This window comes from Xanthomonas cannabis pv. cannabis, assembly GCF_000802365.1.
GTDB classification, from domain to species: Bacteria; Pseudomonadota; Gammaproteobacteria; order Xanthomonadales; family Xanthomonadaceae; genus Xanthomonas; species Xanthomonas cannabis.
In genome coordinates this window covers 1-53,316 of sequence record NZ_JSZE01000021.1, presented here as the reverse complement: position 1 = coordinate 53,316, position 53,316 = coordinate 1, and the positions used below count along the sequence as shown (strand labels likewise).

49 protein-coding genes and 1 pseudogene are annotated in these 53,316 nt (G+C 65.6%); 19 read left to right on the top strand and 31 right to left on the bottom strand.

Features of this window, described 5'->3' with window-relative positions:
- Nucleotides 1-257 precede the first annotated feature (257 nt).
- Nucleotides 258-2,624: a Tex family protein gene (locus OZ10_RS05410; protein ID WP_039564091.1), complete on the bottom strand. Its 2,367-nt coding sequence runs from the start codon at nucleotides 2,622-2,624 to the stop codon at nucleotides 258-260.
- A 102-nt stretch (nucleotides 2,625-2,726) separates the two neighbouring features.
- A complete protein-coding gene (locus OZ10_RS05405; protein WP_039409670.1) occupies nucleotides 2,727-2,954 on the bottom strand; it encodes a hypothetical protein in 228 nt (75 codons plus the stop codon).
- Between the two features lie 189 nt (nucleotides 2,955-3,143).
- Between OZ10_RS05405 and OZ10_RS05400 the strand changes: the two genes are divergently transcribed.
- A complete protein-coding gene (locus tag OZ10_RS05400; RefSeq protein WP_039564090.1) occupies nucleotides 3,144-4,355 on the top strand; it encodes an NAD(P)/FAD-dependent oxidoreductase in 1,212 nt (403 codons plus the stop codon).
- Between the two features lie 235 nt (nucleotides 4,356-4,590).
- On the opposite strand, the gene OZ10_RS05395 is transcribed toward OZ10_RS05400, so the two are convergent.
- From OZ10_RS05395 to OZ10_RS05375, 5 genes and pseudogenes are all read right to left on the bottom strand, one after another.
- Complete coding sequence (locus tag OZ10_RS05395; protein ID WP_039564089.1) at nucleotides 4,591-5,055, bottom strand: hypothetical protein; 465 nt, start codon at nucleotides 5,053-5,055, stop codon at nucleotides 4,591-4,593.
- Nucleotides 5,052-5,249, bottom strand: coding sequence for a PspC domain-containing protein (locus tag OZ10_RS05390; protein WP_029219975.1), 198 nt, complete (start codon nucleotides 5,247-5,249; stop codon nucleotides 5,052-5,054). Before OZ10_RS05390 ends, OZ10_RS05395 begins: the two co-directional genes overlap by 4 nt.
- 106 nt (nucleotides 5,250-5,355) lie before the next feature.
- Nucleotides 5,356-6,429: a class III poly(R)-hydroxyalkanoic acid synthase subunit PhaC gene (locus OZ10_RS05385; protein ID WP_039564088.1), complete on the bottom strand. Its 1,074-nt coding sequence runs from the start codon at nucleotides 6,427-6,429 to the stop codon at nucleotides 5,356-5,358.
- Nucleotides 6,430-6,694: 265 nt separating this feature from the next.
- Nucleotides 6,695-7,649: pseudogene (gene phaE / locus OZ10_RS05380) on the bottom strand (class III poly(R)-hydroxyalkanoic acid synthase subunit PhaE); the annotation flags it as partial.
- A 55-nt stretch (nucleotides 7,650-7,704) separates the two neighbouring features.
- Nucleotides 7,705-8,319 carry a CDP-alcohol phosphatidyltransferase family protein gene (locus OZ10_RS05375; protein ID WP_039564086.1) on the bottom strand — a complete coding sequence of 205 codons (615 nt, stop codon included), beginning with the start codon at nucleotides 8,317-8,319 and terminating at the stop codon, nucleotides 7,705-7,707.
- Between the two features lie 129 nt (nucleotides 8,320-8,448).
- Between OZ10_RS05375 and OZ10_RS05370 the strand changes: the two genes are divergently transcribed.
- Nucleotides 8,449-9,207, top strand: a complete 759-nt coding sequence (locus OZ10_RS05370) for a 3-hydroxybutyrate dehydrogenase (RefSeq protein ID WP_039564085.1) — start codon at nucleotides 8,449-8,451, stop codon at nucleotides 9,205-9,207.
- 356 nt (nucleotides 9,208-9,563) lie between these two features.
- Here the strand turns inward: OZ10_RS05370 and OZ10_RS05365 are convergent, their stop codons facing one another.
- The 3 genes from OZ10_RS05365 to ppsR form a co-directional block, all read right to left on the bottom strand.
- Entirely contained in the window at nucleotides 9,564-10,052 is a 489-nt protein-coding gene (locus OZ10_RS05365) for an NUDIX hydrolase (protein WP_039409691.1), read from the bottom strand.
- A gap of 225 nt (nucleotides 10,053-10,277) precedes the next feature.
- A complete protein-coding gene (locus OZ10_RS05360) occupies nucleotides 10,278-10,787 on the bottom strand; it encodes a DUF1249 domain-containing protein (RefSeq protein WP_039564084.1) in 510 nt (169 codons plus the stop codon).
- Between the two features lie 202 nt (nucleotides 10,788-10,989).
- Complete coding sequence (ppsR, locus tag OZ10_RS05355; RefSeq protein WP_039564096.1) at nucleotides 10,990-11,811, bottom strand: posphoenolpyruvate synthetase regulatory kinase/phosphorylase PpsR; 822 nt, start codon at nucleotides 11,809-11,811, stop codon at nucleotides 10,990-10,992.
- Nucleotides 11,812-11,953: 142 nt separating this feature from the next.
- Between ppsR and ppsA the strand changes: the two genes are divergently transcribed.
- Together ppsA and OZ10_RS05345 are read left to right on the top strand one after the other, a co-directional pair.
- Complete coding sequence (gene ppsA, locus OZ10_RS05350) at nucleotides 11,954-14,332, top strand: phosphoenolpyruvate synthase (RefSeq protein WP_039409696.1); 2,379 nt, start codon at nucleotides 11,954-11,956, stop codon at nucleotides 14,330-14,332.
- Nucleotides 14,332-15,297 carry a mechanosensitive ion channel family protein gene (locus tag OZ10_RS05345; protein WP_039564083.1) on the top strand — a complete coding sequence of 322 codons (966 nt, stop codon included), beginning with the start codon at nucleotides 14,332-14,334 and terminating at the stop codon, nucleotides 15,295-15,297. The genes ppsA and OZ10_RS05345 overlap by 1 nt, the downstream gene beginning before the upstream one ends.
- 157 nt (nucleotides 15,298-15,454) lie before the next feature.
- Here OZ10_RS05345 and orn read toward each other — a convergent pair whose 3' ends face one another.
- From orn to mntR, 3 genes are all read right to left on the bottom strand, one after another.
- Nucleotides 15,455-16,039, bottom strand: a complete 585-nt coding sequence (gene orn / locus OZ10_RS05340; RefSeq protein ID WP_039564095.1) for an oligoribonuclease — start codon at nucleotides 16,037-16,039, stop codon at nucleotides 15,455-15,457.
- A 71-nt stretch (nucleotides 16,040-16,110) separates the two neighbouring features.
- Complete coding sequence (gene tadA, locus OZ10_RS05335) at nucleotides 16,111-16,605, bottom strand: tRNA adenosine(34) deaminase TadA (RefSeq protein WP_039409763.1); 495 nt, start codon at nucleotides 16,603-16,605, stop codon at nucleotides 16,111-16,113.
- A 29-nt stretch (nucleotides 16,606-16,634) separates the two neighbouring features.
- A complete protein-coding gene (mntR, locus tag OZ10_RS05330) occupies nucleotides 16,635-17,102 on the bottom strand; it encodes a manganese-binding transcriptional regulator MntR (RefSeq protein WP_039409702.1) in 468 nt (155 codons plus the stop codon).
- Nucleotides 17,103-17,245: 143 nt separating this feature from the next.
- On the opposite strand from mntR, the gene OZ10_RS05325 reads away from it, so the two are divergent.
- A complete protein-coding gene (locus OZ10_RS05325) occupies nucleotides 17,246-18,580 on the top strand; it encodes an Nramp family divalent metal transporter (RefSeq protein WP_039564094.1) in 1,335 nt (444 codons plus the stop codon).
- A gap of 514 nt (nucleotides 18,581-19,094) precedes the next feature.
- On the top strand, nucleotides 19,095-19,919 hold the full coding sequence (locus OZ10_RS05320; protein ID WP_039409765.1) for an alpha/beta fold hydrolase: 825 nt from the start codon (nucleotides 19,095-19,097) through the stop codon (nucleotides 19,917-19,919).
- Nucleotides 19,920-20,089: 170 nt separating this feature from the next.
- Here OZ10_RS05320 and OZ10_RS05315 read toward each other — a convergent pair whose 3' ends face one another.
- From OZ10_RS05315 to OZ10_RS05285, 7 genes are all read right to left on the bottom strand, one after another.
- Nucleotides 20,090-20,248 (bottom strand): XapX domain-containing protein, encoded by a 159-nt coding sequence (locus OZ10_RS05315; protein ID WP_039409705.1) that lies wholly within the window; start codon nucleotides 20,246-20,248, stop codon nucleotides 20,090-20,092.
- A complete protein-coding gene (locus OZ10_RS05310; protein ID WP_039409767.1) occupies nucleotides 20,245-20,475 on the bottom strand; it encodes a DUF1427 family protein in 231 nt (76 codons plus the stop codon). The genes OZ10_RS05315 and OZ10_RS05310 overlap by 4 nt, the downstream gene beginning before the upstream one ends.
- A 5-nt stretch (nucleotides 20,476-20,480) precedes the next feature.
- Nucleotides 20,481-22,109, bottom strand: a complete 1,629-nt coding sequence (locus tag OZ10_RS05305) for an MFS transporter (protein ID WP_039409708.1) — start codon at nucleotides 22,107-22,109, stop codon at nucleotides 20,481-20,483.
- 85 nt (nucleotides 22,110-22,194) lie between these two features.
- Nucleotides 22,195-24,036, bottom strand: coding sequence for an amidohydrolase (locus OZ10_RS05300; RefSeq protein ID WP_202902983.1), 1,842 nt, complete (start codon nucleotides 24,034-24,036; stop codon nucleotides 22,195-22,197).
- A 113-nt stretch (nucleotides 24,037-24,149) separates the two neighbouring features.
- On the bottom strand, nucleotides 24,150-24,575 hold the full coding sequence (locus OZ10_RS05295; RefSeq protein ID WP_081419321.1) for a DoxX family protein: 426 nt from the start codon (nucleotides 24,573-24,575) through the stop codon (nucleotides 24,150-24,152).
- An 8-nt stretch (nucleotides 24,576-24,583) separates the two neighbouring features.
- Nucleotides 24,584-25,240 carry a hydrolase gene (locus OZ10_RS05290; RefSeq protein ID WP_039409717.1) on the bottom strand — a complete coding sequence of 219 codons (657 nt, stop codon included), beginning with the start codon at nucleotides 25,238-25,240 and terminating at the stop codon, nucleotides 24,584-24,586.
- Complete coding sequence (locus OZ10_RS05285; RefSeq protein WP_039409720.1) at nucleotides 25,237-25,710, bottom strand: helix-turn-helix domain-containing protein; 474 nt, start codon at nucleotides 25,708-25,710, stop codon at nucleotides 25,237-25,239. Before OZ10_RS05285 ends, OZ10_RS05290 begins: the two co-directional genes overlap by 4 nt.
- 474 nt (nucleotides 25,711-26,184) lie before the next feature.
- On the opposite strand from OZ10_RS05285, the gene OZ10_RS05280 reads away from it, so the two are divergent.
- From OZ10_RS05280 to OZ10_RS05255, 6 genes are all read left to right on the top strand, one after another.
- Nucleotides 26,185-29,277: a sensor histidine kinase gene (locus OZ10_RS05280; protein ID WP_039564081.1), complete on the top strand. Its 3,093-nt coding sequence runs from the start codon at nucleotides 26,185-26,187 to the stop codon at nucleotides 29,275-29,277.
- Nucleotides 29,270-29,911 carry a response regulator gene (locus OZ10_RS05275; RefSeq protein ID WP_039409725.1) on the top strand — a complete coding sequence of 214 codons (642 nt, stop codon included), beginning with the start codon at nucleotides 29,270-29,272 and terminating at the stop codon, nucleotides 29,909-29,911. The genes OZ10_RS05280 and OZ10_RS05275 overlap by 8 nt, the downstream gene beginning before the upstream one ends.
- A 390-nt stretch (nucleotides 29,912-30,301) precedes the next feature.
- The gene (locus OZ10_RS05270; RefSeq protein WP_039409727.1) at nucleotides 30,302-31,429 is read left to right on the top strand and encodes a Cache 3/Cache 2 fusion domain-containing protein; all 1,128 of its coding nucleotides are present in this window, start codon (nucleotides 30,302-30,304) and stop codon (nucleotides 31,427-31,429) included.
- A gap of 44 nt (nucleotides 31,430-31,473) precedes the next feature.
- A complete protein-coding gene (locus tag OZ10_RS05265; protein WP_039564080.1) occupies nucleotides 31,474-32,115 on the top strand; it encodes a DUF8082 domain-containing protein in 642 nt (213 codons plus the stop codon).
- 361 nt (nucleotides 32,116-32,476) lie between these two features.
- The gene (locus OZ10_RS05260; protein ID WP_039564092.1) at nucleotides 32,477-33,154 is read left to right on the top strand and encodes a TetR/AcrR family transcriptional regulator; all 678 of its coding nucleotides are present in this window, start codon (nucleotides 32,477-32,479) and stop codon (nucleotides 33,152-33,154) included.
- Between the two features lie 210 nt (nucleotides 33,155-33,364).
- Nucleotides 33,365-34,288 carry an NADP-dependent oxidoreductase gene (locus tag OZ10_RS05255; RefSeq protein ID WP_039409733.1) on the top strand — a complete coding sequence of 308 codons (924 nt, stop codon included), beginning with the start codon at nucleotides 33,365-33,367 and terminating at the stop codon, nucleotides 34,286-34,288.
- A gap of 692 nt (nucleotides 34,289-34,980) precedes the next feature.
- On the opposite strand, the gene guaA is transcribed toward OZ10_RS05255, so the two are convergent.
- The 3 genes from guaA to folD form a co-directional block, all read right to left on the bottom strand.
- A complete protein-coding gene (gene guaA, locus OZ10_RS05250; RefSeq protein ID WP_039564078.1) occupies nucleotides 34,981-36,546 on the bottom strand; it encodes a glutamine-hydrolyzing GMP synthase in 1,566 nt (521 codons plus the stop codon).
- A 122-nt stretch (nucleotides 36,547-36,668) separates the two neighbouring features.
- Nucleotides 36,669-38,126: an IMP dehydrogenase gene (gene guaB, locus OZ10_RS05245; protein WP_039409741.1), complete on the bottom strand. Its 1,458-nt coding sequence runs from the start codon at nucleotides 38,124-38,126 to the stop codon at nucleotides 36,669-36,671.
- Nucleotides 38,127-38,307: 181 nt separating this feature from the next.
- Nucleotides 38,308-39,219, bottom strand: coding sequence for a bifunctional methylenetetrahydrofolate dehydrogenase/methenyltetrahydrofolate cyclohydrolase FolD (folD, locus tag OZ10_RS05240; RefSeq protein ID WP_039409743.1), 912 nt, complete (start codon nucleotides 39,217-39,219; stop codon nucleotides 38,308-38,310).
- 49 nt (nucleotides 39,220-39,268) lie between these two features.
- Between folD and OZ10_RS05235 the strand changes: the two genes are divergently transcribed.
- Complete coding sequence (locus OZ10_RS05235) at nucleotides 39,269-39,604, top strand: DUF1244 domain-containing protein (RefSeq protein ID WP_039409744.1); 336 nt, start codon at nucleotides 39,269-39,271, stop codon at nucleotides 39,602-39,604.
- A 268-nt stretch (nucleotides 39,605-39,872) separates the two neighbouring features.
- Here OZ10_RS05235 and galU read toward each other — a convergent pair whose 3' ends face one another.
- The 8 genes from galU to cmk all read right to left on the bottom strand — a co-directional run bounded on the left by galU (nucleotide 39,873) and on the right by cmk (nucleotide 48,440).
- Nucleotides 39,873-40,766, bottom strand: a complete 894-nt coding sequence (gene galU / locus OZ10_RS05230) for a UTP--glucose-1-phosphate uridylyltransferase GalU (RefSeq protein WP_039564077.1) — start codon at nucleotides 40,764-40,766, stop codon at nucleotides 39,873-39,875.
- The gene (locus OZ10_RS05225) at nucleotides 40,766-42,673 is read right to left on the bottom strand and encodes a polysaccharide biosynthesis protein (protein WP_039564076.1); all 1,908 of its coding nucleotides are present in this window, start codon (nucleotides 42,671-42,673) and stop codon (nucleotides 40,766-40,768) included. Before OZ10_RS05225 ends, galU begins: the two co-directional genes overlap by 1 nt.
- A gap of 13 nt (nucleotides 42,674-42,686) precedes the next feature.
- A complete protein-coding gene (locus tag OZ10_RS05220) occupies nucleotides 42,687-43,661 on the bottom strand; it encodes an MraY family glycosyltransferase (protein WP_039409750.1) in 975 nt (324 codons plus the stop codon).
- A gap of 269 nt (nucleotides 43,662-43,930) precedes the next feature.
- On the bottom strand, nucleotides 43,931-45,109 hold the full coding sequence (gene lapB / locus OZ10_RS05215) for a lipopolysaccharide assembly protein LapB (RefSeq protein ID WP_039409755.1): 1,179 nt from the start codon (nucleotides 45,107-45,109) through the stop codon (nucleotides 43,931-43,933).
- Nucleotides 45,110-45,115: 6 nt separating this feature from the next.
- Nucleotides 45,116-45,421: a lipopolysaccharide assembly protein LapA domain-containing protein gene (locus OZ10_RS05210; protein WP_039409757.1), complete on the bottom strand. Its 306-nt coding sequence runs from the start codon at nucleotides 45,419-45,421 to the stop codon at nucleotides 45,116-45,118.
- 67 nt (nucleotides 45,422-45,488) lie between these two features.
- Nucleotides 45,489-45,800, bottom strand: coding sequence for an integration host factor subunit beta (locus tag OZ10_RS05205; RefSeq protein ID WP_002805779.1), 312 nt, complete (start codon nucleotides 45,798-45,800; stop codon nucleotides 45,489-45,491).
- 88 nt (nucleotides 45,801-45,888) lie between these two features.
- Complete coding sequence (gene rpsA / locus OZ10_RS05200) at nucleotides 45,889-47,574, bottom strand: 30S ribosomal protein S1 (RefSeq protein WP_016903550.1); 1,686 nt, start codon at nucleotides 47,572-47,574, stop codon at nucleotides 45,889-45,891.
- Nucleotides 47,575-47,756: 182 nt separating this feature from the next.
- The gene (gene cmk, locus OZ10_RS05195) at nucleotides 47,757-48,440 is read right to left on the bottom strand and encodes a (d)CMP kinase (RefSeq protein WP_039414613.1); all 684 of its coding nucleotides are present in this window, start codon (nucleotides 48,438-48,440) and stop codon (nucleotides 47,757-47,759) included.
- A gap of 174 nt (nucleotides 48,441-48,614) precedes the next feature.
- On the opposite strand from cmk, the gene ykgO reads away from it, so the two are divergent.
- The 6 genes from ykgO to OZ10_RS05165 all read left to right on the top strand — a co-directional run bounded on the left by ykgO (nucleotide 48,615) and on the right by OZ10_RS05165 (nucleotide 53,300).
- Nucleotides 48,615-48,740, top strand: a complete 126-nt coding sequence (ykgO, locus tag OZ10_RS05190) for a type B 50S ribosomal protein L36 (RefSeq protein WP_005913193.1) — start codon at nucleotides 48,615-48,617, stop codon at nucleotides 48,738-48,740.
- Between the two features lie 199 nt (nucleotides 48,741-48,939).
- Entirely contained in the window at nucleotides 48,940-49,281 is a 342-nt protein-coding gene (locus OZ10_RS05185) for a hypothetical protein (RefSeq protein WP_039414634.1), read from the top strand.
- Nucleotides 49,282-49,508: 227 nt separating this feature from the next.
- The gene (locus tag OZ10_RS05180; protein ID WP_039564075.1) at nucleotides 49,509-50,543 is read left to right on the top strand and encodes an agmatine deiminase family protein; all 1,035 of its coding nucleotides are present in this window, start codon (nucleotides 49,509-49,511) and stop codon (nucleotides 50,541-50,543) included.
- 115 nt (nucleotides 50,544-50,658) lie between these two features.
- A complete protein-coding gene (locus OZ10_RS05175; RefSeq protein ID WP_039414639.1) occupies nucleotides 50,659-51,543 on the top strand; it encodes a carbon-nitrogen hydrolase in 885 nt (294 codons plus the stop codon).
- A gap of 4 nt (nucleotides 51,544-51,547) precedes the next feature.
- Nucleotides 51,548-52,087: a GNAT family N-acetyltransferase gene (locus tag OZ10_RS05170; protein ID WP_039414641.1), complete on the top strand. Its 540-nt coding sequence runs from the start codon at nucleotides 51,548-51,550 to the stop codon at nucleotides 52,085-52,087.
- Entirely contained in the window at nucleotides 52,068-53,300 is a 1,233-nt protein-coding gene (locus OZ10_RS05165; protein WP_068835727.1) for a TraB/GumN family protein, read from the top strand. Before OZ10_RS05170 ends, OZ10_RS05165 begins: the two co-directional genes overlap by 20 nt.
- The last annotated feature ends 16 nt before the right edge of the window (nucleotides 53,301-53,316 follow it).

The following is a 53,316-nucleotide window of genomic DNA, read 5'->3' as shown; positions in this document are numbered from 1 at the left end:
GAGCCTACATGGACGTACTTGCAGCGTGTCCTGCGATGGTGGGCGGGCAAGGGCCCTGCAGCAAGGCCTCAGACCAGCCGCCTTACGACTGATCGTATCTGCATAGGCGCACCGCGGTGGTCGGAGTGTATGGACCCGCAGCCAAGTTGCAGATCAGCCTGCCCAAGCGCGATCCAATCGCAGCCGGACCCGCCGCTTTGCGAGCGGGTCTATCTACACGGCCCAGCGACGCCAGGACAGCCGCCTGGCACGCTGGCTCAGCCGCGCTTGGCGCGCGCGAATGCTGCGGCCAGCGCGTTGTCGGCCGGCGGCGCAGTGGTGCGCGGCTTGCTGTTGCCCTGCGCCGGGCCACGCCCACCGCCACCCTCGCGCCGGCCCTGCCCCGCGCCGCCGTTGCCGCGCTGATCGCGCGATTGGGCTGCAGCATCGGCCGGCGGTGGCGTATCGGACAGACGGCAGGTCAGCGCGATGCGTTTGCGCGCCACGTCCACTTCCAGCACCTTGACCTTGACGATGTCGCCGGCCTTGACCACATCGCGCGGATCCTTGACGAAGGTGTCCGACAACGCGGAGATGTGCACCAGGCCATCCTGATGCACGCCGATGTCGACGAACGCACCGAATGCGGCGACGTTGCTGACCACGCCTTCGAGCACCATGCCGGGCTTGAGGTGCTTGATGTCCTCGATGCCTTCGGCGAACTGTGCCGCCTTGAACTCGGGGCGCGGATCGCGGCCGGGTTTTTCCATCTCCTTGAGGATGTCGCGCACGGTCGGTACACCGAACTGCTCGTCGGTGAACAGCTCCGGCTTGAGTCCACGCAGGAAGCTGCCGTCGCCCAGCAGGGCCTTGATCGGCTTGCCGGTGCTGCCGACGATGCGCTCGACCACCGGATAGGCTTCCGGATGTACCGCCGACACATCCAGCGGCTCGTCGCCATCGGCAATCCGCAGGAAGCCGGCGCATTGTTCGAAGGTCTTGTCGCCCAGTCGCGGCACCTTGAGCAGGTCCTTGCGGCGCTTGAACGGGCCGTTGTCGTCGCGATGGCGCACGATGTTTTCCGCCACCGTGCTCGACAGCCCGGACACCCGCGACAGCAGCGCCGCCGACGCGGTATTGACGTAGACGCCGACCGCGTTGACGCAATCCTCCACGCGCGCGTCAAGCGCCTTGGCCAGGCGATATTGATCGACGTCGTGCTGGTACTGGCCCACACCGATTGCCTTGGGCTCGATCTTGACCAGCTCGGCCAAGGGGTCCTGCAGCCGCCGCGCGATCGACACCGCGCCGCGCAACGACACATCCAGGTTGGGAAATTCCTTGGCAGCGAATTCCGACGCCGAATACACCGACGCACCGGCTTCGCTGACCACGATCTTCTGCAGCTTGGTGGCTCCGCACAACGCGACCGCCTCACCGGCCAGTTTGTCGGTCTCGCGGCTGGCGGTGCCGTTGCCGATCGCGATCAGCTCCACGTTGTGCCGCATGCACAATGTCCTGATCGTCTGCAGCGACTGGTCCCACTGGCGTTTGGGCTCGTGCGGATAGATCGTCTCGGTGGCCACCAGTTTGCCGGTGGCATCGACCACCGCGATCTTGCAACCGGTGCGGATGCCCGGGTCCAGCCCCAGCACCACGCGCGGGCCCGCCGGCGCGGCCAGCATCAGGTCCTTGAGATTGTCGCCAAACACCGCAATCGCCTCGGCCTCGGCCTTTTCGCGCGCCTGATTGAACAGGTCCAGCAGCAGGTGCATGTGCAGCTTGGCACGCCAGGTCAGCCGGCACGCGTCGAGCAACCAGCGATCGGCCGGCCGGCCTTCATTGGAAATGCCGGCATTGCGCGCCACCCGCCCCTCGGCGTACTGGTGGCCGGCTTCGGCATCGGTGCCCGGGTCCAGATCGAGATAGAGGATTTCTTCGCGGCGCGCGCGAAATAGCGCCAGCAGGCGGTGCGACGGAATCTTTACCAGCGATTCGGCATGGTCGAAATAGTCGCGGTACTTGGCACCGGCCTCTTCCTTGCCCTCGGCCACCTTTGCGCGGATCACGCCGTGATCGTTGAGCCAGCTGCGCAGCTCGCCCACCAGGGCAGCGTCCTCGCCCCAACGTTCCATCAGGATGGCACGAGCACCTTCCAGTGCAGCCTTGATGTCGGCCACGCCCTTGTCGGCGTCGATGAAGCCCGCAGCGGCCACTTCCGGCACCTGGGCCGGATCGGCCAACAAGCCATCGGCCAAGGGCTCCAGCCCGGCTTCGCGTGCGATCTGCGCGCGGGTGCGCCGCTTGGGCTTGTAGGGCAGATACAGATCTTCCAGCCGCGATTTGGTATCGGCCGCCGCAATTTCGTTACGCAATTCGTCGCTGAGTTTGCCTTGTTCCCCGATGCTGGACAGGATCGCCGCACGGCGCTCTTCCAGTTCGCGCAGATAGGTCAGGCGCGTTTCGAGGTTACGCAGCTGGGTATCGTCCAGGCCGCCAGTGACTTCCTTGCGGTAGCGGGCGATGAACGGAACACTGGCGCCCTCGTCGAGCAGGGCAATGGCGGCGCGCGCCTGGGCGGGTTGGGCACCGATCTCGTCGGCGATGGTGCGAGCGATCTGCTGGGCAAGCTGGCTATCGTGCATGACGGCGCGGGTAAACCGCTTCACTGAAAACCCGCATTTTCGCAGTGCAGGCCCGCCACGGAAACCCGTTGACAGCGCCGCCGTAAACCTATGCCGTCGCGCTCAGCTGGCGCGGTGGGCGTAATGGGTGGCGGCGCGCTCGACCAGGATGCTCTCCTGCAGCGATTCCAGCGCCATGACACGGATCTTGCCCACGTCCTTCAGCGGCACCATGCGCTCGACGTAGATCTCCGGACCACTGGCGGTCATGGTGCGCGACTTGCTGAAGCCGTATGGCACAACGCCCTTGTCGCCATCTTTGCTGCCACCGACGTACAGGACAATCGACATGTCACACCCTCTTGCTGCGTTGTTGCGTTGGGAGGCGCGAGCATAACCAGCGCGCCGTGAGGAGCTTTCCACGCACGTTAACGCCGGCTGTTTGCGGTTTGGTGACGAGCTGAACGGCCGCGCCCGCCTCACGACCGCTTCACCCCGCTTGGCCGTTCAATCTCGGACCGAACGCACGTACGACATCGCATGGACCTCAAAAGTGGCTACCCCTTCTGGTCGATCCGCAACGGATTGATGCGCGCGTATCCGCGCCTGGAGCAGGCCACCCACAGCGAGGTCGTGATCGTCGGCGGCGGCGTCACTGCCGCGCTGATTGCCCACGAGCTGCTGCGCAATGGCCACGACGTCATGGTGATCGAGCAACGCGAAATCGGCTGGGGCAGCACCTCGGCCAGCACCGCCCTGCTGCAGTACGAAATCGACACCCCGATGGTCGAGCTGGCCAGGCAGTACGGCATGCCGGCAGCCGCGCTCGCCTACCGCGCCTGCGCGCAGGCCATCGTCGATCTGCAGCACCTGTGCGACAGCCTCGGCGGCTGCGATTTCACCCGCCAGGACAGCCTGTACTACGCCAGCCGCGCGCGCGACCTCAACGACCTGCGCAGCGAGCTGGATGCGCGTCGGACGCATCGGCTGCCGGTGGAATGGGTCGAGCGCGAACCGTTGTGGCACGACTATGGCGTGCGCTCGGACGGCGCGATTCTCAGCCGCCTGGCTGCCAGCGTCGACCCGTATCGGCTGTGCTATCGCCTGTTTGCCGAATGCGAGCAATACGGCGCGCGCATCTTTGATCGCACCAGCATCGCCTCGATCGTACCGCACGCGCAGCATATCGAGCTGCGCACCGAAGAAGGCATCACGGTCCGCGCCGGGCACGTGATCATGGCGGCCGGCTACGGCAACCAACAGTGGCTCTCGCAACGCGTGGCACGCAACCGCAGCAGCTACGCGTTCGTGACCGACCCGCTGCATGACAGCGACATGGGCGCGCTCAGACACACCATGATGTGGGAGACCGCACGCCCGTATCTGTACATGCGCAGCACGCCCGATGGCCGTGTGGTGGCAGGCGGCGAAGACGACAATGTCGACATCCCCGCACGCCGCGATGCGCGCGTGCAGGTCAAATTGAAAACGCTGCTGAAGAAGATCGGCAAGACCATGCCGGACATGCGCCTGCGCCCGGTGTTTTCGTGGGCGGGCACGTTTGCCGAAACCGCCGACGGGCTGCCGTTCTTCGGCGCGCATGCCGAACATGGCCCACGCCTGCTGTTTGCGATGGCTTATGGCGGCAATGGCATCACCTACAGCGCGATCGGGGCTGGCCTGCTGCGTGCGCGGCTGGAAGGCAGGCCGCATCCACTGCACGCACTGTTCGGGTTCGAACGGTTGGGTTGAGCGCGCCGGGCCTGACTGCAGCGTTACTGGCCGGTGCCGTGTTGGATGACGCGGCCGGCGTTGCATAACGCAAGGATTGATCGCACTCGCCTGCACTGGATCGCACTGGCAAGCTGACACCGCGAGCGACGCACAGCGCAATCGCCTGACGCGTCAGGTGCACGGCAAGCATCCGAGCGCCTGGCAGCCGACACCTGCGATCAGCACGCGGCACCACCCCGCACCGAGCAGCGATTCAGCGCATCAGGCCCCGGACCGGCCATGGCCACCATCCCCGCCCATGCAGGGCATAGGCATCGGCCGCCCGCTCCAGCGGGTTGCGCACGTGGATGCCGCCACACAGCAGATACACCGGCAGAAACAGCGGCCCGAGCACCATGTATTGATAGACATGCGCACGCTCGTGGTCCCCCAGCCGCACCGGAGTATGTTCACACCGGCCGGCCGCATGTGCGTAGGTGCTGCACTGCAGGTCCAGCGATGTCCCCTTGAGCAGGATCACATTGCCAAACGTCATCGCCCCGCCCGGCCCCCACGGCCAGGCATGAAAGACGATGGCATGTTCCTGAGGCGACCAACGCGGACGTGCCCCACCACAGCTACCGATGAGACCCAGCAACACGCCGAGCGCGGTATTGGGGACGGTCCATAACGCGCCCAGGAGCAGCAGGGCCGCTCGCCCGCGCGGCGCCGGGTTCAATCGGCCTGGTTGGGAATCAGCAGCCACAGGATCAGATAGACCAGGATGCCGGGGAACGCGGCCGAGGCGATCGAGACGATGACGAACAACACGCGCAGCAGCGTGGAGCTCCAGCCGAAGCGGCGCGCGATGCCACCGACGACGCCGGCAATCATGCGATCGTTGAGAGAACGGGACAGTGCGGTGGTGGCCATGGGCAGACTCCTGGAAACGTGGCGGTCAGTCTAGAAACACCGACGACAGCGAACCGTGACGGACTTTCAGGACGATCCCCTCCCGGCCAGTGCAACCGCCCGTCCGTCAGCGGCCGTCGCGCGCCTGCAGCCAACGATGGATGGCCACCGGCACCTCGCGCTGCGCACGCCCGGACACGTAGATGCCGATATGCCCGCCGCGAAAACTCAGCTCGCTGTAATCCTGGCTTCCCACCAGCCCGCGCAACGCACGCGAAGCGTCGGGCGGCACCAGATGATCGTGCTCGGCGTAGATGTTGAGAACCGGCATGTCCACGTCCTGCAGATCCACCGCCTGCCCGCCGATGGCCACCTGCCCGGTCACCAGTCCATTACGTTGATAGAACAAGGTGACGAACTCGCGGAACGCTTCGCCGGCCAGATCGGGCGAGTCGAATATCCATTTTTCCATGCGCAGGAAATCTTCCAGCGCCTGCTTGTCGTCCAGAATGTCTAGCAAGCCGACATACTTCTGCAGATTGAGCCGGAACGGTTTGAGCATCAGGTAACTGGCGTTCATCAGATCCGCCGGCACGTTGCCCATGGTGTCGACGAACAGGTCCACATCGACCATGCGCGCCCAGTTGGACAGCATGTTGTCGGGAGTGTGGAAATCCACCGGCGTGACCATGGTGATCAGGTTGCGCACCTTGTGGCGTTGCAGCGCGGCGTAGCACAGCGAGAACGTGCCGCCCTGGCAGATGCCGAGCACGTCGACCGCGTCCAGCCACGCATGCGCGCGTAGGTGATCCACGGCGCCATCGATGTAACGCAGCAGATAGTCTTCGAGGGTGAGGTAGCGCTCGGAACGGTCCGGGTAGCCCCAGTCCAGCACATAGACATCCTGGCCGTGGCTCAGCAGCCCCTTGACCAGCGATCGGTCGGCCTGCAGGTCCACCATGTAGGGCCGGTTGACCAGCGCATACACGATCAGCAGCGGCGTCCTGGCCACCGGCGCCTGATCGCCGACAAAGCGGTACAGCACCACCTTGCCGTCGCGCCAGATCTCTTCGCGCTCGGTCACCCCGTAGTCGACGTCTTCCACGCCGGGCAGCAACTTGAGGCCCTCGCGCAACTTGCGCTGCAGCGACAGGGTTTCCTGCATCAGGTCTTCGGCACTGAATCCCAACGGCCCTTTCATGCCTTGGCTCCACGTGACCTGCCTGCGGCCGGCTTGCGGCCGGGCGACGTAGCCGGCCTCGCTGTCGAGGTGGGCCTCGAGGCAGGCGTGGATGCAGGTCTTGCTGCAGCGGTCTTCTTCACTGCAGGGTTTGCCGACGACGCCGTCTTGGGGGCCGCCGCCCTTGCTGCAGACTGCTTGCCCGCGTCGGTCGATGCCGAACGCCCGGGCGCCGTTCCGGCATTGGGGTGCGCTGCACGCCTGGACGGTGCCGCAGCACCCGGATCGGCCGGCGCGGCCTGCGCAGGCTTGCCGGCGGGGCTGACGCCCACGCCGCTGCGCAGCATGCGCCGCACCACGCGTTCCAGGTCTGCGATGCGGCGGTGGGCGGCATCCATTTCCGAGCGCGTCGGCATCCCGAAGCGTTCGCTGAGCTGTTCGACTTCTTCCTGCAGGGCGGCGCGCAACCGCATATGCGCATTGGCAAACCCGCCGTACACCTGGCGAAACTGGTCCGACAGGGCCACATCGGCGTAGGACTCTTCAGCTGCCTCGATCCACAGATCGAACAAGGCGCGCGCACTGGTCAGCTGACTGCCGCTGCTTTCGTGCTCGCCCAGCTTGCTGGTGAACCGGCTGAACGCCTGCTCGATTGCGGCCTTCAGCTGCTCGCCGTACGCCTGCGACTGCGCCTGATACTCCTGCTGCGCGCGGGCAAGCTTCTGCAGCCGGGCCTGATGATTGCGATTGAGGCCAAACGCGGGCATGTCCAGCCACGGCGCATTTTCTTCGCGCCACCTGCCCAGGGTCTGCGCAGCCTCCTGCAGCCACGGGTCGAACCCGCCGGGGCTGCCGCCGCGCAGCGAGCCCAGCGTCCATTGCATCAATTGTTCGCCCTGCCCCTGCACGGCGCGCCGCCAGGCATCGGAGACTTCGTTGGCCGAGGTATCGCGGCCGGCAAACTGGGCGGCTACCTGCTGCATGGTGCCGAACCAGCCTCCGGCCTGGGTCCGGAAGCGGTCGATCGCCTCCTGCGCCTGCGGCGCGGCCTGGGTGGGCAACAACTGCGACCACCAGTCAACGGCCTTGCGCCAGTCCTGCGGGGCCTCGCCTGGCGGGCCCGGCGGTGGCTGCGCCCCAGCGGCGGACTGACCGTGACGCATGGCATCTCCCCAGGCGCTCCAGTACTGGCGAGCCTTGTCCTCGAAGTTGCCGTTGTCCGAACCGCTGCTTGCCATCATCCCCTCCCGTGACCGTCCACCCAGCCATCCTACCGCGTGCGCCCGCGCGTGCCGGTCAGGGTTTGGGGATCCGCAAGGTCTTGCTGATCATCAGCGAGCCGGAGATGGCAAACAGCAGCACCAGCGGGTGGAACTGCCACGGCCCGAGCTGCCACTGCCCCCACCACAAGGTCTGGCCGATGTGCCCGCTGCTGGCGGCCACCGCAAGCAGGATCACCAGCACCAGGCTGGTCGGAATCGGCGTGCCTTCGAAGTACGGCACCTTGTCGGCGTCGCCGGCGATCTCTTCGGCGGTCACGTTGTAGCGCGCCAGCCGGCTGACCCCGCAGCAGACGAAGTAGCTCAGCACCAGCCAGTCCCAACCGCCGCGCATGCCGCAGGCGTAGCCGAGCGCTGCCGGCGCCACACCAAAGGAAATCACATCCGCCAGCGAATCCAGTTCGCGGCCGAGCGTGGAGGACGCCTTGCGCCAGCGCGCGACATGCCCGTCGAGCGCGTCGAAGACGAACGCGAGCGGAATCAGCGCCATACCCAGCAGCAGATCGCCACGGTGGCCGTCCTGCAGGAAGCGCATTGCCGCAAACACCGCTCCGGTGCCACAGAAGGCATTGGCCAGCGTGAACCAGTCCGCCAGTTGGAAATCGCGCAGCATCGAGAAATGGCGTTTCATGCGGAACCTGATCAGAACGAGGCGCAAAGGGTAACGCGCGCGCGCCAGGCAGGCGACCGTTTCGGCATCCTCCGCTAGGCTGACAACCAGCGTGGCCGCTCCGGGCCACGCACTGCTCAAGGACACCCGATGCGCAGCATCCTGATCACCGGCGCGGGCAGCGGCATTGGCGCCGGCCTCGCCGCCCAACTGGCAACCGATGGCCACCACCTGCTGGTCAGCGACATGGACCATGCCGCCGCTGCCCACATCGCGCAGCAACTGCGCGATGTGGGTGGCTCGGCCGAGGCACTGGCGCTGGACGTCACCGACGATGACAGCATTGCGCAGGCCCTGGCTAAGGCTTCCCGCGCGCCCCAGGTGCTGGTGAATAACGCCGGCCTGCAGCAGGTGGCTGCGCTGGAAGACTTCCCCATGCAGCGCTGGGCGCTGCTGGTGGATGTGATGCTGACCGGCGCTGCGCGACTCAGCCGTGCGGTGCTGCCCGGCATGCGTGCGGCCGGCTATGGCCGCATCGTCAACATCGGCAGCATCCATTCGCTGGTGGCTAGCCCCTACAAGAGCGCCTATGTGGCCGCCAAGCACGGCCTGGTCGGGCTGGCCAAGGTGATCGCGCTGGAAACCGCCGACTGCGACCTCACCGTCAACACGCTCTGCCCCAGCTATGTGCGTACGCCGCTGGTGGAGCGCCAGATTGCCGACCAGGCCCGCACCCGCGGCATCGCCGAAGATGCGGTGATCCGCGATGTGATGCTCAAGCCGATGCCCAAGGGTGCCTTCATCGAATACGACGAGCTGGCCGGCACGGTGGCCTTCCTGATGTCGCATGCCGCGCGCAACATCACCGGGCAGTCGATCGCCATCGACGGCGGCTGGACGGCGCAATGAGCGCCCTGGCGAAACTTTCGCCAGCCAGTTCGACAACATTGCAGCGCAAGGGCACCGGGTAGTTGTCCACAGACTTGCCCAGCCGTCATCCACAGGCGATGTGGAGAAGTGCACAACCGCATCGCGGGACCGACGTCGGTGCCGATGCCGGCAGCGTATCGTTGCAGCGGGCAACAGGGTTGTGCTCGCTGTAGCGACGCGCGCGCTGGCCTGACTGAAGCGCGCGCGCGGCGCTGCCAGGTGCAGTGCGTGCAAGCGCGGTGCAGCCATCGGCGCGGCCGCGGAGCGCTCGGCCGACCATGCGTCCGGACCAGGGCAGCAGACACCTGATCAGGCGCTGCAATCTCCCGCGCGCCTCAGACGCGCGAGTACGTCCACGATTGCATGCGTCCGTCGCGGTAGGGCATGACGCCGTGAAACGGGCGCGGGTCGCCATCGAACACCAGCGGCAGGAAATGGCGGTCGCCTTCCCACATCGGCACCTGGTCCATCTGCGCAACCGGGATCCATTCCAGCGTGCCCTCCGGATTGGAGGTGTGCGGCGTACCCTGGAAACTGCGGATCAGAAAGACGAAACCCAGCCAGTCCTCGCCCTGCTTGCCGAACCCGGGCCAGCTGATGGTGCCGCGCAGCTGCATGTCGCCACAGTCGACGCCGGCCTCTTCGCGGATCTCGCGACGCATGCAGGCCAGCACGTCCTCGTCCGGCTCCACCTTGCCACCCAGCCCGTTGTACTTGCCCAGATGCTGATCGCCGGGACGCGCATTGCGGTGGATCATCAGCACCTGCGTGCCGTCCGGCGACAGCAGGTAGCCAAGCGTGGCAACAATCGGGGTATAGGGCATGGCACGGGATCTGACACGAAGCGCAGCAGTATGACCGATGCAGTCAAGGCTCGCGCGACACGGCCGGTCGGTGCAGGATGCTCGTGCACACCGGGTGTCCTCGCAGGAAGACCGAAGATGCCACCCGCCTAACACACCGGTAACGCTCGAGGCCGCCACATGGACGACATGCCAGCGTTGCCATCGGCCGCACGCGGCGCGCAAGCCACGGCAGCGTTTCGCGTCTTAGCCGACAGCGGCCTGCGAACCGGGCCGCGGCGGCGCGACGTAGTCGGTATCCAGCTGCAGCGTGGCGACACCGTGACCGCGTTCGGCCAGGTACTCCAGCCATTTGCCCAGGAAGGTGTTCATGCGCATGCGATGGCTGATCAGCTCGGCCGGCGGCGGAAACATCCCCATGACGTCCTGCCAGCGGCGGCCGACGTAGCAATGCGTGGTCTCAACCTGGCGCGCATCGCGGTACAGACGCACGTAGGCAGACGGGTCGGGCTCGCCGGTGACCGGGTCGCACAGGTCGTAGGTCAGCCGCAGTTCGACGGTGTAGCGATGGCACTCGATGACATCCAGGCGCAAATCCAGGCCGTCGCCGATCGAGGACACATACGACCCGGGCGCCAGATCGCCGGGTGCGAACAGACGCGTCAGGTGCTGGAAGTTTTCTGCATACAACCCCATCAGCCAGCCAAACCGGCTCAGGCGGGGGATGATTTCGAGTTTGCTCAATGCTTGGGCCATGCACCGATCCTACACGCTGCGCTGCCGCACGGGCAGCATTGACGAGGCCCCGATCGCAGGCCTTCCTTGGCGAGGCACTGCCCCGCCCGCTTGATTTCCGCTGGGTTGCCGGCAAGCCGGCCGCCGCGCCGCCGATACGTCCGCAGCGTGAACGCGACGCTTGCTTGCCCACCCCCGAATTCCGCCCCTACCAATCCCGGCCTCAGAACATCTCGCGCTGCAGCCCCAGTGTGGACAGCACCTTGCTGGAGATTTCCTCGATCGAGGTATTGGTGGTGCTCAACGAAGGAATGCGTTCCATCTGGAACATCCGCTCGGCAATGGCCACCTCGCGGCGGCAGGTTTCGGCCGCGCTGTAGCGCGAATTGGCGCGACGTTCCTGGCGGATCTGCTGCAGACGCTCCGGATCGATGGTCAGACCGAACAACTTGCTGCGGTAATTACGCAAGCGCGGCGGTAGCCGTTCGTCTTCCAGGTCTTCTTCGGTCAGCGGATAGTTGGCGGCGCGGATGCCGTAATGCAAGGCCAGGTAGATGCAGGTCGGCGTCTTGCCCGAACGCGATACCGCGACCAGGATCACGTCGGCCTCGTCGTAATTGAGCGCAATGCCGTCGTCATGGCTGAGGGCGAAGTTCATCGCATTGATGCGGCGGTGATAGGTCTCGAAATCCACCATGCCGTGTGCACGCCCGACGCGCGAATGGCGCGGCGCATTGAGCTCGCGCTCCAGCGGCTCGATGAAGGGCGCAAATACGTCCAGCATCAACGCCCCGCTCTCGGCCAGGATCATGCTCAACTGTGGATCGACGCACGAATTGACGACCACTGGACGCACCTGGTACCGCTCCCCGGCCGCGCGCACCCGCATCGCGGCGTCGCGCGCTTTTTCTGCATCATCAATGAACGACATGCGGTCGGTGACGAAGTTGAATCCGCTGAACTGGGTGAGCAGGCTGTGCCCAATCGTTTCAGCGGTGATACCGGTTCCATCGGAGACGTAAAACACCGGCCGGATTGTTGACATCAAGACCACCTCTTTGAACTGGTGTCCAAAACTTACGGGTTCATGCTTGTGCAGATTCCGCTGTGCACTGCATCATAGCGGCTTCTTCCTACGGACGCGGCCATCCAGCCCGCTCGGGCGATGGCCATACGGAGCATCGCGCTTGAACGAGAATATCCTGTGGTTGCATGAGCTACGCCTGGCCGATCTGGCCCGCGTAGGCGGTAAAAATTCCTCGCTCGGCGAGATGATCGGCAACCTGGCCGGGCTAGGCGTGTCGGTTCCGGGTGGATATGCGACCACCGCCGAGGCTTTCAAGGACTTCATCGCACATAACGACCTGTCCAAGCGCATTTTCGACAAGCTCGAAACGCTGGATGTCGAAGACGTCAATGCCCTGACCGTGGCCGGCAAGGAAATCCGCGGCTGGGTGATCGACGCCCCGCTGCAACCGGAGCTGGACCGCGACATCCGCACTGCCTACGACACGCTGTGCGCCGAAAACGGCGGCGGCGAAGTGGCCGTGGCGGTGCGTTCGTCGGCCACCGCAGAAGACCTGCCGGACGCCTCGTTCGCCGGCCAGCAGGAAACCTTCCTCAACGTGACCGGCGCCGACGATGTGGTGCACAAGGTCAAGGAAGTGTTCGCCTCGCTCTATAACGATCGTGCAATCGCCTACCGCGTGCATCACGGCTTCAAGCACGAGGACGTGTTCCTGTCGGCAGGCGTGCAGTTGATGGTGCGCTCGGGCGTGGGTTCGTCGGGCGTGCTGTTCACGCTGGACACCGAATCCGGCTTCCGCGACGTGGTGTTCGTCACCTCCAGCTTCGGCCTGGGCGAGATGGTCGTGCAGGGCGCGGTCAATCCGGACGAATTCTACGTCTACAAGCCCACGCTCACGGCTGGCAAGCCGGCGATCCTGCGTCGCTCGCTGGGCAGCAAGGCCATTCGCATGGTGTATTCGGATGTGCCGGGCGAACGCGTGCGTATCGAAGACACGCCGGTGGAGCTGCGCAGTACCTTCTCGATCAGCGACGAGGACGTGCAGGAACTGTCCAAGCAGGCGCTGGTCATCGAAAAGCATTACGGCCGCCCGATGGATATCGAGTGGGCCAAGGACGGTGTCAGCGGCAAGCTGTTCATCGTGCAGGCGCGCCCGGAGACGGTGAAGTCGCGCAGCCACGCCACCCAGATCGAGCGCTTCTCGCTGGAGGCCAAGGACGCCAAGATCCTGGTCGAAGGTCGAGCAGTCGGTGCCAAGATCGGTAGCGGCGTCGCACGTGTGGTGCGCTCGCTGGAAGACATGAATCGGGTCCAGGCCGGCGACGTGTTGATTGCCGACATGACCGACCCCGATTGGGAGCCGGTGATGAAACGCGCCTCGGCGATCGTGACCAACCGTGGCGGGCGCACCTGCCATGCGGCGATCATCGCGCGTGAGCTCGGCGTGCCGGCGGTGGTCGGCTCGGGCAATGCCACCGAGGTCATCAGCGACGGCCAGCGCGTGACCGTGAGCTGCGCCGAAGGCGATACCGGCTTCATCTACGACGGAGAGCTGGCGTTCGAGCGCACCACCACCGACCTGGGCAACATGCCGCCCGCCCCGCTCAAGATCATGATGAACGTGGCCAACCCGGAGCGCGCCTTCGACTTCGGCCAGTTGCCCAATGCCGGCATCGGCCTGGCGCGCCTGGAAATGATCATTGCCGCGCATATCGGCATCCACCCGAACGCGCTGCTGGAATACGACAAGCAGGACGCCGATGTCCGCAAGAAGATCGACGCCAAGATCGCCGGCTATGGCGACCCGGTGAGCTTCTACGTCAACCGTTTGGCCGAGGGCATCGCCACCCTCACCGCCTCGGTGGCGCCGAATACGGTGATCGTGCGCCTGTCGGACTTCAAGTCCAATGAGTACGCCAACCTGATCGGCGGCTCACGCTACGAACCGCATGAAGAAAACCCGATGATCGGCTTCCGCGGCGCCAGCCGCTATGTCGATCCGTCCTTCACCAAGGCGTTTTCGCTGGAGTGCAAGGCGGTGCTGAAGGTGCGCAACGAGATGGGCCTGGACAACCTCTGGGTGATGATCCCGTTCGTGCGTACGCTGGAAGAAGGCCGCAAGGTGATCGAGGTGCTGGAGCAGAACGGGCTCAAGCAGGGCGAGAACGGCCTGAAGATCATCATGATGTGCGAGCTGCCGTCCAACGCGCTGCTGGCCGATGAATTCCTGGACATCTTCGACGGCTTCTCGATCGGTTCCAACGACCTGACCCAGCTCACCCTGGGCCTGGATCGCGATTCGTCGATCGTGGCGCATCTGTTCGACGAGCGGAATCCGGCAGTCAAGAAGCTGCTGTCGATGGCGATCAAGTCGGCGCGCGCCAAGGGCAAGTACGTGGGCATCTGCGGCCAGGGGCCGTCGGATCACCCGGAACTGGCGGAATGGTTGATGCAGGAAGGCATCGAGTCGGTGTCCTTGAATCCTGACACCGTGGTCGATACCTGGCTGCGGCTGGCCAAACTCAAGAGCGAGAGCTGATGGGGCTGTTTGGTGCATTGGTGGCAGCCGCTGCGGGAGCAGCGGCTGCCAAGCCGGCGGCGGTGAAGACGGCCGAACCGGCATTTAACTGGTCGACCATCCCGTGGGCGCAGTACGCACTCAACTGGGGAGTCGCATTGCTGATCGTGGTGATCGGCATGTGGCTGGCCAGGCAGCTGAGCCAATGGCTGCATCGTGTCCTGAGCCGTGCCCGGGTCGAGATCACCTTGACCAACTTCCTGCGCAATGTCGTCTATGCATTGCTGCTGGTCCTGGTATTTGTCAGTGCACTGAGCCAGATCGGCGTGCCGCCGACCTCGTTGATTGCGGTGCTGGGTGCGGCCGGCCTGGCCGTGGGTCTGGCCTTGAAGGACTCGCTGTCCAATATCGCCGCCGGGGTCATGCTGATCGTGTTGCGGCCGATGCGCGACGGCGACCACGTCGTCATTGCGGGCCAGGAAGGCATTGTCGACGAGATCCGGATCTTCCAGACCCGGGTGCGCTCGTTCGATGAGCGCATGATCACCCTGCCCAACAGCACGATCACCACCGCACCCATCATCAACTACAGCACCCTGCCCAACCGGCGTCTCGAGGTGACTGTTGGCGTGGGCTACGAAGACGATCTGAAAAAGGCCCAGCAGCTATTGCTGCAGATCGCCAAGGACAATCCCAACATCCTGGAATCGCCCGCGCCCTTCGTGCAGGTGACCAATCTGGGCGAAAGCACGGTGGATCTGATGTTGTTTGCCTACGCCACCAACGGCAACTTCGGCGCGGCCAAGAGCACCACGCTGGAGCAGATCCGCAACCAGCTGCTGGAAAATGGTCTCAGCATTCCGTATCCGCAACGCGATCTGCATGTGTATCACCACGATGCCGACGGCAAGCCGATCTCGGAGCTGCTGCTCAAGGGCGTCACCGACGATGGCGACCTGACCAAGGGGCCACCGCTGGCACGCTGAGCCAGCGGTCGACGGCAAACAAAAGGCGGCATCGGAAGATGCGGCCTTTGTTGTTTTCGACGGGAATTACGGGGGCCTGCGTTCTCACGAAAGCGCGCGCAGATGCTGACATCCCGCGATCGCATCAGCAGCCCGGGCTGCCGATGCAGCGCCCCGATCAGCCCTGCACGCCTGCCTCGGTGTCACCGCCCAGTGCGCCCATGAACTGGCGATAGTGGCGCAGCTCGTCGATGGAATCGCGGACGTCGCTGAGTGCGGTATGCGCCGAGCTCTTGGCGAACCCGTTGGCCACAGTCGGCGCCCAGCGACGCGCCAGCTCCTTGATGGTGGAGACGTCCAGGTTGCGATAGTGGAAGTAGCGCTCCAGCCGCGACATCTGGCGGTGCAGGAAGCGGCGATCCTGGCAGATCGAATTGCCGCACATCGGCGAAGCGCCGGCGCGGATCCACTCGCTCAGGAATGCCACGGTCTGCGCTTCCGCCTGCGCATGGGTGACCTGGCTGTCCAGCACGCGCTGCCACAGTCCCGAGCGCCGATGCTGGTTGCGGTTCCACTCATCCATCGCCTCCAGGGTTTCCAGCGGATGGGCAATGGCCAGTTCCGGCCCTTCGGCAAGCACGTTCAACTGCGCATCGGTCACGATGGTGGCGATCTCGATGATGGAATCGCGATCGGTATCCAGGCCGGTCATCTCCAGATCGATCCAGATCAGTCGGTCGTTGCCTGCAAGGGTGTCTGCCATATCGCGGTCCTGTGGAGAGCCGTCGCCGGCCGGATGCTGGAAAGGGCGCGCATCATACCGCGGCAAGCCGCTCACGGCAGCAGCGGCGGCTTGCCGCGCTTGGCGCGGAAATAATTGGTCAGGCGCAGACTGGCGTCGGCTGCCAGCACCCCACCGCTGACCTGCACACGGTGGTTGTGGCGCGGGTCGGCAAGCAGGTCGAACACGCTGCCGCAGGCGCCGGTCTTGGGGTCGCTTGCCGCGAACACCACGCGCGCGATGCGCGCATGGATCATGGCCATGGCGCACATCGCACATGGCTCCAGGGTGACGTAGAGCGTGCAGCCGATCAGGCGGTGATTGGCCAGCCGGCGGCCGCCCTCGCGCATGGCCATGATCTCGGCATGCGCGCTGGGATCGTGACTGGCGATGTTGTAGTTCCAGCCCTCGCCCAGCAGTGTGCCGGCTGCGTCGACCAGCACCGCCCCTACCGGAATCTCGTCATAGTCGCGCTCGGCACGCTCGGCCAGGCGCAAGGCGTGCTGCATCCAGCGCGTGTCGAGCGCCGCCTGGGACGCATCGAGCACTGCACCGGCCGGTGCGTCGGCCGACGCGTTCACGCGGCCGGACCGCCCTGGCGGTCCAGAAACGCGGCAAAGGCCGCCACGGTGGCCTCGCTGACATGGTGCTCGATGCCCTCGGCGTCGCGGCGGGCGGTGGCCTCGTCGATGCCAAGGGCAAGCAGGAAGCGTTCGACGATCTGGTGCCGCTGGCGACTGGACGCGGCCAATGCCTCGCCGGCCGGGGTCAGGAAGACGCCACGATACGGCCGCTGCACCACCCAGCCATCGCGCACCAGGCGCTTGAGCATCTTGGCCACGGTGGGTTGGGCCACGCCCAGGCGCGCGGCGATATCGACCTGGCGCGCCTCGCCGCCGTCCACCAGCAGGTCGGAGATCAGCTCCACGTAATCCTCGACCAGCTCGGCGCGGCGCGCTTCGCGCACCTGGCGGAAGCTCTCCATATGCACCTGCGCATCGATCAGGGACGGCGTGGCCGCCTCCAGCTTTTCGCTCTTGCCCACCCTTGTCCTCGTCATCCCGTCCGGCCTCGCTGCCGGGGCGCCTAGTTTGAGGCACGCGGCCAATCAATACGATTGAGTTTGCCAATGCTCAACAGCATAGCACTTGCTATATCATCCCCTTGACCGCCCTTTACCTGCCGCGCATGTCCACCGATACCCCTGCGTCTGTCCGTTTGCCCGCCGCGTCCACTGGTGGGCTGGGAGGTCACCACGCCAGCGTGGCCGTCCCTGGCGGTGGCCGCTGGTGGTTCCGGCTGCTGGCGTTCTTGGGGCCGGGCTACATGGTGTCGGTGGGGTACATGGACCCGGGCAACTGGGCCACCGACCTGGCCGGCGGTTCGCAGTTCGGCTACCTGCTGCTGTCGGTGATCCTGCTGTCGAACATCATGGCCATCGTGCTGCAGGGCCTGTCGGCGCGGCTGGGGATTGCCACCGGCCTGGACCTGGCGCAGGCCTGCCGGGCGCGCTACCCGCGCGGCGTGAATCTGGCCTTGTGGGGACTGTGCGAGCTGGCGATCATCGCCTGCGATCTGGCCGAAGTGATCGGCACGGCGATTGCGTTGAAGCTGCTGTTCGGCATCCCGCTGACGCTGGGCGCGATCATCACCGCAGTGGATGTGGTGCTGGTGCTGCTGTTGATGCACAGGGGCTTCCGTGCGCTGGAAGCATTCGTGATGGCCTTGCTGCTGATCATCTTCGTGTGTTTCGGCATCCAGATCGCGCTGGCGGCCCCGCCGATTGCGGCGGTGCTGGGCGGCTTCATTCCGCACGCGCGCGTGGTCACCGACCCGCAGGCGCTGTACCTGGCGATCGGCATCATCGGGGCGACCGTAATGCCGCATAACTTGTACCTGCATTCCTCGATCGTGCAGACACGTGCGTACCCGCGTACCGATGACGGACGGCGCTCGGCACTGCGCTGGGCGGTCACCGACAGCACGGTGGCGCTGATGTTCGCATTGTTCATCAATGCCTCGATCCTGATCCTGGCCGCAGCGGTGTTTCATGCGCAAGGCCGCACCGACGTGCAGGAGATCGAACAGGCGCACGCGCTGCTGGCGCCGATGCTGGGCGTAGGCCTGGCCTCGACCCTGTTCGCAGTCGCCCTGCTCGCCTCTGGCGTCAACTCCACCGTGACCGCGACGTTGGCCGGGCAGATCGTGATGGAAGGCTTCCTGCAACTGCGGCTGCCGCCATGGCTGCGCCGGTTGCTGACCCGCGGCATCGCCATCGTGCCGGTGGTGGTGGTGACCTGGTTGTACGGCGAAGCCGGCACCGCGCGGCTGCTGGTGCTGAGCCAGGTGGTGCTGTCGATGCAACTGCCGTTTGCGGTGATCCCGCTGGTGCGCTTCGTCGCCGACCGCCAACTGATGGGCGCGCTGGTGGCGCCGGCGTGGCTGGTGCGCGTGGCCTGGCTGATTGCTGCAGTGATCGTGGCCTTGAACGGCAAGCTGCTGTGGGCCACCGCGCTGCACTGAGCGTCGCGTGCAGAGTGCGCTCTTCGACATCGCATTCGTGCGCTCCGCGCGCGTGCGCACGACGCAGCCCATCGATTGATCGCCGGGCAGAAGCGGCCCGCTCGCACTCCTGCGCGCTGACGGGCAGACCCTGCCACGTGCAGTGAGCGACGCGCTCACGCCTACAAGCATCCAGGTAGCAGAGCGCACGCAGATGCAATCTGCAACGGCCCTGCAAGCGGTCTACTGCGCAGATGCACCGGCACGTCCGTGACTGCGCCGCACCCAATGGCGTGGGCACGCGCCGCATGGGATGCACTGCGCCATGCGACCGCCGGGCTGCATGCCCTCGCCCACAGGAGTTTCTATGGATCCGTTCGAGGCGCACCCGGCCGATGCCGGACGCCGCAGCTTTCTCATCTCCGGCACGGCAGCCATGGCAGCGTTGTCGCTGCCCACGTTTGCCATGGCCGCGACGCCCACTCGTCCCGCGTCTGCCACCCCACCCCACTCGTCCACTCACGGAGTCAACCCGATGTCCAATTTCGTCAAACGCCCCGACGGGGCCGCCATTTTTTACAAGGACTGGGGCAAGGGCCAGCCGGTCGTGTTTGCACACGGTTGGCCACTCAGCGGCGATGCCTGGGACGCGCAGATGCTGTTCATGGGGCAGCACGGCTACCGCGTCATCGCACATGACCGCCGCAGCCATGGCCGTTCCAGCCAGACCTGGGACGGCAACAACATGGACACCTACGCCGACGACCTGGCCGCCGTGATCGACGCGCTGGACCTGAAGGATGCCATCCTGGTTGGCCATTCCACCGGCGGTGGCGAAGTGGCGCACTACGTGGGCCGTCATGGCAGCAAGCGCGTGGCCAAGGTGGTGCTGGTCGGCGCGGTGCCGCCGCAGATGGTCAAGAGCCCGACCAATCCCGGCGGCCTGCCGATGAGCGTGTTCGACGGCATCCGCGACGGCGTGGCCAAGGACCGCTCGCAGTTCTACCAGGACCTGGCCACGCCGTTCTTTGGTGCCAACCGCGATGGCAACAAGGTTACCCAGGGCATGCGCGACTCGTTCTGGCTGCAGGGGATGCTGGGCGGCCACAAGGGGCAGTACGACTGCATCAGGGAATTTTCCGAGGTCGACTACACCGCCGACCTGAAGAGGATCGATGTGCCGGCACTGGTGGTGCATGGCGACGACGACCAGATCGTTCCGATCGATGCATCGGCCAAGCTGTCGGCCAAGATCATCAAGAATGCCGAGCTGAAGATCTATGCGGGCGCGCCGCATGGCCTGACCCTCACCCACGCCGATCAGTTCAACAAGGATCTGCTGGCGTTCGCCAAGGCCTGATCGCTGCTGTCACGCGCACGACAAGGGCCGGCTCGTGAGAGCCGGCCCTTTCTGCGTTGACGATGCTGATGCTGGATCCGGGAAGGGCTGAATCAACGGTGCGAGCAGTCTTCAGCTGGGTGTGTGCGGCACTGCTGTCTGCATCAACAGCATCCAGGTGCAGCGCTGCCTTATTGCAGCAACCAGTCGGCCAGCAGGAACCCGCCGCTCATTGCCACCACCAGCAGCGCACCGGTCAGGCGTGGCGGTGCCGGCAACGGCAGATCGAGTAGACGACAGCCAACGCCAATCGCCAGTGCAAGCAGCACCCCGAGCAATGCCAGGCTCATGCGTCGCCCTGCCCAGCACTGCGGCCGCTGGGTCCGCCGCAATGCGTCAGATGACGTGCGGCACGCCGGGCCAGGAACCGGTCGGCCACTGCATAGCCGCATGTCATGGCCAGCACCAGCAGCGCGCCGACGAAGGCCGTCGGTGCTGGCGATGGAATGCCGGCGGCACGGCAACCGACGCCGATGGCCACGCCCAGCACGACACCGCCGATGAACTTCCAGTTCACGGCCATCAGATATCCGAATGCGCATGCGGCGGCACTGCCGCACCGCCGCCGCCGATGAAGTGGCGCACCACCGGCGCGCGTTCGCCCTGATGCAGGGCACGGATCTGTTCCTGCAGCTGGCGGTCATCGCCGGTGACGCGCTCGTGCTGTCGCAGGTGTTCCAACCACGAGGCGACGATGAAGTACTCGAGTTGCACTCCGGGCGTTGCCGCATCCTCGGCAATACCCCAGACCACCGCGCCATCGCGACGTCGCGCGTTGCCCAGCTGCGTCATCAGCTGCAGAAACGTGAGGCGCGCATCGGCGGCGATGCGGTATTCCACCGTCACCAGCACCGGGCCGCGATCGTGTTCCACCGCGTCCGATTGCGCCGGTGCGGGCCAGTGCCCGCCGGGTGCGAGGTCCAGCTGTTCGGTGCCGGCAATGCGCGCCCGCTTGACCAGCAGCGCGGCGATGACTGCGCCGGCGGCGGCGATCTGCAAGGCAACCGCGATCGAGGTGCGCTGCGCCAGCGCGCCCCATAGCAGCGAGCCGGCCGCCATGCCTGCCGAAAACACCACGATGTACAACGACAGTGCGCGCGCGCGCACCCAGGCAGGCACTGCGGTCTGCGCGGCGATCTGCAACGACGACAACACGCTGATCCAGGCCAGGCCATTGACCACCATCACCACGCACAACACGCCGAGCTGACGCGACAGCGACAGCCCCAGCAACGAGGCCGCGCACACCACGGTGGCGACCAACACCAGCAGGTCGCGGTCGTAGCGCGCGCGCAGGCGCGGCAGCAGCAGCGCACCGCTGATCGCGCCAATGCCGATGCAGCCCAACAGGATGCCGTAACTGCCGGCGCCCAGCTGCATGTCGTGGCGGACCACCAGCGGCAGCAAGGCCGTCAATGCGCTGGCAAACAGGAAGAACCCGGCGGCCTTGATCAGCACCGCCTGCAGGCGCCCTGCGCGTGCGGCGTAGCGCAGGCCCGCACGCAGGCCCGCGCCGAAACTCTCCGGCGGCAACGCCGAAGCATCCGCCTCGCGGCGCCAGCGCCACAGCACCAGCAACATCAGGCCGAAGGTCACCCCGTTGAGCAGAAACGCCCACGGCGGCCCGAACTGCGCCACGATCAGCCCACCGATCGCCGGGCCGATCGAACGCGCGATGTTCATGCCGATCGAATTGAGCGCCACCACCGAGGCCAGCATCGGGCGCGGCACCAGTTCCGACACAATCGCCGCCTGTGCCGGCATGGCCATCGCCGCCCCCATGCCCATCGCAAAGGTCAGTGCCACCAGAACCCAGGGAGTCAGCAGGTGCAGATGCGCGAGCACCGCCAGCGCGCCGGCCACCAACAGCATCCAGCCCTGGGTGAGCATCAGATAACGGCGGCGGTCGACGATGTCGGCCAGGGTGCCGGCGGCCAGGGCAAACAGCACCACCGGCAAGGTGGTGGCCGATTGCACCGCGGCCACCATCAGCGGTGAGCCGGTCTGCTCGGCCATGACCCAGGATGCGGCGACATCGTTGATCCAGGTGCCGATGTTGCTGCCCAGAATCGCGAGCCACAGCGCACGGAAGATCGGCGCACGCAGCGGCGCCCAGGCACCGCCATCGGCAGGTGCGGCAGAAGAAGTCATTGCAGCAAGGCTCCAGGTGACGAAGCAGGACGAATGGCGCAGCGCGGCCACACGCAGCTGTCTGCGCGTGGCCGCGCGGCCGGTGTCAGAACGCGAAGCATGAGCAACCCAATGCGCCCCAGAAACCGCGCAGGTCGTCGCTGGGTGCTGCATGCTGGGCCGCATGTTGGTACGGCCCGTGCGCCTGGCAGCCGTGGCCATGCACGTGCGCGGCGCCGGCCAGTGCACTGGCTCCGCCGCCCACGTGGTAGCCACCAAACCGGTTGACCGGTGACCAGTCCGGCATCGCAGGCGGCAAGCGCGGTGCCAGCGCCGCGAAGTCGCCATCGCCATGCACCACCTGCCCGCCCAAGACGGTGAGCACACTGGTGATGTCGGCAATGGCGGCGTCGTCGACACGAAAATAGTCGTCCGACAACACGATGAAGTCCGCCAGCTGCCCGGCCTCCAGGGTGCCCTTGGTGGACTCGTCGCCGGATAACCAGGCACTGCCCTGGGTCCACAGGCGCAGCGCCTGCTCGCGATCGAGCAAGTTTTCCTCGCCGTACAGGGCCAGCCCGCCGACGGTGCGCCCGGTCACCAGCCACGACAGCGCCACCCACGGGTTGTAGCTGGCCACCCGCGTGGCATCGGTGCCGGCGCCCACCGGAACACCGGTAGCCAGCATGCGCCGCACCGGTGGCGTGTCCCGCGCCGCCTGCACGCCATAGCGCTCCACAAACGCCTCGCCCTGGTAGGCCATGCGGTGTTGCACGGCGATGCCGCCATTCAGCGCGCGGATGCGGTCGATGTTGCGCGGCGTGATGGTTTCGGCGTGATCGATGAACCAGTGCAGGCCATCGAACGGGATGTCGGCATTGACCTTCTCGTACACATCGAGAATGCGCTCGATGCTTTCGTCGTAGGTGGCGTGGATCCGGAACGGCCAGCGTTTTTCGACCAGCAGCCGCACCACCTGCTCCAGCTCGGGCTCCAGCTCCGGCGGCAGCTCCGGCCGTGGGTCGCTGAACAATTCGAAGTCCGCCGCAGAGAACACCAGCATTTCGCCGGCACCGTTGTGACGCAGCAGGTCATCGCCCTTGCGCACCGGTAGCAGCTCGGTCCAGCCACGGAAGTCCTGCACCTCCTTGCCCTTGTTCTGGGTGAACAGGTTGTAGGCGATGCGCACGCTCAACTGGCCGGCCGCATGCAGTTGTTCGATGACCTGGTAGTCCTCCGGATAATTCTGGAAGCCGCCGCCGGCATCGATCACCGAGGTGATGCCCAGGCGATTAAGTTCGCGCATGAAATGGCGGGTGGAATTGGCCTGGTATTCCACCGGCAGGCGCGGGCCCTTGGCGAGGCTTGCGTACAGGATCAGTGCATTGGGCTTGGCCAGCAGCAGACCGGTGGGATTGCCGAGCTTGTCGCGTTCGATACGCCCGCCGGGCGGGTCCTGCGTGTTCTTGTCGTAGCCGCAGGCACGCAAGGCCGCACGATTGAGCAAGGCGCGATCGTACAGATGCAGCAGAAACACCGGTGTATCCGGCGCGATCGCATTGATCTCTTCCAGCGTGGGCAGGCGCTTTTCAACGAACTGATGCGAGGTGAAACCGCCGACCACGCGCACCCACTGCGGCGCCGGAGTGCGATCGACCTGCGCCTTGAGCATGGCCATTGCATTGGCCAGCGAACGCACGCCATCCCAACGCAATTCCAGGTTGTAGTTGAGCCCGCCGCGAATCAGATGGGTATGGCTGTCGTTGAGGCCGGGCAGCAGGCGCCGTCCCTGTGCATCGATGATGCGGGCGCCTTCAGCCATGGCCATGATCTGCGCATCGTCGCCAACCGCGAGGATGCGCCCAGCGCTGACGGCAACTGCGGTGGCACTGGGCCGACGCGGATCGAGCGTGGTGATGCGCGCATTGCGAACGACGAGATCGGCCATGCCAGGCGTCCTTGAAGCGGAGGAAGCACCGGGCAACACGCCCAGCGCAAGACCGGCCGCGGCGCCCTGCATCAGCAGGCGCCGCCCGGCATCGTGATCGCCCGGCACGCGGCTCATGCTGCACCACGCCGGCGCAGCCCATGCAGCGACCACGGACCAGCGCCGGCGGCGACCAGCGCCAGCAACACCAGCAGCCACATCGACGGATATTCCATGCCGCCATGTATCCAGAACCAGCCTTTCGGCATCGCCACCCGCACGGTGGTGGCGATGAATAGCGCCGCCAACGCGGCACTCGCACGGGTCCAGGCCCCGACCAGCACCGCCAGCCCACACAGCGTCTGCACCAACGCCAGCACCAACGGCAACGGGGTGGTGGACGGAAGCCCGAACTGCTGCAGCTCTGCTGCAAAACCACCCAGCCCGGGTCCACCAAGCCACCCGAGCAATTTGCCCAGCCCGTGCGGCAGCAGGAAGCCGCCGCCGGCAATGCGCAGCATCAACAATGCCGCAGCACTACCGGCCTCACTGCGTGGCATAGGTGCGTTCAATGCCCGCCTTCCTGGGCGCCGAACATGCTCTTGGCGTACTGGATGCCGATGCCGTAACCGCCCGCGTGTGCGCGTGCGATGCCGGTGGTGAGCTCGTAGGTGTCGCCACGCGCCCAATCGCGCTGCAACTCCAGCAGGTACTGCACGCTGGTGATCGGCGCGGCGCCGGCCTGCACCATGCGGGTGACGGCGCGTTCGTGCGCTTCGTCGCTGACATCGCCGCAGGCGTCGGTGATGACGTAGACCTCGAAGCCCTGCTCGATGGCCGACAGGGCCGGGCCGACGATGCACACGCTGGTCCAAAGCCCGGCAATCACCAGGCGCCGCCTGCCGATGGCATTGACGCGGTCGATCACCCCCTGGTCTTCCCAGGCATTCATGCTGGTGCGATCGAACACCGGCTCACCCGGAAAGATGTCCGGCAACTCCGGAAACAGCGGGCCGGAGAACGACTTTTCCGCCACGGTGGTCAGGATCACCGGCACCTTGAAGCCCTTGGCACCCTTGCCAATCAGCGACACGTTGTTGCGCAGTGCCGAGATGTCGATGGTGTGGGTGGCAAAGGCCATTTGCGATTGGTGGTCGATCAGGATCAAGGTGTGATCGCCGGGCGACAGCAGGGCGTTACCGGGGACGGCGGTGGCAGTGGTCATGCGTGTTGCTCCTGGGAGGTGGAAAAGGAATGACCGGTGTGCCGATGTGCACGCGGTGCGGGTATTGCCAGACAGCCATCGACTGCAACCTGCGCGGCAAAACGCGCCGGCGTGCAGCCGGTGGCGTTGCGGAAGCTGCGCACGAAATGGCTTTGATCGAAGAAGCACAGATCGGTGGCGATCTGGCTGATGGTGTGGCGGCCTTCGCGCAACATGGCCTGCGCACATTCGAGCCGACGACGGCGCAGGTACTCCATCGGGCTGGCGCCGATGGCGTCGCGAAACACCCGTGCGAAATGGAAACGGCTCATGCAGGCAGCGCCGGCCAGTTGGGCCACGCCGATCGGCTCGTATAGGTGCGTCTCGATGTAGTGCAGCGCTCTTGCCACCGCACGTGTGCGTGGTGCATGCGGCGACAGCGTGGCAGCGGCATGCAGATCGGGGCGATCTGTGGCAATCAGACGTGCCATGCGGCGTCTCCGGCGGGGAATGCCGCCATGGTGCGGCGAGCCCCCGCATCGCCCCACCCCTGATGGTGAGGCCGATCGCTCACTCTTTCGGGGGAGCGGCATGCCGCCCTAACGATGCAGCGGCGTGTTGGTCATCACAGCACTGCGCCGTGCGCGCTGGCGCCACACGTCGCTGCGCCGTCTTTGCCCAAGTTGCGGTGTGAGGCTGCCCTGCAGACAGCGGCGCAGGTGAGCACGGGCGGCAGAGCGAACGCCACTGCCACAGCCGTGCGATGCAAGGCCAACGATCCTCTGCAGACCAGCGTTGGCACGCCGCGGACTGCGAGCGCGCCAGCGCGCAGTGCGTGATGCATGCGCGCTGCGTGCAGGTAGGCGTGACTGCGCGTCATTCCGTGCGTACCCGATTTGGCGCCGGACGTCCCTCCCCCGAAAGAGGTGGTGGTGCTTCCCCCGATCTCGCCCGACAATGCCGCGATGCCGCATGCCCCCGTCATCCGATCACGCCTGCTGTTTCGCCTGTGCGCAGCGGTGCTCGTCGTCGTGTGCAGTGGCTTGCCGTGGTGCGCGCTCGCCGCACGTGGCGACATCGTCGCGACCCGAGCCGGACTGCTGCAGTTCCACCACACCGCCTGGAGCACCGAGCGCGGTGCGCCGGCCGACATCTGGGACATCCAGCAGGCCGACGCCGGCCCGCTGTGGCTGGCCACCGGCTTCGGCCTGTTCCAGTTCGATGGCGAGCGCTTCACGCGGCAGGCGCCGCCGGATGGCGAGGCCTATGCATCGCACAACATGACCGCGCTGTCGCTGGCACCGGACGACACCGCGTGGATCGGCTATTTCAACGCCGGCATCGACCGCCTTGCAGACGGTCACCTCACCCACTTCGCCCCAGGCAGGGACGTGCCCGACGGCATGGTGTTCCGGATCGAGCACGATGGCAGCGGGCGCATGTGGGCCGCCATCGATGGCGGTCTGTGCTGGTTCGATGGCCAACGCTGGCGGCGTGCCGGCGCCGATTGGGGATACACGGCCGCGCGCGCCCACTGGCTGCTGCGCGACGTGCGCGGCGTGCTCTGGGTCAGCGACGGCACCCAGATTCTGTCGTTGCGCCCCGGCGCGCGACGCTTCGAACCCAGCGGCCAGCCGGTGGGCCTGTACGTCACCATGGCCGAGAGCCCGGACGGCGCAATCTGGGTCGCCGACCCTTACCGCGGCGTCTTCGCGTTGACCGATTCCAAGGGCCAGGTCCTGCCGGCGAGTGCGCGCGCCCAGCCGCAATTTCCCGGCGTCTTCGCACGGCGCATCCGTTTCATGCGCGATGGCGCGCTGTGGGGCAGCGACTATGCCGCGCACGGCGTGTTCCGCATCGCCCTGCCTGCAGCCCCGGCACCGGTGCTGGAACGCTTCGGTCCGGTGCAAGGGCTGACCTCGGCGACCGCCGGGCCCCTGCTCGAAGATCGCGAAGGCAACCTGTGGGCCGGCACCAATCTGGGCCTGAATCGCTTTCGACACCGCGCATTGCTGCCGCTGGCCGCGTTGCTGCCGGGCCAGCCGATGGCGGTGGCCACCTTTGCGACCGCGCCGGGCGCCTCGCCCGGCCCGCTGCTGGCCAGCCTGCGCGACGACCGCGTGCTCGCGTTGAGCCGCGAGCGCATCGGGCGCCTGCAGCACGGCGCGCCTGCCGCCAGCACCCTGGCAGTGCCCGCAAGCGCCAGAGGCTGGGTGCTCGGCGAACACGCCCTGCTGCGTCTGCAGGCCGGCCATGCGCAGGCGGTGGCGTTGCCGCTCGGCGCGACGCCCGGCGCCGTTCGCGCCTTCATGGTGGACAGCCACGACCAGCCATGGGTCTGCCCGGATGCCGGCGGCCCCCATGTCTTCGATGGCAAGGCATGGATGCCCGTTGCCACGCTGCAGGACACGCCCTGCTCGGTGCTGACCACGACCCGGGACGGCCGCCTGTGGGTGGGCACCGTCAAGGGCGAAGTGCGCGTGCTGCAGGGGCAACAACTCAAACGCTACGCCGCAGTCGATGGCCTGTCGGTGGGGCCGATCACCGCCATCTGGCACGGCCCCACGCTCACCCTGGTCGCCGGCGAGACCGGGCTGGCCGTGCTCGGCGCCGATGGCCGCTTCCATCAGGTGGCCGACCAGAGCGCGCCGCTGCTGCAGGGCATCACCGGCATCGTGCAGGACCGGCACGGCATGCTGTGGTTGAACGGCAACCGTGGCGTGGTGCAGGTAGCGCAACGGGCATTGCTGAGCAGCGTGCGCGCTGGCGTGGTCGGCCCGATGCGGCTGTACGACATCATGGATGGGTTGCCCGGCATCGCCCAGCAGGCCACGCCGGTGCCTACCGCCATCGCCGCCGATGACGGCCTGCTGTGGTTCACCACCAACCAGGGCCTGGCCTGGCTGGACCCGGACCAGACCTACCGCAATCCCACCGCGCCGGATGTCTTCATCACCGAGATCGTCGCCAATGACCGGCCCTACCCGCGCGACGACGGCCTGCGCCTGCCCAAGTGGACCGACCGCCTGCGCATCGGCTATGACGCGGTCAGCCTCACCCGCCCCGAGCGGATGCGCTTTCGCTACCGGCTGGAGGGCGTGGACGCGCGCTGGCAGGACGCCGGCAATCGCAACGAGGCGTTCTATACGAATCTGGCGCCGGGCCGTTACCGCTTCCGCATCGCCGCCGCCAACAACGATGGCGTCTGGAACGCGCGCGGCGACACGCTCGATTTCGTCATCGAGGCGGCCTTCGTGCAGACCTGGCAGTTCCAGGTCTGCGCCGCACTGGCGCTGCTGCTGACCCTTGCCCTGCTGTGGCGCATGCGCACACGCCAAGTGGCCGGACGCCTGCGGGCTCGACTGGAAGAGCGGTACCGCGAACGCGAGCGTATCGCCCGCGAGCTGCACGACACCTTGTTGCAGGGCACGCAAGGATTGATCCTGCGGCTGCATGCCGCCAGCCGCTCGCTGCCCTGGAACGACCCACGCCGGCTGGAACTGGAACAAGCGGTGGATCTGGCCGAGAACGCCCTGATCGAGGGCCGCGACCGCGTCAACGGCCTGCGCGACAGCTACTCGCTGCGCGAGGACCTGGCCGCCGCGCTGCAGCGCTCGCGCAACGCCAGCATGCCCCCGCCCGCGGCCGAGTTGCAGGTCTTGGTGGACGGCCGAGCGGTGGCGCTGCGTCCGCTGGTGGCCGACGAACTGTTCCAGCTGGGCCGCGAGGCACTGGCCAACGCCGACCGGCATGCCGCGGCCACGCGCATCGCGCTGGAACTGCGTTACGGTTCACGTGACTTCACGCTGCGCATCCGCGACGATGGCTGCGGCCTGGACCCGGACGTGCTTCATGGTCAGGCGCGCACCGGGCACTGGGGGCTGACCGGCATGCAGGAACGCGCGCAGCGTATCGGCGCCAAGATGCAGTTGTGGTCGCGTCCGGGCAGCGGCACCGAGATCCAGATCGTGCTACCCGCCCGTACCGCTTACGCACGGCCGCCGCGCTGGTGGTGGCCCTTTGGACACGCACGCTCCATGGAGAGCTTCAATGGCTGAGACGGTCAAACCAACCGACCTGCTGGTGGTGGACGATCATCCGTTGCTGCGCGATGGCCTGAGCGCCATGCTTGCCGCCGAATGCGACATGCGCGTGGTGGGCGAGGCCGAAGACGGCGAACAGGCGGTGGCCTGCTACACCCGCCTGCGCCCGGACGTGGTGTTGATGGACCTGCAGATGCCGCGCGTGGATGGCGTGGAAGCCATCCAGCGCATCCGCCGCGTCGACCCGTCTGCGAAGGTCATCGTGCTGACCACCTACACCGGCGATGTGCGTGCGGTGCGCGCCCTGCAGGCAGGCGCCTGCGGCTACCTGCTCAAGAGCGCGTTACGGCGCGAACTGGTCGACACCATCCGCGACGTGCGCCGTGGCCAGCGCCGGCATGTACCGGCGTCGGTGGCCGAAAACATCGCCGCCCACGTGCTCGATGACGCACTGTCCGCCCGCGAGACCGAGGTGCTCAACCTGGTTGCCACCGGCTGCTCCAACAAGCAGATCGGCACTGCGCTGACCATCGCCGAAGAGACGGTCAAGGCGCACATGAAGAACATTCTCGCCAAGCTGGGCGTGCGTGATCGCACCCATGCGGTCACCGTTGCGCTGCGCCGCGGAATCCTGTCGCTGGAAACCTGAGCGACACCGGTGCCCGGCTCACATCGATCGAACAGCGGGATCGAACTTCACCCACGACGCTTTGCCTGCAGCCATGCCGACCTGCAGCGCGGCAGCGTGACTGGCGAAAGTACTGATCTGGACTGGTCCGGCAAGCGCGCGCCTCGGGCTGCAGTCGCCCCGGTCCACTCCGCCAACTTGCAACACGGTCGCGCATTCTTGAACGCAAGGCGCACGCCTCGATCGGTGCACCCTGTCAAATGGATCGGCTTGAGCTATCGAATGCACCGCCAGCGGCATGGGGGCCGCTTCAGCATCATGGGTGACAGCCGATAACGGCTACGTCCGACCGCCGCACGACGCCGCGGCGGCCATCGTTTCAATCATTTAAACGCGTTCAGGGGAATTGCAATGCTTCGTCACTCTTTGCGGGTGCGCCTGCTGTTGCCGGTGCTGGCCTTGGTGCTGGTCGTGGTGGTGGCACTGACGGTCATTCTGGCCATTACCGAAGCGAACCGGGTCAAGTTCGAAGCCGGCGACTCGATCGAGCGCCAGTCGGTGTCCTTGCAGACCTTGTTCGCGGTCACCCGCTCGATGATGCTCGACCGTGTCAATTCCTCCATGCGCCAGCTGCGCAAGGAGGCCAATGCGCTGGGCGCACCGAGCGTGGGCAGCGAGATCCGCGTCGCCGATCGCAATGCCAACGACCTGTTGCTGGGCCAGCGCCCGCAGGCCAACGTCTTCACCATGCTGGACGACGTCACCGCCATTCACGAAGGCACCGCCACGCTGTTCTCGCGCACCGGCGACGACTTCGTGCGCATTTCCACCAACGTCAAGAAGGACGACGGCAGCCGCGCCATCGGCACCGTGCTCGATCCCAACGGCCAGGCCGCCGCCAAGCTGCGCAATGGCGAAAGCTTCTATGGCGTGGTCGACATTCTCGGCAACCCGTACGTCACTGGCTACGAGCCGATCTTCGCCGGCAGCGACAAGCGCGTCATCGGCGCCTGGTACGTCGGCTACAAAGCCGACACGCAGGCCCTGGAAAACGTGGTCAGCAGCCGCCGCGTGCTCGACTCCGGCTTCATCGCCGTATTCGACAGCAAGAACACGCTGCGCTTCCAGTCCACCACCGGCGCCACCACCGACACCGCCACCATCGAGCGCATCGTCAAGGACAGCCCAGACGACTGGGTCGTGACCAAGCAGGAAGTGCCCGATTGGGGCTTCACCCTGGTGTCGGCGTATCCCAAGAGCGACGTCAATGGCGTGATCGTGCGCCAGTCGCTGTGGATCGCCGGTATCGGCCTGCTGGTCTGCGCATTGTTGCTCGGCCTGCAGTGGGCGTTGATCTGGAACCGCGTGTTGCGCCCGATCCAGCACTTGACCACCGTGGCCGAAGAACTGAGCCTGGGCAAGTGGAACCACACCATCGCCGAGGTCAATCTCAAGGATGAAATTGGTACCCTGGCGCGTGCCATCTCCCGCTTGTCCAATAGCGTCCGGTTGGCCATGGAGCGGCTCAGCAAACGCTGAGCCGCTGTCACCCATTCCGTACCCGATGCTGCAAGGAAGACGCCATGTCCACTGAATTCCGTCCGCTGATCGATGTCCTGCGCGAGCTCAGGACGTTGGCATTGAAGAAGGCGTCCGGCTTTCTGTTTGTCGTCACCGAAGAAAATCATTCCTGCATCGTTCGCATCAATGCCGGGCAGATCGAAGAAGTGGTCTTCCGCATGCTGCGCAATGACGAAGCCGTGCAACGCCTCACCATGGTCGGTGCGGCGAAGGCCCGCTTTCAGGTCGACCCCGGTGCCGGCATGGGCAAGCCGTCGCTGCTGAGCGAAGACTCCCGCCAGTGGTTGATGGGCGGTTTCGAGCAGGACCTGGGCGGTGCGCCGGCACCAGCCCGTGCACCGGTCGCGCCCGCAGCGGCGCCGGTTGCGCCGGCACCGATCGCAGCGCAGGCCCCTGCCCCGTCAGGCCTTGCACCCTCGGCCACTGGCGGCGCGGGCGCACCGGACGACCAGGTTCGCGATGCGCTGGAAAAGGTCGCATTGAATTATCTCGGCCCGATCGCCGGCATGCTCTGCGACGAAGCCTGGGAAGCCTCCAGCGATATCGAACAGGTCCTCAGCCAGCTCGGCGCCAACCTGGCTACGCCGCAGGAAGCGCAAAAGTTCATGGCCGACGCCCGCGTGGCGCTGGCCAAGGTGCGCTGAGGCAAGCGCTATCGCGTCCGGCAATCTGGGTCCGGGCATCGCTCACGGCGGCTGCGCTAGCAGCAACAAAGCCCCGCGGTTGCAGCACTTGGTCAGCGGGACGCATCAGCCACCTCGGTCTCCACAGCCAGAACAGACGAGCGCCTGGCGCTCGTTTTTTTTGCGCGTCCGCCAGCCTGTGGGCGGACATCGGCACGCGCTGCCGCGTTGCAGCCGCACCGCTCGACCAGCTGCTCGGCGCGCTGTTCGCCGCTGTCGAACGCCCGGTACCCAACAGTCGGATGCACCACGGAAAACACCAAATCGCTTGCGTTCGCCAAATGGTACGGTACTGTACCTCACCAAATACACGATCAAGCCCATGGCAATCTCGCACTCCGACGCCCCGATCCACCGCACGTCCAAGGGTGCCCAGCGCATCCACGACCTCATCGTGGTGGCGTCCGAGCGCTTTCTGGAGCTGGGCTTCGATGCTGTTTCGGTGGACGACCTCATCGCCACGGTTGGTGGCTCGCGACGCAATGTCTATGCGCATTTCGGCGGCAAGGAAGGGCTGTTCAAGGCGGCGATGCTGCATGTGGCCGCAGAGATGGCCAAGCCGCTCGATGCGCTGGTCATCGAAGGGCGCAATCCTGCAGACGTATTGCCTGCACTCGGCCATCGCCTCGTGCGCACTGCGCTGTCGCCGCACACACTGGCCGTGCATCGCATCCTGACCAACGAGGGCAAACGCTTCCCGGATATCGCGCAGGCGATGTTGAATGCCAGCTACCTCAAGATTCAGGACAAGGTGGCCAGGTGGATCGCCACCCAGCAAGGCGATGCCCCCGGCCAGTTCACTGATCGCCTGTCCGCTTACGTGCTGGCCGAGCAGTTCATGAGCATGACCGCCAGCCACGTCAAGTTGCTGGCAATCGTCGGCCTGATCAGCCCGCCACTGCACACGTCGGAAATCGACATCATCGTCGGCAACGCGGTCTGTACCTTGTTGCAGGGCGCAACGGTCGGCCAGCGCACCGTCAAGGCGCAGAGCGGATAACCCGCAGCACCCCGCATCCACCACGCGGCGATGCGGTAACGACCCACTGCCGTGCATTGCATCTCGCGTTTTCGCCTGGTCGGTCGATCTGGCGTGCCTGACCGTGCCTGCCGCTCATCTCACCGGGCGTTGGCCGACGCAACACCTGCACCACCGCCACGATAGCTGCCGCACGCAGCGTCGCCTCGTTCAACTCCATCGGAGCACCTCATGAAAGCTGTCCGTCTCCATCGATTCAATGACCGTCCCGCCACGGAAGACATTGCCGTGCCCGACATCGCGTCGGATCAGGTGCTGCTGCGCGTACACGCCGCTGCACTCAATCCGCTCGACGCGCTGGTGGTCTCCGGCGTTGCCCGGCACTTTTTCGATATCCCCCTGCCCATCACCCTGGGCACCGACTTCGTCGGCGTGATCGAACGCGTCGGTGCTGCAGTGACGCAGTGGCATCCGGGCGACCGTGTGCTGGTCTGGACCGATGCCGGCAGCAGCGGCGCGGTTGCCGAATTCGCCGCCGTCGCGGCCACCGCCTGCGTCGCGCTGCCGCCCGGCCTGTCGGCGGCCGAAGGCGCTGCGATTCCCACCGCCGGCATCACCGCATGGCATGCGTTGTTCTCCGCCGCGCGTCTCAAGGCAGGCGAAACCGTGTTGATCCATGCCGCTGCCGGCGGCGTAGGCAGTTTTGCGGTGCAGTTCGCGCGCAAGGCCGGCGCCCGCGTCATCGCAACGGCCTCCGGTGATGGCCTGGACCTGGTCCGTCACCTGGGCGCCGATGAAGTCATCGACTACACCGCAGAGGATTTCACCGCCATCGCGTCCAACGTGGACGTTGTGCTGGACCTGGTCGGCGGCGACACCCAGACGCAGTCGTATGCGGTGCTACGTGCGGGTGGACGCCTGGTCTCCACGGCCATGCCACCGGACGAGGCAGCCGCCAATGCACACGGCGTGCTGGCCAGCATGTTCTATGCAAAACCCTACGCAGACCGTCTGGATCAGCTGGTGGCATCCATCGTCGCGCAAGGTGTGCGCGTGGTCATCGACAGCACTGCATCCATCGACGCCTTCGACCAGGCCTGGGCGCGCCTGACCTCGCGCAAGGCACGCGGCAAGATCGTTGTCTCGCTCGTCTGACGCGCCCGGATCACCATACGACCAACCCACCCTCTCTTGGCTGCAGCGTCCCTGCGTTGCGATAGCGAACGGCATTGCCGGGTGATGGCTCACTGCGGTCCCGTGAAACCACTGCATGCCTGAGCGACATGCACGACCGCAGCGCGCTTCCCGGTACGCCACGCAATCGCATCGAAGTGAGAGTGGCAAGGTCATGCAGAACGGAGGGCAAGCCGCTGCCGTTCTGCATCACTTGTTTGTCCAAGACACGCGGCCACGTGCAGAGCATCTTGGCCACGACGGCGGCTCACCACTCTGTGCCCTGCTGGCGTGGGTATGCGCGATCCCACGATAGACTGGCAGAGACAGGTGGCGTTTCCGCTCAGAGATGTCGCCTTCGTCGTCGGCTATGAGAGCGCCTCCCAATTCAGCCGCGAATATCTCCGTCAGTTCGGCGCGCCTCCCGCACGCGATGTCCGCGCAGTGCGTCAGGCGATCGGCTCCCCCACCCGGCCCTACTCCGCACCGTGAGTGCTCGCCGCGGCGTCAGCTGAGGCTTGGACCTGCCGGAACCCGTCACGGGACGTGGCCTGATTGCCGGCAAATCGTTATGCATCACCCCGCCCGGAACGTCTGCTGAAAGCCGAAAGCCCGCATAAAGCGGGCTTTCGGTGTGCTGGAGCTAGCGAACGCTGGTCGGGCCAGACGGCCCCTCACTCCCACTCGATCGTCGCCGGCGGCTTGCCGGAGATGTCGTAGACCACGCGCGAGACGCCGCGCAGTTCGTTGATGATGCGGTTGCTCACCGTGCCGAGGAAGTCGTACGGCAGGTGCGCCCAATGCGCGGTCATGAAGTCGATGGTCTCCACTGCGCGCAGCGCGATCACCCATTCGTAGGCACGTGCGTCGCCTACCACGCCGACCGATTTCACCGGCAGGAACACCGCGAATGCCTGACTGGTTTTGTCGTACAGATCGGCCTTGCGCAGTTCGTCGATGAAGATCGCATCGGCCTTGGCCAGCAACTCGGCGTATTCGCGCTTCACTTCGCCAAGGATGCGCACACCCAGGCCCGGACCGGGGAACGGGTGGCGATACACCATCGTGCGCGGCAACCCGAGTTCGACGCCGAGGCGACGCACTTCGTCCTTGAACAATTCGCGCAGCGGCTCGACCAGGCCCAGCTTCATGTGCTCGGGCAGGCCACCGACATTGTGATGGCTCTTGATCACGTGCGCCTTGCCGGTCTTGCTGCCGGCCGACTCGATGACGTCCGGGTAGATCGTGCCCTGCGCCAGCCACTTGGCATTGGCCAGCTTGTTGGATTCTTCGTCGAAGATCTCCACGAACAGGTTGCCGATGATCTTGCGCTTGGCTTCCGGATCGCTCACGCCCTGCAGCGCGCTGAAATAGCGGTCGGCGGCATTGACGCGGATGACCTTCACGCCCATGTGCTCGGCGAACATCGCCATCACCTGGTCGCCTTCCTGCCAGCGCAACAGGCCGGTGTCGACGAACACGCAAGTCAGCTTGTCGCCGATCGCCTTGTGCAACAGTGCCGCGACCACCGACGAATCCACACCGCCCGACAAGCCCAGGATCACTTCATCCTCGCCCACCTGTTCGCGCACGCGGGCGATCTGGTCGTCGATGATGTTGGCCGCGGTCCACAGCGTCTGGCAGCCGCACACATCCACCACGAAGCGGCGCAGCAGGGTCTGGCCCTGCAAGGTATGCGTCACTTCCGGATGGAACTGCACGCCATACCAGCGCTTGTCTTCGTTGGACATCGCGGCCACCGGGATGCGGTCGGTCACGGCGGTAATGGTGAAACCCGGCGGCACCTGCGAGACGTGGTCGCCGTGGCTCATCCATACATTCAGGCGCGCTGCGCCGGCATGGTCGGTCAGGCCGGAGAACAGCGCATCGGCCGCCACCACGTCCACCTCGGCATGCCCGAATTCGCGTTGATCGGCGGCTTCGGTCGCACCGCCCAACTGCGCGGCCAAGGTCTGCATGCCATAGCAGATGCCGAATACCGGCAAACCGCTGTCGAACACTTGCTGCGGCGCGGCCGGCGCGCCCGGCAGCGTGGTCGATTCCGGCCCACCGGACAGGATGATGCCCTTGGCGCCAAAGCCGGCGATCTCGGACGGATCATGATCCCATGCCCAGATCTCGCAATAGACCCCCAGCTCGCGAATGCGCCGCGCAATCAGCTGCGTGTACTGCGCGCCGAAATCGAGGATGAGGATCTTGTCGCTATGGATGTTGGTCATTGAGAGCCGGGAATCGGGAATCGGGATTGGGGAATCGCAACAGCAAACGTGGCGCCAGCCACCATCGGACGAGGAAGCGGCGGGCTCTTACGATTCCCGATTTCCGATTCCCCATTCCCATATTATCCAGCGCGATAGTTCGGCGGCTCTTTGGTGATCTGCACGTCGTGGACGTGGCTCTCGCGCTGGCCGGCGCCGGTGATCTTGACGAACTTGGGCTTGGTGCGCATCTCTTCGATGGTGGCGCAGCCCACATAGCCCATGGTCGCGCGTAGTCCACCGATGAGCTGATGGATGATGCCGCCGACCGGGCCGCGATACGGCACACGTCCTTCGATGCCTTCGGGGACCAGCTTGTCGGCGTCGGAAGCGTCCTGGAAATAGCGGTCCTTGGAGCCCTTCTCCATCGCACCCAGGCTGCCCATGCCGCGATAGCTCTTGTAGCTGCGGCCCTGGAACAACTCGACCTCGCCCGGCGCCTCTTCGGTGCCTGCCAGCAGGCCACCGACCATCACCGTGGACGCGCCAGCCACCAGCGCCTTGCCGATGTCGCCGGAATAGCGGATGCCGCCATCGGCGATCAGCGGAATCCTGTCCTGCAGCGCTTCGGCCACCATGTCCACCGCGGTGATCTGCGGCACGCCCACACCTGCGACCACACGCGTAGTGCAGATCGAGCCGGGGCCCACGCCGACCTTGACCGCATCGGCACCGGCATCCATCAACGCCAGCGCGGCATCGCCGGTGACGATGTTGCCGCCGATCACCTGCAACTGCGGATAGGTCTTCTTGACCCAGGCCACGCGATCGATCACGCCCTGCGAATGGCCGTGCGCGGTGTCGACGATGACCACGTCCACGCCGGCGGCGGCCAGCAGCTCGATGCGCTGTTCGGTATCGCCGCCCACGCCCACGGCCGCACCCACCAGCAGTCGCGTGGCGCTGTCCTTGGCCGCGTTGGGGTTGTCGGTCTTCTTTTGGATGTCCTTGACCGTGATCAGCCCACGCAGCTCGAAGCTGTCGTTGACCACCAGGATCTTTTCGATGCGGTTGCGATGCAGCAGCTCCAGCACTTCCTCGTCGCTGGCGCCCTCGCGCACGGTGATCAGGCGATCCTTCTTGGTCATGATGTGGCGGACCGGATCGTCCAGCTTCTTTTCGAAGCGCATGTCGCGGCTGGTGACGATGCCGACCAGTTCGCTGCCATCGACCACCGGCACGCCGGAGATGTTGCGCGCACGCGTCAGCGCGATCACCTCGCCGATGGTGGTGTCCGGGCTCACCGTGAACGGCTCGGTGATGACGCCGGACTCGAACTTCTTGACCTTGGCCACTTCGGCCGCCTGCTGCGCAGGGGTCAGGTTCTTGTGGATGATACCGATGCCGCCCAACTGGGCCATGGCCACCGCCAGGCGGTGTTCGGTCACCGTGTCCATCGCGGCCGAAAGAATCGGCAGCTTCAGACGCAGATCGCGGGTCAGCCGGGTTTCCAGGCTGACATCCTTGGGCAGGACGATCGAATGGGCGGGGACGAGCGAGACGTCGTCGTAGGTAAGAGCTTCAGCCTGGATGCGTAGCATCGGCGGACCCGAGTTTGGGGAAGCGCGGCATTTTAACGCATTGGGGCCGGGAGTGGGGAATCGGGAGTCGGGATTGGCAAAGGCGCCGCCTTGCACCGCCATGCCGTTCGTCAGGATGCCGATGGCCTGCCAATCGCGGACGCAATCCGGATCGGCCGACGCATGCGCTTTGCCGTTGCCTTTAACGAATCCCCAATCCCGAATCCCCACTCCCGGCCGCATCAGCGGCCTCGATGGTGTTCTGCATCAGCGTGGCCACCGTCATCGGCCCGACCCCGCCCGGCACCGGAGTGATCCACGCGGCCCGCTGCACGGCGGCGTCGAAGCCGACATCACCCACCAGGCGTCCATCCTCGAGCCGGTTGATGCCGACATCAATCACCACCGCGCCCGGCTTGACCCATTCGCCAGGGATCAGCCCGGGCCGGCCCACCGCCACCACCAGGATGTCGGCATTGCGCACGCTGGCTTCCAGCACGTCGGCCGGAGTGAACTTGTGGCAGCTGGTCACCGTGCAACCGGCAATCAGCAACTCCAGCCCCATCGGGCGGCCTACGTGGTTGCTCACGCCAACGATGGTCGCATTGCGCCCGCGCACGGGCTGATCGGTATGCCCGAGCAGGGTCACGATGCCGCGCGGCGTGCACGGGCGCAGGCCGAATTCGCGCAATGCCAGATGCCCGACGTTCTGCGGATGGAAGCCGTCCACGTCCTTGCGCGGGTCGATCCGCTGGATCAGCCGGTTGGCATCTGGAATGCCCGGCAATGGTAGCTGGATCAGAATGCCGTGGATCTTGGGATCGGCGTTGAGCTCGTCGATCAGTGCCGCCAGCTCTGCTTCGCTGGTGCCCTGCGGCAGGTCGTAGTCGAAGGCCTCGATGCCCACCTTTTCCGCCGCACGCCGCTTGTTGCGCACATACACCGACGAGGCCGGGTCGCCGCCCACCAGCACCACTGCCAGGCCCGGCCGTGTCTTGCCGGCGGCCATGCGCGCATCCACCCGCAACTTCAGGCCGTCGAGCAACTCCTCGGCAATGCGCCGGCCATCGAGAAGGCGGGCCGGAGCGGAAGCAGCTGGCGCGGAAGCGGTCATGGGGCGTCAGGTGTAGAGTCGAAGGCCGTCCATTGTCCCCGATTCCGTCATGAGCGACATCACTCCCATCAGCACCTCGAGCAACGACCCGGCCACCACCGCCATCGAGGCGGCCGCATTTCGTCGGTTGCTGCAGCATCTCAACCAGGATCGCACCGATGTGCAGAACATCGACCTGATGATTCTTGCCGGCTTCTGCCGTAACTGCCTGGGCGACTGGTACCGCGAAGCGGCCGAAGCGCAGGGGCAGCCGATGAGCAAGGACCAGGCCCGTGAGGCGGTCTATGGCATGCCGTTTGCGCAGTGGAAGCAGCAGCATCAAAAAGATGCCACGCCCGAGCAGCTGGAGGCCTTCGCCGCTGCGCAACGCAAGCACGTGTCCTGACATCGCCACGGCACGGGCACAGGCACCCCTGTCGCGCTGCATGCGTGCCGCCGCCCGCAGCATTGAACTGACAGAACCCTGCTAACGGTTCTTGCGGCGCTGCGCAGATCGTGGCGTTGCCCATGACGTTGCGAACGGTGCCCTGCCCCGTCAAGCCTGGACAACTCACCTCGATGGTTGCCAGCCTGCGTTTGGCATGGCGCGACACGCTGACTACAAAAAAACGGCGCCCAAGGGCGCCGTTTCTCAAGGCACTTGCTGCAAGACCTCAGCCGCGTGCATCTGCCTGAGCAAGCGCAGTGCGCAGGATTTCCTTCGCCGGGCCACCATGCTTTTCGTGCTCGAGGGCAAAGTGCACCGTCGCCTCGATCAGGCCGATGTGGGCGCCGCAGTCGAAACGGCGTCCCTCGAAACGGAATGCGTCGACCTGCTCTTGCTTCAACAGCTCGGCGATTGCGTCGGTCAGCTGGATCTCGCCGCCCGCACCGGCACCGGTGGACTCGAGCAGATCGAAGATCTTCGGGCTGAGCACGTAGCGGCCGACCACGGCCAGGTTGCTCGGTGCCACTTCCGGCTTGGGCTTTTCCACGATCGCGTTGATGCGGCCCTTGCGGCCGTCGAACGCGTCGGTAGACACGATGCCGTAGCTGGCCGTCTTGTCATGCGGAACATCTTCCACCGCAATGACGCTACCGCCCGACGCTTCTGCCACATCGGCCATCTGGGTCAGCGCGGCGTCGCCGCGGTTCCACATCAGGTCGTCCGGCAGCAGCACGGCAAACGGCTCGTCGCCGATCACCGCCTTGGCACACAACACCGCATGGCCCAGACCCAATGCCTCGGCCTGCGTCACGAAAATGGCGCGAACGCCCTCCGGCAACGCGTGGCGCACCAGCTCCAACTGCTCGAGCTTGCCTGCGCGCTCGAGCTTCTGCTCCAGCTCGTAGGCCTTGTCGAAGTAGTCGGCAATCGAGTGCTTGTAGCGGTTGGTGACGAAGATCAGCGTATCGCACCCGGCCTGGATGGCCTCGTCGACGGCGTACTGGATCAATGGTTTGTCGATGATTGGCAGCATTTCCTTCGGCACCGTCTTGGTGGCCGGAAGAAAGCGGGTCCCAAGACCTGCGACGGGGAATACGGCCTTGCGAATACGCTGGCTCATTACAGTCTTCTGACCTCACGTGCGGGGAATGGAACGACCGTATCAGATCGCGCGTCGACTTTCCGTCGAGCAGCCGCAAAATCCGGCATCAGGCTGCCCAACACAGTCTCCATTGCCTTGATGTCATAGCGATTAACCGCCTCACGCAAACGCGTCACCAGCTGCAGTACCTGCTCGTGCGAGAACTCGCGCACGCCGGCCTCCAGAATCTTCGGGTGCGCGGTGGGACGGTAGTCTTCGTCGGAATAGAACAGCGTTTCGTGCAGCTTTTCGCCCGGGCGCAAGCCGGTATAGAGAATCGCTACATCCTTGCCCGGCTGCTTGCCGGCAAGACGGATCATCTGTTCGGCAAGCAAACGGATCGGCACCGGCTCGCCCATGTCCAGCGTATAGATTGCGCCATGCGAGGCGGAGGCCGCCGCCTGGATCACCAGCTGGCACGCCTCGGGAATGGTCATGAAGTAGCGGGTCACATCCGGATGCGTCACCGTGACCGGGCCGCCCTGGCGGATCTGCTCGCGGAACAATGGCACGACGCTGCCGGCGGAATCGAGCACGTTGCCGAAGCGCACCGTGATGAAGCGCGTCGGTGCATCGCGCGCGTCAAGACTCTGGCAGATCATCTCCGCATAGCGCTTGCTCGCACCGAGCACATTGACCGGCTCGACCGCCTTGTCGGTGGAAATGAAGACAAAGGTTTCGATGCGGGCACGCTGACAGGCGCGCGCGACATTTTCCGTCGCCAGCACGTTGTTGCGCACCGCCTCGCGCAGTTGTTCTTCAAGCAACGGCACTTGCTTGTAGGCGGCGGCATGGAACACCGCGTCGGGCGCTGCAGTGCTCAAGGCATGCGCCACCACCGCCGGGTCGCCGCAATCGCCAAGCACGCGCACTACCTCGATGTCCGGGAACAGCCGGCGCAGATCCGAGTCGATGGTCAGCAGGGCCAGCTCGTCGATCTCCAGCAACACGATGCGACGGGCACCGTGGCGCGCACATTGCCGACAGACTTCCGAGCCGATGGAACCACCGGCACCGGTCACCATCACCGTCTTGTTGGTCAGCCAGTCGCGGATCAGGCGCCAGTCGGGCGTGACCGGCTTGCGATTGAGCAGGTCCTCGATCGCCACTTCCTTCAGCTCGCCCGGCAGCGAGCGCCCTTCCAGCACATTGATCAGCTTGGGCACCATACGGAAAGGCAGCCCGGTGCTTTCGCAGATCGCCACCACGCGCTGCATGCCGGACGCGTCCAGCGACGGGATCGCGATCACCAGCAGCTTGGCAGCGGTTTCCTTGGCGATCGAGGCAGCTTCATCCAAATTGCCCAGCACGTTGAGGCCCTGGATCTTGGCGCCGTGCAGGTTGGCCGCATCGTCCAGAAAGCCGACCGGCACGAAGGTGCCGGTGCGGCGCAGATCGCGCACCAGGCCTTCGGCGGCGCGCCCGGCACCCAGAATCAACACGCGCTGCGCGGCATCGCCGGAATGCGCAATCTGGTAGTCCTTCCAGGCGCGATACAGCAGGCGCGGCGTTCCCAGCAGCGCCGACAGGGCGAAGGGATACACCACCAGCACCGACAACGGCACCCCATCCAGGCGGTCGTACGACAGCGCCAGCACGATGGCCACCAGCCCGAGAAAGCTCGATTTGAAGATGTTCCAGAGGTCGGGCACCGACGCGAAGCGCCATAGGCCGCGGTACAGCCCCATCTTCCAGAACACCAGTCCCTGCGCCACCAGCACCACGCCGGTGCGCCAGTCCCACAAGGGAAGATCGGGGGCCTCGCGCAGCATCGAGTAACGGCCCGCGTGCAGCAGCTGCCAGCACACCCAGACCATCAGGAGGTCGTGTACCACCACTGCCACTTGCGGCAGCGCCTTGGTCAAACGGTCACGCCAAGAAATCATAGGAATCCGTTACTCAGGAATTGCGCAGTCCATCGCGCAGAAAGAACCAGATGGCAGTCACGCCAATGCCCCAGACGAGCGCGGCGAGAACCTGCTGCCAGAAAGCATCATGACGAATTAACACAAACAAGCAGACGGCAGTGACGCTGAAAGCGAAGTAAACACCAGTAACCGGAACGTGTGTCGCAAGACGGCGCGCCAGGCGCTGATAAACGTGCTGCGCATGTGGCTCCCACCACCGCTGACCGCCGAGCATGCGAGTCAGCAGTGTGAAGCCGGCGTCTACAAGAAAGGCGGTCAAGGGCAGCCAGCCGATCCACCAGCTGAGTTGCCCGCCCGCCACGCTCAGGGCAAGCAGCGCGGCCAGCACATACCCCAATGCACCGCTACCGCCATCGCCGAGAAAGATCCGCGCGCGCGGAAAGTTGAACGGCAGGAAGCCCAGGCATGCCGCTGTCACTGCCAGGCCAGCCAACGACCACCCGTTCGGGACCACGGCAGCGAAGGCCAGCGCGGCCAGCGCCGCCTGACTGGCGGCCAAACCGTTGATGCCATCCATGAAGTTCCAGACATTGATCAGCACGACCGACGCGGCCGCGCTGAGGATGCCGTCCAGGACGTCGCCGGTCGAATGAAAGACCAGCAGCCCGAGCGATGCGGAGGCGACCAGATGAATGGCAAAACGTACCCGGGCCGACAACGGGCGATGGTCGTCCCACCAACCCACTCCCGCCACCAGGATCAACCCGACCGCAAACCAGCCGACCACCGTACGTACGCCCGGTGATACCACCCCTGCCGTCACGCAGCCCAGCAAAATGGCCACGACGATCGCCATGCCGCCGCCACGCGGCGTAGCCACGACATGGCTACGCCGCTCGCCGGGATGGTCGAGCAGACGGCGGTGCAGCGCGTAACGCCGCAGCAGCCACGTGCCGACCGCGGCGACCACCAGGTGCAGCGCGCACCAGAGCCAATCGTGCAGCATCAGCGGGACTCACCACGGAGCGCGCCACGGGTACGTGGCGGCTGTATGAAAGCGGTGCCGCTGGCCCTGACACAGCAGCCGGGCCACATGCTCGCAGTTTCAGCGCGGAGCGAGCCAGACTGCAGGTTGCCGTTGATGGTGGAGGGCCGCACGCGCAAGCCCTGCGCCGTGCGGATCACCGCAGGGCCCCGCCCACGCATGGCGCGAACGCCCACCAACAAGGACTGTGCAAGGCCGGAGGTCGGCTGCCTGGATCGCGCCAACACGCCTTACACCACCGCGTAGTTCAGCAGCGGCTTGACCGTGCCCCATTCCTTGCAGCTCGGGCACTGCCAGTGGTGGGTCTTTGCGCCGAATCCGCAACGCGTGCAGCGGTAGCTGGGATTGCGCACCAGCAATTGGTCGGTGATGTGCTTGAGATCGTTCAAGGTGCCCACCGGATCGCTGCCTTCGGCAAGCGTCAGGTCGATCAAGGCCGATTCGCCACGGACCGAAGGCCGGTCCTTGAGCTGGCGGCCGAGATACGCCAGCGCAGGCGCCACGCCATCCTGCGCTTCCATCAGCTGCGTCAGCGCCAGCACCGGGGCGATGCCGCGATAGTGCTCGGTCATCTCCGACAGGAAATTCCGCGCACCGGCGATATCGCCGACGCGGCGATATGCCGCCATCAGCGCCGGGATGATCTCCGGCAGGTACTCCGGATCATGCCGGGCCGCGCGCTCGAACGCGCGCACGGCGGCTTCGTCGTGGCCGCGTTCGGCTTCGATGCGCCCTTCCAGAATGCCGGCGCGCACCGACGTACCGTCTGCCTGATAGGCCCGCGCAATCGCCTGCAGGGCCTCGTCGGCCTTGCCCAATCCGCGATAGCGATCGGCCAGCTCGCACTCGAACTGCGAGATCAGCTTGCCCATCGGCTCGCCGGTGACTTCTTCATAGCGGGTGGCGTTGTCGATCGCCTTTTCCCAGTCACGCTCGGCCTGGTAGATGCCGATCAGATGACGCAGCGCCTGGGGAGCGCGCTGATCGAGTTGCGCCAGTTCGGTGAAGACCGTTTCGGCGCGATCCAGCAAGCCGGACTTCATGTAGTCCTCGCCCAACGCGAGCAAGGCCTGCACCCGCTGCTGGTCGGTCAGGTCGGCGCGCTGCACCAGCCCCTGGTGCAGGCGGATGGCGCGATCCACCTCGCCACGACGGCGGAACAGATGGCCCAGTGCCACCTGCGTCTCGAAGGTTTCCTTGTCCAATTCGGCGATGTGCAGAAACAGCTCGATCGCCTTGTCCGGCTGCTCGTTGAGCAGATAGTTCAGACCGCGGAAATACGTGCTGGACAGACGACTGACCTGGGTATCGCCGTGGCGCTGACCACCGCGTCGACCGACGATCCAGCCGCTCAATGCCGCCAACGGTAGAAACAGGAAAAACCAGAACCACTCGGTCAGGAAGTCCATACGTGCTTAGAGTCCATCGAGGGGGCGCGGCTCGACGGCGGCAGGCGTGATCGGCCCGGCGTCGGCGCGGCTGACCGCAACAGCCTTGTTGGCCTGGCGCAGCTTGGAATAGAGGGGAATGACCACACTGACCAGCACCATGCCGGCACCGATCAACACACCCACCAGCAGCGCGGCAATGATCGCGACTCCGGAGGTGGTATGCACACTGGAGAACAGGAAATCGAGAGTGATGTCCTGCGAATTGACGGCACCGATGACCAGGCCGACCAACAGGAAAGCCAACATCACCAACAAGCGAAACACCTTCATCGCGAGACTCCGTCGGGAAGGGGCCTAGCTTAACCGAGCCGACATAAACGCAGCGGGAGAGCCGTCGTCAGTCCGCCGCATCGGCCAGATCGACCGGGACCACGGAGCTGACGCGCTCACGCAGTTCCTTGCCCGGCTTGAAGTGGGGAACATGCTTGCCCGGCAACGCAACCGATTCACCGGTCTTGGGATTGCGTCCCAGACGAGGTGGACGGTAATGCAGCGAAAAACTGCCGAAGCCACGAATTTCGATCCGATCGCCATCGGACAGCGCCTGCCCCATCATCTCCAGCAGCGATTTCACTGCCAGATCCACGTCGTCCGACTTCAGATGCGCTTGGCGTCGCGCCAGGATTTCAATCAATTCGGACTTGGTCATGGGAAGACTTGCTTTTTTCGACTGACACATCGGAATCGGCCCGGGCAAGCCCGGGCCGATCCATCACGCTCGCGAGAGCGCTACGCGCTTACTCGGACTTGTTGCTGTTCAACTGTGCACGCAGCAGCGCGCCCAGCTGCGTCATGCCGCCCGACGCAGCGGAGGACTGATATTCCTCCAGCGTCTCGCGCATTTCGGCATCGTCCTTGGCCTTGATCGACAGCTGCAGCGTGCGGCCCTTGCGGTCCATGCCCACGAACTTGGCTTCGATCTTGTCGCCGACCTTCAGGTGCTGGGTCGCATCGTCGACGCGTTCGTTGGCGATGTCGCGTGCAGCGACGTAGCCTTCGATGCCATCGGCCAGGTCGATCGTGGCGCCCTTGGCATCCACTTCACGCACCACGCCTTCGACCTTCGAACCCTTCGGGTTGGACGCCATGTACTGACCGAACGGGTCCTGCTCCAGCTGCTTGACGCCCAGGCTGATGCGCTCGCGTTCCGGGTCCACTGCCAGCACGACGGCTTCCAGCGTGTCGCCCTTCTTGTAGTTGCGCACGACATCTTCGCCGGTGGTGTTCCAGCTGATGTCGGACAGGTGCACCAGACCGTCGATGCCGCCGTCCAGGCCGATGAAGATGCCGAAGTCGGTGATCGACTTGATCTGACCGGACACCTTGTCGTTCTTCTTGTGGGTGGCAGCGAAGGTTTCCCACGGATTGGCGGCAACCTGCTTCATGCCCAGCGAGATGCGGCGACGCTCCTCGTCGACATCCAGCACCATCACTTCGACTTCGTCACCAACCTGCACAACCTTGGACGGGTTGACGTTCTTGTTGGTCCAATCCATCTCGGAGACGTGCACCAGACCTTCGACGCCCGGCTCGATCTCGACGAATGCGCCGTAATCGGTGACGTTGGAGACCTTGCCGAACACGCGGCTGTTGGCCGGGTAACGACGTGCGATGTTGTCCCACGGATCTTCGCCCAGCTGCTTCAGGCCGAGGCTGACGCGGTTGCGCTCGCGATCGAACTTCAGCACGCGCACGTCCAGCTCGTCGCCGACGTTGACGACTTCGGACGGATGGCGCACGCGCTTCCAGGCCATGTCGGTGATGTGCAGCAGGCCGTCGATACCGCCCAGGTCCACGAATGCGCCGTAGTCGGTCAGGTTCTTGACGACACCCTTCAGGATTGCGCCTTCCTGCAGCTTGTCCATCAGCTGCTCGCGCTCTTCCGAGTGCTCGCTCTCGACCACGGCACGACGCGAGACCACCACGTTGTTGCGCTTGCGGTCCAGCTTGATCAGCTTGAACTCGAGTTCCTTGCCTTCCAGATAGGCCGGGTCGCGCACCGGGCGCACATCCACCAGCGAACCGGGCAGGAACGCGCGGACATCCTTGATGTCCACGGTGAAACCACCCTTGACCTTGCCGCTGATGCGGCCGGTAATGGTTTCGTTCTTTTCCAACGCTTCTTCCAGCTCGTCCCACACCATCGCGCGCTTGGCCTTCTCGCGCGACAACACGGTCTCGCCGAAGCCGTTTTCGATGGAGTCCAGCGCAACCTTGACCTGATCGCCCACGCCCACATCGATCTCGCCAGCGTCATTACGGAACTGCTCGATCGGCACGATGCCTTCGGACTTCAGGCCAGCGTTGATCACCACCACGTCGCCACGCACTTCCACGACGGTACCGGTGACGATCGAGCCCGGCTTCAGCTTCGCCAGATTGGCTTGACTGGCTTCGAACAGTTCAGCAAAAGATTCTGTCATTTGGATTTACTCAGTTGAACACACGGGCGCCGGTTGTCGGGTTGCGACAGAGACGGACCGCCCAGCCTGTTGGTCGACCCCAACAACGAGTCGGTTTGGAAGTAGTAGAACCGCCACGCAGGATGCGCGACGGAGCCTTGGAACGCCTTACGGTCGGCGGGACAGGCCCGCTTGCGGAACGCTTACGACGGCGTGCGGGCAGCGATCACCGCAACCACACGCTGGACGACATCCTCGATCCCGATTCCGCTGGTATCGATCAGCACGGCGTCTTCGGCCGGCCGCAATGGCGCCACCACCCGCTGCGCATCTCTGGCATCTCGAGCCATGATCTCGCGCAGCAGGTCGTCAAAGATAACCGAAACACCCTTTTCCATCAACTGTTTATGACGACGGCCCGCACGTTCTTCGGCACTGGCGGTCAGGAAGACCTTGAAGGCGGCATCCGGGAAGATCACCGTGCCCATGTCGCGTCCGTCGGCGACCAGCCCGGGCGCCCGCCTGAATGCGCGCTGGCGTTCCTTGAGCGCGCTGCGCACCTCCGGAATCGCGGCGATCGCCGAGGCCAGGGCCCCGGTGGTTTCCAGGCGCAATTCGCCAGTGGCGTCCACCCCGTTGACCAGCACCCGCAAGCCCGCCTCGCCCGCGTCGTCGAACTCCACCTTCGTGTCAAAGGTGCAGCGCACCAGGGCAGCCGGGTCGGAGACATCCAGATCGGCCCAGCTCGCCGCCACCCCTACCGCACGATACAGTGCACCCGAATCGAGATAGTGCCAGCCCAGCCGGGCGGCAACGATCCGGCTGACCGTGCCCTTGCCGGCGCCGGAGGGACCATCGATGGTGAGGACGGGTGAAAGGTCGGTCATTCAGGCTTCCGGGAGCGGCATCAGACGGTAGTGTAGCGCCGCGCGCCACGATTGCGCTGCAACCACTTGAAAGCACGACGAAAAGCCGGTTAGAATTGCCGGCTTAATTGCGAGTGCACCCTTCGAACGCGGGCACTCTTCCATCGAACCCAACCGTTTACACCGAGGTGTGCCATGAAAGTCCTGTCCTCCCTGAAGTCTGCGAAGACCCGTCACCGCGACTGCAAGGTGGTCCGCCGCCGCGGCAAGGTCTTCGTGATCTGCAAGTCGAACCCGCGTTTCAAGGCGCGTCAGCGCTAAGCCTTTACGGCGCGTGCAAGACCCGAGAAAGCCGCCTCCGGGCGGTTTTTTCTTGGCCGCCGCTTCATGTCGGCAGTGCTTCGCTCGTGGCGGAAGGTCTCCACGCCTGCCGGGCGGTCATTGCATCAAGGCGCAACGCGGGTGCTGGTTTTTTGCTGTAATCACCATCTGAAATCTTGTCCACTGGGGAGTAGATGACATGCGCAACCGTTTGTTTGTGATGCCGCCGATCGTGCTGACAATCGCGCTGATGGGGATCAGTGCCGTCGCGTCGGCCGATACGCTGCTGGTCGATCGTGCACAGCAGAAGCCTGCCGCTGCCCTGCCCTTGCGTGGCGACAGCATGAGCCAGGTCGAAGGCCGCTATGGCGCGCCAACGGAAAAGCTCGACCCGCGCGGCGGCCAGAAGCGCCAATGGCCGACCATCCATCGCTGGGTGTATCCGGCGTTCACCGTGTACTTCGAAAAGAGCAAGGTGATCGACGTGGTGGCCAACAAGGCCGATGCCAACGAGATCGGGCCGAAGCCGCCGATCCGTTGACGACAACGCAGCCGCAGTTGCTGGCGCCTGCGCGCCGCACCTGCGGCCACCACGGTATGCGGCGTGACGTGCGCTGCCCCCGTCAGCAGCCAGACATGCGTTGCTGCGAATCTGTACCAAGCCCAGGCGTCCATGCACGCCCGGGCTGCAAGAGCCCGCATTCGCCTGCGGGAGACCGATGAACGTGCGGGCGGCTGCCCGCACACCAAGAAGAGTAATTGCCAGGCATGACCGACCGTCTTCGTTTTCCCGCCGAGTGGGAACCTCAATCCGCCGTGCTGCTCGCGTGGCCGCATGCCGGTACCGATTGGGCCGAGCGCCTGGCCGATGTGGAAGAGACCTACATCGCGCTGGTGACGGCGATTTCCCGATTCGAGCCGGTGGTCATCTGTGTGGCCGATGACGATCTGCAGATCTACGCCGAAGCACGGCTGCGTTCGGCGCGGGTGGACATGGCACGCGTGCGTTTCGTGGTCGCTGCCTATAACGACACCTGGCTGCGCGATTCGGGGCCGATCACGCTGCGCCAGGATGGCGGCTTCCGGCTCATGGATTTCCGCTTCACCGGCTGGGGCGGCAAATTCGAGGCCAGCCTGGACGATCAATTGGTGAGCTCGCTGGAGGCCGCACAGGTATTTGTGCCGACGCCGGTGCAGACGGTGGACTTTGCCCTGGAGGGCGGCGCGATCGAAACCGACGGCGCCGGCACCCTGCTCACGACCTGGAAGTGCCTGCACGAACGCCACCCGCAGCGCACCCGCGAATCGTTGAGCAGCGATCTGGCCACATGGCTGGCGCAGGACCGCGTGCTATGGCTGGATCACGGTTACCTGGAAGGCGACGATACCGACGCGCATATCGATACGCTGGCGCGCTTTGCAGGCCCGGATGCGATCGTCTACCAGGGCTGCGATGTGCCGGGCGATTCGCATTACGCCGAACTGCAGGCGATGGGCAATGAACTGGCGGCCCTGCGCAAGGCCGATGGCCAGCCATATCGGCTGTTCGTGCTGCCCTGGGCCGAGCCGATCCTGGACCAGGGCCGGCGGCTTGCGGCGTCGTATGCCAACTTCCTGATCGTCAACGGCGCGGTGCTGATGCCGGCCTACGGCGATCCGGCCGATACGGTGGCGCAGGCCGTGCTGGCGCAGGCGTTCCCGCAGCACGAGATCGTGGCAGTGCCGTGCCGTGCGCTGATCTGGCAGAACGGCAGCCTGCATTGCCTGACCATGCAGGTGCCAGCCGGGCTGCTCGCCGCCTAAGCGTTGTCGACTCGACGGCTGCTCCAGGCAGCGCGTCGTTTCTTGTTCCGGCCGGCAGGCCGGTGTTATGCCATGGCGCGCTACCGTAGTGCGCTACCTTGCAGGATGAGATGCCATGTCCCGTCACCCTCTTTCCGTCGCGCTGATCCAGGAGCGCAACCACGGCGACGCCGAGGCCAATCTGGCCATCATCGAGTCGCGCGTGGCCGAAGCCGCCGCGCAGGGCGCCAAGCTGGTGCTGCTGCAGGAGCTGCACAACGGTGCGTATTTCTGCCAGCACGAGTCGGTGGACGAGTTCAACCTGGCCGAGCCGATTCCCGGCCCCAGTACCGACCGTCTGGGCGCGCTGGCCAAGCAGCACGGCGTGGTGCTGGTGGCCTCGTTGTTCGAGCGCCGCGCCGCCGGCCTGTACCACAACACCGCGGTGGTGTTCGAAACCGACGGCCGCCTGCTCGGCAAGTACCGAAAGATGCACATCCCCGACGATCCGGGCTTCTACGAGAAGTTCTACTTCACTCCGGGCGATCTGGGGTTTACGCCGATCGACACCTCGGTCGGCCGCCTGGGCGTGCTGGTGTGCTGGGATCAGTGGTACCCCGAAGCGGCGCGCCTGATGGCGCTGGCCGGTGCGGAACTGCTGCTCTACCCCACTGCGATCGGCTGGGACCCGGACGACCAGCAAGCCGAGCAGGAACGCCAGCGCGATGCGTGGATCCTGAGCCATCGCGGCCATGCGGTGGCCAATGGCGTGCCGGTGCTGTCGTGCAACCGCGTCGGCCATGAGCCCTCGCCGCTGGGCGCCTCGGGCATCCAGTTCTGGGGCAACAGCCATGTGCTGGGGCCGCAGGGCGAATTCATTGCCGAAGCCGGCCAGGACCCGACCGTGCTGATCTGCGATGTCGATCTGCAGCGCAGCGAACATGTGCGGCGTATCTGGCCGTTCCTGCGTGATCGCCGCATCGATGCGTACGGCGACCTGCTCAAGCGCTACATCGACTGACCGCATGCCCGTCGAGCTGCGTGCAGTCCGCGATGCGGACATCCCGGCGATCACAGCGATCTATGCGGAGCAGATCGCCGGGTTCAACACCTACGAATACAGCGCGCCCTCCAGCGAAGAGATGCGGGCCCGCGTGCAGGCGATCGTGGGCGCTGGCTACCCGTACCTGGTCGCCGAGTACGATGGGACCGTGGTCGGTTATGCCTATGTCAGCGCGTTTCGTGCGCGCACCGGGTATCGCTTCACGGTCGAGAACTCGATCTATCTCGCTGCCGACGTGCAGGGCCGCGGCATCGGCAAGGCCTTGCTGGGCGAGCTGATCTCGGTCTGCGAACAGCGCGGCTACCGGCAGATGATTGCGGTGATCGGCGATGCCGCCAACCAGGCATCGCGACGGCTGCATGAACGTTTTGGATTTCGCACGGTCGGAGTGTTCACCGGTATCGGCCGCAAGCAGGGCCGCTGGTTGGACGGCGTGCAAATGCAGCGCCAGCTCGGCTCCGGTGACACCGCCCCTCCTTCTGATGAATACCCCCATGACTGAGCAGACCACCCCCGTTCTGGACGATGCGCTGTCCGGCCAGCCGCACCGCATCGTCGAACGCGATGGCGTGCGCTACACCTTGCTGGGCACCGCGCACGTGTCGCTGGCCAGCGTGGCGGCGGTGCAACGCGCGATCGGCAGCGGCCGCTACGACGCGGTGGCGGTAGAGCTGGACGCGCAACGACTGCAGGCGCTCAGCGACCCCGACGCCCTCGCCCGCCTGGATCTGGTGCAGGTGATCCGCAAGGGGCGCGTGGCGCTATTTGCGGCCAATCTGGCGTTGGCTGCCTATCAGCGCCGGCTGGCCAAGCAGCTCGGCATCGAGCCGGGCGCCGAGTTGAAGGAAGCGGTGAATCTTGCGCGCGCGCAGGGGCTGCCGGTGCATCTGATCGATCGCGAAGTCGGGCTGACCTTCAAGCGTGCATCCGGGCGGCTGGGCTTCTTCGGCAAGATGAAGTTGGCTGGCGGCCTGCTTGGCGGGCTGTTCGCCGCTGACGAAGTCGGCGAAGAGGAGATCGAGAAGCTCAAGCAGGGCGACATGCTGGAGGCGAGCTTCGGCGACTTTGCCAGCGAAAGTCCGGAGCTGTACGAGACGGTGATTGCCGAGCGCGATCGCTACATGGCCACGCGTCTGCGCGAAGAAGCCAGTGCCGGGCAGCACGAGGTGCTGGCAGTGGTCGGCGCCGGCCATCTGGCCGGCCTGGCGAGGCATCTGGAGCAGGACACCGATGCCCCCGGTCCGCTGCGCGAGTCGCTGGAGTACGTACAGCAGCGCAAGCGCATCCCCTGGATCACGCTGGGCATCCTGGCGGTGATCATCGCCGGCATCGGGATCGGCTTCTGGCGCGGTGGCCTGAGCATGGGCGCCGACCTGCTGCTGCAGTGGGCGATGTATACCGGCGGCCTGGCGGCATTGGGCTGCCTGCTGGCCGGCAGCCATCCGTTGAGCATTCTCACCGCCGCGGTGGTGGCACCGTTCAAGCCGTTCCGTCTGAGCGTGCCGACCGGTGCATTCGCGGCACTGGTCGAAGTGCATATGCGCAAGCCGGCCTATGGCGATTTCCTGTCCTTGCGCGACGATGCGCAGACGCTGCGCGGCTGGTATCGCAATCGCGTCTCGCGCGTGGTGCTGACGTTCCTGCTGACCAATTTCGGCAGCATGGCCGGGGTGTGGCTGGCGGGTGTGCAGATCTTCAATCGGCTGCATGGGTGAGCGCGAGGGCGCTGCC

Bases quoted from the DNA above. Each gene is read 5' to 3' on its own strand.
- OZ10_RS05290 (WP_039409717.1), bottom strand. From the start codon at position 25,240: ATGACCACTGCCACCGCCGTCCCCGGTAACGCCCTGCTGTCGCCCGGC.
- OZ10_RS05220 (WP_039409750.1), bottom strand. From the start codon at position 43,661: ATGCTGCACGATTGGCTCTGGTGCGCGCTGCACCTGGTGGTCGCCGCG.
- guaB (WP_039409741.1), bottom strand. From the start codon at position 38,126: ATGCTACGCATCCAGGCTGAAGCTCTTACCTACGACGACGTCTCGCTC.
- OZ10_RS05410 (WP_039564091.1), bottom strand. From the start codon at position 2,624: ATGCACGATAGCCAGCTTGCCCAGCAGATCGCTCGCACCATCGCCGAC.
- OZ10_RS05275 (WP_039409725.1), top strand. From the start codon at position 29,270: ATGGCTGAGACGGTCAAACCAACCGACCTGCTGGTGGTGGACGATCAT.
- OZ10_RS05255 (WP_039409733.1), top strand. From the start codon at position 33,365: ATGAAAGCTGTCCGTCTCCATCGATTCAATGACCGTCCCGCCACGGAA.
- OZ10_RS05305 (WP_039409708.1), bottom strand. From the start codon at position 22,109: ATGACTTCTTCTGCCGCACCTGCCGATGGCGGTGCCTGGGCGCCGCTG.
- OZ10_RS05345 (WP_039564083.1), top strand. From the start codon at position 14,332: ATGGGGCTGTTTGGTGCATTGGTGGCAGCCGCTGCGGGAGCAGCGGCT.
- OZ10_RS05385 (WP_039564088.1), bottom strand. From the start codon at position 6,429: ATGAAAGGGCCGTTGGGATTCAGTGCCGAAGACCTGATGCAGGAAACC.
- OZ10_RS05185 (WP_039414634.1), top strand. From the start codon at position 48,940: ATGCGCAACCGTTTGTTTGTGATGCCGCCGATCGTGCTGACAATCGCG.
- OZ10_RS05225 (WP_039564076.1), bottom strand. From the start codon at position 42,673: ATGATTTCTTGGCGTGACCGTTTGACCAAGGCGCTGCCGCAAGTGGCA.
- OZ10_RS05405 (WP_039409670.1), bottom strand. From the start codon at position 2,954: ATGTCGATTGTCCTGTACGTCGGTGGCAGCAAAGATGGCGACAAGGGC.
- OZ10_RS05265 (WP_039564080.1), top strand. From the start codon at position 31,474: ATGTCCACTGAATTCCGTCCGCTGATCGATGTCCTGCGCGAGCTCAGG.
- OZ10_RS05260 (WP_039564092.1), top strand. From the start codon at position 32,477: ATGGCAATCTCGCACTCCGACGCCCCGATCCACCGCACGTCCAAGGGT.
- OZ10_RS05280 (WP_039564081.1), top strand. From the start codon at position 26,185: ATGCCGCATGCCCCCGTCATCCGATCACGCCTGCTGTTTCGCCTGTGC.
- OZ10_RS05285 (WP_039409720.1), bottom strand. From the start codon at position 25,710: ATGGCACGTCTGATTGCCACAGATCGCCCCGATCTGCATGCCGCTGCC.
- OZ10_RS05360 (WP_039564084.1), bottom strand. From the start codon at position 10,787: ATGGCCCAAGCATTGAGCAAACTCGAAATCATCCCCCGCCTGAGCCGG.
- OZ10_RS05400 (WP_039564090.1), top strand. From the start codon at position 3,144: ATGGACCTCAAAAGTGGCTACCCCTTCTGGTCGATCCGCAACGGATTG.
- OZ10_RS05270 (WP_039409727.1), top strand. From the start codon at position 30,302: ATGCTTCGTCACTCTTTGCGGGTGCGCCTGCTGTTGCCGGTGCTGGCC.
- OZ10_RS05165 (WP_068835727.1), top strand. From the start codon at position 52,068: ATGAATACCCCCATGACTGAGCAGACCACCCCCGTTCTGGACGATGCG.
- OZ10_RS05365 (WP_039409691.1), bottom strand. From the start codon at position 10,052: ATGCCCTATACCCCGATTGTTGCCACGCTTGGCTACCTGCTGTCGCCG.
- orn (WP_039564095.1), bottom strand. From the start codon at position 16,039: ATGGCAGACACCCTTGCAGGCAACGACCGACTGATCTGGATCGATCTG.
- lapB (WP_039409755.1), bottom strand. From the start codon at position 45,109: ATGGACTTCCTGACCGAGTGGTTCTGGTTTTTCCTGTTTCTACCGTTG.
- OZ10_RS05180 (WP_039564075.1), top strand. From the start codon at position 49,509: ATGACCGACCGTCTTCGTTTTCCCGCCGAGTGGGAACCTCAATCCGCC.
- OZ10_RS05370 (WP_039564085.1), top strand. From the start codon at position 8,449: ATGCGCAGCATCCTGATCACCGGCGCGGGCAGCGGCATTGGCGCCGGC.
- OZ10_RS05320 (WP_039409765.1), top strand. From the start codon at position 19,095: ATGTCCAATTTCGTCAAACGCCCCGACGGGGCCGCCATTTTTTACAAG.
- guaA (WP_039564078.1), bottom strand. From the start codon at position 36,546: ATGACCAACATCCATAGCGACAAGATCCTCATCCTCGATTTCGGCGCG.
- OZ10_RS05175 (WP_039414639.1), top strand. From the start codon at position 50,659: ATGTCCCGTCACCCTCTTTCCGTCGCGCTGATCCAGGAGCGCAACCAC.
- OZ10_RS05375 (WP_039564086.1), bottom strand. From the start codon at position 8,319: ATGAAACGCCATTTCTCGATGCTGCGCGATTTCCAACTGGCGGACTGG.
- folD (WP_039409743.1), bottom strand. From the start codon at position 39,219: ATGACCGCTTCCGCGCCAGCTGCTTCCGCTCCGGCCCGCCTTCTCGAT.
- OZ10_RS05315 (WP_039409705.1), bottom strand. From the start codon at position 20,248: ATGAGCCTGGCATTGCTCGGGGTGCTGCTTGCACTGGCGATTGGCGTT.
- OZ10_RS05390 (WP_029219975.1), bottom strand. From the start codon at position 5,249: ATGGCCACCACCGCACTGTCCCGTTCTCTCAACGATCGCATGATTGCC.
- cmk (WP_039414613.1), bottom strand. From the start codon at position 48,440: ATGACCGACCTTTCACCCGTCCTCACCATCGATGGTCCCTCCGGCGCC.
- galU (WP_039564077.1), bottom strand. From the start codon at position 40,766: ATGAGCCAGCGTATTCGCAAGGCCGTATTCCCCGTCGCAGGTCTTGGG.
- OZ10_RS05210 (WP_039409757.1), bottom strand. From the start codon at position 45,421: ATGAAGGTGTTTCGCTTGTTGGTGATGTTGGCTTTCCTGTTGGTCGGC.
- ppsR (WP_039564096.1), bottom strand. From the start codon at position 11,811: ATGTCAACAATCCGGCCGGTGTTTTACGTCTCCGATGGAACCGGTATC.
- OZ10_RS05300 (WP_202902983.1), bottom strand. From the start codon at position 24,036: ATGGCCGATCTCGTCGTTCGCAATGCGCGCATCACCACGCTCGATCCG.
- OZ10_RS05170 (WP_039414641.1), top strand. From the start codon at position 51,548: ATGCCCGTCGAGCTGCGTGCAGTCCGCGATGCGGACATCCCGGCGATC.
- OZ10_RS05205 (WP_002805779.1), bottom strand. From the start codon at position 45,800: ATGACCAAGTCCGAATTGATTGAAATCCTGGCGCGACGCCAAGCGCAT.
- OZ10_RS05295 (WP_081419321.1), bottom strand. From the start codon at position 24,575: ATGCCACGCAGTGAGGCCGGTAGTGCTGCGGCATTGTTGATGCTGCGC.
- OZ10_RS05325 (WP_039564094.1), top strand. From the start codon at position 17,246: ATGTCCACCGATACCCCTGCGTCTGTCCGTTTGCCCGCCGCGTCCACT.
- OZ10_RS05235 (WP_039409744.1), top strand. From the start codon at position 39,269: ATGAGCGACATCACTCCCATCAGCACCTCGAGCAACGACCCGGCCACC.
- ykgO (WP_005913193.1), top strand. From the start codon at position 48,615: ATGAAAGTCCTGTCCTCCCTGAAGTCTGCGAAGACCCGTCACCGCGAC.
- rpsA (WP_016903550.1), bottom strand. From the start codon at position 47,574: ATGACAGAATCTTTTGCTGAACTGTTCGAAGCCAGTCAAGCCAATCTG.